Below are 48,194 nucleotides of genomic sequence, written 5' to 3'. Positions count from 1 at the left end.
TGCAACAAGAGGATTCACGGCTTTTGATAACGCAAGAAAATTTGCTTGTTACGCTGGAACTGCACCATTTGAATATAGTTCAGGTTCGAGTATCAAAGGGCGAACAAAAGTAAATCATATGGCGGATAAAAAAATGAAGTCAATATTACAAATGTGTGCTTTAGTTGCCGTAAAACATGATCCGCAACTCAAAGAATATTATGAAAGAAAAAAAGGTGAAGGTAAGAACGCAATGCTGGTTTTAAACAATGTGAAATGTAAAATTATAGGTCGTGTTTTCTCTGTAATTAACAGACAAACTCCCTACATAAATACATATAAATTTGCCTGTTAATTTTTAAATTTTTACTTGTTTTTTATCATAGAATGCGCTAACGATTACTTCATATCAGTGCGGTCGGGTTGTATTTTTATTAATTTAATTTAGTTTCCATTTCATTTAGATTTTTCGTGTACTGATTTTCAGATTTTGACCATTTTTCAGTTTCTGTTTTCCACTTTTTGAATTTAACCTTATCTCTAGTTTTGAAATATTGATATGCTAAATTATATGCAGTTTCTTGTATGAAATTTTGGTCAGAACAAATTTTGGTCATTATATCATAAGTTTCAGTAACTTTTTCAAAATTCACAAGCTTTGTATATGTATAAGCCAATTCTTTATAAGTATAACAATCTTTAGGATTTTCTGCAATTGCTTTTTTTAGCGATAATTCTGCTTTGTCAAATTTTCCTAATGCATTATATGAAAATGCAAGTTCGGTTTGTAATCCTTTGAATTTAGTGTCAAGTTTATCTGCTTTTTCTAAAAAAGTTAATGCCTTTTCATATTCATTCCAACCATTATACATATAACCCCAACGATATAATCTGTCTACAGAACTTTCGTCAGTTTGGTATGATTTTAACCAACTTGGAACTTTTTCAATATTAAGTTCTTTAAATTTTGATTCAGGAATTTCGGCAATTGCAGTTCTATTGGGCTGTAGTCTTACTTTCATAAAACCAATTTCTTTTTTGGTTTCGCTTTCTATTCTATTGAATCTACCACTATTATCAATTTTAAATTTTCCTTCGTAGTTGAGCGTCAATCCTGCTTGAGAATCAACATAAATAAATCCGAAAGTATAAGTACTGTCTTTATCAATTTGGTAAGCTATCCATTTGTCTTCGCACTGAACATTTCTTTTATCAAATTTCAAAAGATTTTGTGCATTTAAACTTGATGTAAAAAGTATAAAGAGAATAAAAAAATATTTCATAAAATGTTATTTTTAAGTTTTTTGGCAATATAACTGCTAACTTGTTTATAGGTGTGACAAAATCATACAAAGCCACCCAAATTAGGGTATCAGACATATTTATTCTCAAATATATTCAATTTTTCTTACAAATTTACAATGGGTAACATAAAAGGAATTAGTAACGCCAAAGCCCGCATGAAGGATGGCAGCGGAAATCCTTTTATGCAGCGTAGCGAAATAAAAGATTGCAGCGCACAGCCTGACGCAGCTGTAACGCAGAGGAAGCTGGGACATGCCCAAAAAAAATCCCTCTTGAAATGTCAAAAGGGATTGGTGTATTTTATGTTTTAGCGGAAATTATTCGATTTCTTCCTCTTCTTTTTCTTCTTTCTCCACAGCATCTTTATAATCCGGATACAAGAATTTATTGTAAGGAAAACGAGTGATGTGAATGTGTCTTACCGCTTCATAAACGCGTTCTCTGAATTCCTCGAAATTTTCTTTGTGGGTAGCCGAAATAAATAACGCATTTTGTTCTCCAACCTTGTTCATCCAAGTTGCTTTCCATTCTTCAAGAGTGAAATGTCTTGGTGTTTTTTCGGTCATTAAATCATCTTCATCAATGGTCAATGGTTTGTAAGCATCGATTTTATTGAAAACCATAATGATTGGTTTGTCATTGCATTTAATATCCAATAAAGTCTTATTTACAGACTCAATCTGATCTTCAAATTCAGGATGCGAAATATCGACTACGTGCAATAGCAAATCAGCTTCACGAACCTCATCCAACGTACTTTTAAAAGAATCTACCAATTGTGTTGGCAATTTCCTGATAAAACCTACGGTATCCGAAAGCAAGAAAGGAAGATTTTTTATCACCACTTTACGAACGGTTGTATCCAAGGTCGCAAAAAGTTTATTCTCTACAAAAACATCACTTTTCCCAACGGCATTCATCAAAGTTGATTTCCCAACATTAGTATATCCCACCAAAGCCACACGAACCATAGCACCACGATTGCCGCGCTGAGTTCCCATTTGCTTGTCGATACTTTTAATTTTTTCTTTTAATAATGCGATTCTGTCGCGAACAATACGTCTATCCGTTTCAATCTCCGTTTCCCCAGGCCCACGCATTCCAATTCCCCCTTTTTGGCGCTCAAGGTGCGTCCACATTCCGGAAAGTCTTGGTAATAAATATTGGCATTGTGCTAATTCTACTTGGGTTCTTGCATACGAAGTTTCGGCACGTTGCGCAAAAATATCCAGAATAAGGTGTGTTCTGTCTAGGATTTTACATTCCGTGATTATTTTAGATATATTTTTTTGTTGTGACGGTGACAATTCATCATCGAATATCAAGGTAGAAATTTCATTTTCTTTTACAAAAAGATGAATCTCTTCAATTTTTCCAGTTCCGACAAAAGTCTTGGGATTTGGGCGTTCCATTTTTTGCGAAAAACGTTTCACCACTTGGCCGCCTGCGGTAAAAGTCAAAAACTCTAATTCGTCAAGATATTCATTTAGTTTCTCTTCACTTTGATTTTGAGTTACAATACCTACAATGGCCGTTTTTTCGAAATTTATTACTTGTTTTTCTAACATGTCTTTGAATAAGCTACAAATTTAACGATTTGCCCCGTACTTATGAAGTTATGTTATTATAAAAAATCAGAAGGTGTGAATAATGATAGTTTAAAATAAAATTTACACTGGTTGATTTAGATTTTCATTTTAGGAATTAGCATGGATTTTTAATTATTTTTACAGGAATTAAATTTATTTGAATGCATCGGTTTTCGACTTTACTTTTTGCCTTATTATTCCCCATTTTTCTTTTTGGACAAAATAATTTTGATCCCTTATTAGATGAATTGGACAAAACGGTAGCGGATTACCAATTGTATTCGGATAAAAAAGCGGTTGAAATCAGCAAGCTCAAAGGACTGCTGAACTATACTTCCAGTGATGTTCAAAAATATGCCATTTATGGAAAATTATATTTCGAATATAAATCGTATCAGTCCGACTCGGCATTGGTTTACGCTAGAAAGAGTTTTCAAATTGCCGAAAAACTAAATGACATTCAGAAGATTAATAATGCGCGATTGAATCTGGCTTCGATAATGGGAACATTGGGAATGTATAAGGAAGCGACAGAAATCCTTACTACAATCAATATCAATACTACTCCCGACTTAAAAGGCTATTTTTTTACTGTAAATAGCGTCGTTTATGGCTATATGGCTGATTATGCCGCTTCGGTTCAGGAAAAAGAAAAATACATTTTATTAACCAAAAAGTACCGTGATTCCTCCTTAAACTTATATCCTACTTCATCAAGCGCTTATATTATGGCAAAGTCCAGCGCGCTTCTGGATGCTGGAAAATACAATGAGGCACTTCCTTTATTGGTAAACTATTTCCCAAATATTGATACCAATAGTCCTGACAAAGCAGTTATTGCCTATCTTATTTCGCAGGTGTATCGCGGAAAAAAAGAACCTGAACAACTGCAAAAATGGCTGACCATTTCGGCTATTTCCGATTTGCAATTGGCCAAAAAAGAATATATTTCGTTGCGTTCTTTGGCTTTTATAATGTACGAAAACGGGGATATTGACCGCGCTTACACCTACATCAAACGCTCGCTTGAAGACGCTCTTTTTTGTAATGCGCGTTTACGAACGTATGAGATATCGAAGATGCTGCCCATTATCAACGAGGCTTATCAAAAACAAAATGAAACCAACCGATTCCAGTTGGTGCTGTTTTTAATAAGTGCCAGTATATTATCGGTATTCCTGTTGGCATTGCTTTTTTTGCTTTTTAAGCAAATGAAAAAACTGTCCAAAGCAAAACAGGATTTAAGTTTGGCCAACAGCAAACTTTCGGAATTGAATACGGAATTAAATGTATTCAATGAAAAATTGAACGATACCAATTATACGCTGACGGAAGCCAATCTTTTGAAGGAAATATACATTGGCCGCTACATGGATCAGTGTTCCGATTACATAGGAAAATTAGACGAATACCGCCGAAAATTGAATGTCATGGCAACAACAGGAAAAATGAACGACTTGATTAGTGCGGTAAAATCGAAACAGTTTGTCGAAAATGAGCTTAAGGAATTCCTCACTACTTTTGACAAAACCTTCCTGCAACTCTTCCCTAACTTCATAGCAGAATTCAGCGCTTTATTGATTGACGATGAAGCCATACAATTGAAGGAAGGAGAACTCCTAAATACGGAACTACGAATCTTTGCTCTCATCCGTTTGGGAATCAAGGACAGTGCAAAAATTTCGACTTTCCTTCGGTATTCGGTATCCACGATTTACAATTACCGCTCGCAACTCAAAAATAAAGCAGCAGGTCCACGGGAAGATTTTGAAGCACAAGTTATGCGAATAGGAACCAATTTAAAATAGAAAAATCTGGTTTTTCAGGAGGTTTTTTGGATTAAAACAATCTTAAAGTCTTATTTTTCATTATAAAGTCACCACTTTTTTTAAAAGATAAATTCACACAATACACAGTTATTCAGTATATTGCATATTAAAAATAGAAACACAATCTACTTTTTTAGAATGACAAAAATATGTAGTGTGTAAACCGCCTACTTTTACTTTCTCGAAATCTGGAAAACGATGCGTTTTTGAATAAATCGATTTCGTGAAATTCATCAACTATTCCCAAACCTGAAAAATTAATTTATTAAATTCTATTTTAAAAAATGAAGCAATTTCTTTTCACAGCCCTTGTTTGGCTCGCTTTTTTTAGCCCTGCAAAATCGCAGCAGTTAAAATCTCCAAATGGAAAATTTGTAATGGAGTTCTCCTTACAAAATGACGGAACACCAATTTACAATTTAAATTACAAAGGCAAAGCTGTTGTAAAAACAAGTAAATTAGGTCTTGAATTAAAAGACGACAAAAAATCGTTGTTAAATGATTTCACCGTTGTTGATACGAAAACAGCAACTTTTGATGAAAACTGGAAACCAGTTTGGGGAGAAGTAGCCTCCATTCGCAATCATTATAACGAATTGGCAGTAACTTTAAATCAAAAAGAAACCGACAGACAAATTGTTATTCGTTTCCGCTTGTTTGACGATGGTCTAGGATTCCGATATGAATTCCCTTCCCAAAAAAACCTGACTTATTTTGTAATCAAAGAAGAAAGAACGCAATTTGCAATGACAGGAGATCATACTGCATTTTGGATTCCTGGAGATTATGACACCCAAGAATACGATTATACTACCTCAAAATTATCTGAAATTAGAGGTTTATCAGAAAAAGCAAAAACGGCTAATGTATCGCAAACTTCTTTTTCTACAACAGGAGTTCAAACTTCATTAATGTTGAAAACGAATGATGGAATTTATATCAATTTGCATGAAGCGGCTTTGATCAATTACTCTTGTATGCATTTGAATCTGGATGACAAGAACATGATTTTCGAATCTTGGTTGACACCAGATGCAAAAGGTGACAAAGGATATATGCAAGCTCCAAGTCATTCGCCTTGGCGTACGATTATCGTTAGTGATGACGCAAGAGAAATTCTGGCTTCAAAAATGACATTAAACTTGAATGACCCTAGCAAAATTGAGGATACTTCATGGATAAAACCAGTTAAATATGTAGGTGTCTGGTGGGAAATGATCACCGGAAAAAGTTCTTGGGCATACACAGATGAATTTCCAACAGTACAACTTGGCGTTAGCGATTTTTCGAAAGCAAAACCAAACGGCAAACACGGTGCGAATAACGCCAATGTGAAGAAATATATTGATTTTGCAGCCAAAAACGGTTTTGATGCTGTTTTGGTTGAAGGTTGGAATGAAGGTTGGGAAGACTGGTTTGGCCATTCCAAAGATTATGTTTTTGATTTTTTAACTCCTTATCCGGATTTTGATGTCAAAGGTTTGCATGAATATGCCAAATCAAAAGGAATTAAAATGATTATGCACCATGAAACTTCAGGTTCTGTTCGTAATTACGAACGTCATTTGGATAAAGCATACCAATTCATGAAAGACAATGGATACGATGCCGTAAAAAGCGGATATGTTGGTTCTATCATTGAAAACGGTGGAAATCATTATAACCAATTTATGAATAACCACTATCAGTATGCTATCGAAAAAGCTGCCGACTATAAAATTATGGTGAATGCGCATGAAGCTGTTCGTCCAACGGGAATTTGCAGAACGTATCCAAACTTAATTGGTAACGAAGCGGCAAGAGGAACAGAATATCAGTCATTTGGAGGTTCAAAACCAAACCACGTAACAGTATTGCCTTTTACCCGTTTAGTAGGAGGACCGATGGATTACACTCCGGGTATTTTTGAAATGGATTTAAGCAAATTGAATCCTGATAATCATTCTCATGTAAATAGCACGTTAGCGAATCAACTGGCTTTATATGTAACCATGTACAGTCCGTTGCAAATGGCAGCAGATTTACCGGAAAATTATGACCGCTTTGCTGATGCTTTTCAGTTTATAAAAGATGTAGCGGTAGATTGGTCTGACAGTAAATACCTTGAAGCAGAACCAGGTCAATATGTTACCGTTGCGCGTAAAGCAAAAGTGACTAACAATTGGTTTATTGGTAATGTAAATGGAGAAACTCCTCGTACCTCAACCATCAAATTTGATTTCTTGGAAAAAGGGAAAAAATATATTGCTACGATTTACGCAGATGCTAAGGATGCGCATTATAAAACAAATCCGCAAGCCTATACAATACGTAAAATGACAGTGACTAACAAATCAAAACTGGCGCAGTTCAGTGCTCCGGGCGGAGGTTATGCGATAAGCATCGTTGAAACCAAAAAATAATTAATTACAAAAGGCTGTCCGAAAAGACAGCCTTTTTATTTTGGTGTTATTAGGGAACAAATTCCTAATTCACTGAAATAAGTTTAACTTCAAAAATAAGTACAGAACCTCCAGGAATAGGACCGCTATCGTTGCTTCCATATCCTAAGCGAGCCGGAATTAAAAGGATACCACTTCCTCCTGCTTTAAAATGAGGAATTCCTTCTGTCCATCCTTTTATCACTTGATTCAAACCAAATGAAATTCCTTGCGCTGTACTTTGATCAAAAACATTTCCGTTAGTGAAATAACCTTTGTATGCTACAGTTACATTAGACGTTGCGGTAGGTTGCGCTCCAGTACCGGCTTCGTTAACCACATAATACAATCCTGTATCACTTTTTTGAGCAGTTAATTTATTTTTGGCAATATAATCAACAATTTCTTTTTCATTTTGAACGGTGTAATCAACCGGTTTAGATGTTCCACCATCTGATAAACAAGAAACAAATAGTATAGAAACTAATGCTAATAAAATAGATTTCATAAATTTTAATTTAATTTGTACGGTTGCAAATATATAAAAATACACGCTACATAAATTGTGTTTTTCAATTTCCAAAAACCTGTACATCATCCACTTGAAAAGCACCGTCCAAAGCCAGGTTTTTTCCAGAACCTGTATATTTGAAAGCAATGTTGATTTTTCCTTTATACGAAGATAAATCTACTGCGCCGCTTCCCACAAATTGATACCAAGGTGAAGCTTGTTTAGGTAATTTTACCAAAACCTGAGTCCAAGTTGCGGTAGCTACATTCAACCCGTCAAAATTAGTGGAAACATAAACTTCCAAAGAATTCAATTGGGAGTCAACGTCCAAATGATGTTGCGCAGCTCTGAAAGTCAAGATTTCATTAGTATGCTTATCCATATCTATTTTTGGAGAAATCAACCAAGCCACATTCGAAACTACTTTTGCTCCCGAAATATTAAATTCGGCGTAACCGTTTCCGGAATACACAGTGCCTTTCCAGAAAAGCGTCCCTTTTTGAACAATATTTGCCCAACCTGGAAGACTCAAATTTGATTTATCAACTACCGTTTCAAAATCTTCTGAGAAAAATGGAGCTGTTCTTGTTCCTGTCATCACCACATCTTTTTCGGAGCGCGGTAATAGTTGGTAATCCGTTCCATATTTTGTTAAAATCCCTCTTACTTTTCCGCTTCCATTTGGAACTAAACTACTGGAAAAATCAGCAAAACTACTCGTTCTAAAATACACTTGATTACCAAACTTATCCATCAAACCCCAATTGGTTGCGCCACCCACATTATTGGTTTCCTCAAAATAATGGCGACCAATAGCATCCGCCGTAAACTGAACATCCGACAATTCAACCAACGTATTCAAATTAGAATCATTCAATAAATCTTCCATCGAAATTTGTTTTACCAGAAGTTCTTCTTTTACGGTTGTACATGAAGCATTCAATACTTTTTTATAGTCATTTTGAGAAAGTCGCCCAACTCCGCCTTCGTTGTATGAATTGACAAAAATGCTTCCGATGCGCATCCCGCCAAACGAAATATCAGTGTATTGGTCTTTTAGTTTTACGTATACTTTATTTCCTAATCTGTAATCAATATACAAATTACTGGCATCGACAGGCACACTAAAACCAATTGCTGGTGTTGTGGCTGTTGCCAAAGTTTGAAAGGAAATTGACTTGAAAAAATTCCCCGATTCATCACTGGAAACAACATAAGCTTCTATAATATCGTCATACTTGTATTGGGTTACAATTGCATTGGCATTTGTTCGAACTTCTGCAACGGTTCGGTTTACGGTTAAATCCGGCTGCGTACAAGTTAGTTTAGGAACATCAACCGCATCATTTACACAACTTGCACAAAGGAAGGTGATTGCTATAGAGAAAAGTCGATTACAGATATTCGTTTTCATAATATGTCAGTTTTCAAGTTTATAAATTGATTGCAAGATTGACGAAGTAGGTTCTTCCATAACCATAAAAATATTTGTTTCCAAAAGATGGCGTTCCGCTGGAAACATCCTGATTGCGTTGTCTGAAATTGGCATTTCTGGCTTGTTCGTAACCGCCAGTTTTATAAGTCGTATTAAGTACATTATTGATGCTGACAAAAAGCCCAACATTCTTTCCATAGATTCTCCACGATTTCCCGCCAACAATATTTAATAAAGTCGTGGGATCAAATTTTTCCTGTTGCAATAATTCCTTGGCTCTTTCTTCTGTAGCTTCCGGAAAGTTAGAACCACTTGCTGGGTTTGTGTAAAAATGATTCGTTCTTGCTATTGGTGAAACATCAATATAACTGTTTGCCAAATAATTTATATTTACCCCTATCCACCAATATTTTGGATCCCGATATTCAATTCCAATCGAATAGGCTTGCTGTGGCATACCTGCTTGTTTGTAATTTTTTAATAGCGCCGTCCCAAAATCAAAAACTGGATTCGTGTTTTCTATTGAAGCTTCGGCGTCATTGGTGACTATTACATTTGGATTACTATTATAGGTGTATTCTCCAAAAGCAGCGGAAAAAGTGGTTTTCAACGTTGGATTTAACTGATATTCCAAACTTAACTCCGCACCTAGATTCTTCTTTTCTAAATGCGTCAGTGTCTGACTCACAAATGCGCTCGTATTGTTGTACCCTGCACCATCATCAAAAATTCCTTCCGCATAAAAAAAAGAAGTTTGAGTTGCATTTTTTATTAATGTATAATAAGCGGTAAGGCGTGCTTTGAAAACTGGGGAACGATAGATATAACTGGCGTCTAGACTACTAATGTTCTCACTTTCCAGACCGTCTGTAATCGAGTTATTCAGTCTCGAATTAGGAAAAGTATTTCGTACAGTTGGTGCTTTTGTCAAATGCGCTCCATTGAAAATCAACAGTTGTTTTCCAGATATTTTATAAGTTACCCCACCTTTAAAACCAAAATTTTCAAATTGAACTTTTTCACTTTTACCAAGAGAATTGGTTACGTAAATTCCGTTTTTGTACAAACCCTCTCTTTGATAATTGGTGCTCGAGAAACTTTGAGCCAGATAGAATTCAACTTTGTTGTATGAAAATTTGAATTGTGTGAATGCATCAAGAGTATTGGCCACATAATTATAGTTATAGCCGTATTCGTCTCCCACGACCACTTGCCTATTTGGATTATTCAAATCCGATTGCGATTGGTTTCCAATATAAAAACCGTCTATATCTTCAAAATACAAACCTCCTAATAAATCCAAAACTTTCTGGTAATTGTGTGATTTCAAATTTTTAAAATTGGCTCCGGCATTCAAAATAATATTTTCCGTCAACTGTGTGTTGAATATAGAAGTAGCCACAATAGTATTATCATCAGTACGGTCTTCGTATAAAACATACTTGCTTTTCGCCGGTTCGTATTCTGAAATATGGCCATTACTATCCATAATTGGATCTTGATTGGCTTGGTACATTGCGTTCCAATCGATTTGTGGATTCGCTAAAAACAAAACTTTACTTTTCTCGGCATTTTCTAAATCCGGAGTAAATGCACCTGAAAATTCCCCATTATCTTTCGCGTAAAGCGAACTGTAATAACTCGGCATTTTTCTATAATACGTTGGGTCCGGACTATTCGCATTTTGATAATCCAGGTTAGAATTTCCTATTTTTCCAAATTGATACATTACACTTGAATTCAAATTGGTATGATCATTTATTTTAAAATAATGATTCAACATTACAATCGGTTCTTCTATGGTTTTCATTCTGGCATTTCTCTTTTTCCCGTCTTGGAAACCCCAATAGGAATTGTATTTTTCGCTTGTTAATTCAGTGAATTCGGTAGTATTGGGAGAGTTTTTCCCTCTTGAATTAGGTGTATAAAAAGCAGATATATTCAGTGAATGGGAATCGCCTAATTTTTTTTCAACACTTAAAAAAGCAGAATTAGCATCGTAATTTGTTCCTTCAAAATAACCTTCGGTCGCCAGACGTTTTCCTGCCGAAATAACAAATGCCCAACCTTTATTATTCATTCCCGAAGCATAGGTTCCCATCATGCGCCAACTGTAATTAGTATTGGTTCCCGAAAATGAAATACGGGAACCAGGCCTGTAAATGGAAGCACGCGTATTAATTTCCTGTGTTCCTAAAATCCCTCCAAAAGTATAATCAGATGGAGAAGTCCCAACGGAAAATTCCTGATTTCGTGTTGCATCGTTTAGCCCGCCCCAATCGCCCCATTGCGGCCGTCCATCGTATAATTTATTCATGGAAACACCATTAATCATCATCGTCGAATGCTCGCTGTCTAATCCCCGAATCCGGAATCGAGCCTGACCCCAATTGAAAGCAGCCGCTTGTTGAAAAGCATCTTTGGAAGATTGCAAAAGTCCGGACGTATTTTCGGAACCGCTATTGTCATCACTAAAATCACTTTCGGTGAGCGCAATTAAACTGCCTTGCTGTTCTATAGATTGATCTTCCTCTAAAGCTATTGTTCCCAGATCCAACAGTTGTCCCTCAAGTAAATCTGCTGGATACAAAGCATCTTTAAAACCTTGACTATGAATCAGAATTAGCAAACTACCACTCTGCACCGCATTAAATTTGAAACTTCCTTCTGTATTTGTGAGTTCCATCAAATTGGTATTTTGAATGGTAACAACAACTGAAGCTACTGGGTTTTGCGCTTTCGCATCGATGATCTTACCGAAAATTCCAGTTTCCTGCTGCGCAAAAGCAAATTTGAACTGTATTATAAAGAAAAGCGTCAAGTACAATTTATTCATAAATAGTCACTGGTTATAAAAAAGTTTGAAAATTCTGTTTTAAAGAAAGTGGTATCTCCGTTTTTGGGTTCAAAAAAAGCCACGGAAATAGTGTTCCAAATAGGAAAAACAGATTGAAAATTAACGGGAAATGATTTTTGGAAAAGTGTGGTATTTAAAATCCGAAACAATGGCAAATGGCTGATTATTTGGATTCTAACGATAAAAATAAGAAAAAAACTATAAATAAATACTTTTTAGCAAAATAATTCTTATAAAAAACCCGAATCGTTTAAAAAAACAATTCGGGTTTAAGAAATTATGTGTAGAAAAACAGATTTGAATTTTATTGAATTGCCTTGATTCTGGAAACCATAAATGCTATCAAAACTCCAAATACACCGATGAAAGCAAATGAAAATCGCAGACCAAATAATTCGGCAATATATCCAATTACAGGAGGTCCCATCAAAAAGCCAAGAAAACTTACGCTCGAAACAATTGTTAACGCTTCTCCGGGGGGAACTGTTGGGTTTTTCCCCGCAATACTATAAATCGTTGGAACAATGGTAGAAACTCCTAGTCCAACAAACATAAATGCAATAGTAGACGGAATTAAAAACGGAAAAAATACTGAGGTAAAAAGTCCTGCCGAAATCATAATTCCGCTGATTTGCATTACTGTTTTTCTTCCGAATTTATGAATTAAACCATCCCCAAAAAATCGTCCTCCAGCCATCATAATCATAAATGAAGTATATCCCAAAATCACTAATGGTCCGGGCGCTTTGATAACATCTTTGAAATAAACGCCGCTCCAATCAAACATCACTCCTTCGCTTGCCATGCAGCAAAAACCAATTATACCTAACCAAATTAAAGCACTGTCTGGTTTTGAGAATAACTTTTTCTTTTCGGTTTTGATTGTTTCCTTGGCTTTTATCAACAATTTATAATTGAAAATCATTAATAAAAGAACGATTCCGCCCACAATCATAAAATGAATTAACGGCGTAAGCTCTAACGCCAGCATTCCTATTCCTACAACAGCTCCAATGAAACCTGCTAAACTCCACATGCCGTGAAACGAAGACATAATTGTTTTTTTAAAAAGTTCTTCGGTGTAAACGCCCTGAGTATTTACTGCAATATTCGACAAGTTTCCAAAGATTCCGAAAAATAATAATCCAAGGGAAAGTTGCCAAGAAGCGACTGCCAATCCTAAACTCGATAAACTTAAAACATAGAACAAAAGCGCAAAGACGAGGATGCGGTGACTTCCAAAACGGGTCACTAATTTCCCCGAAAAAGGCATAATAATCAATTGTCCCAGCGGAATTGCGAATAAAATAGTTCCTAATTCGCCTGATCCCAAATGCAATTCGGTTTTAATATCAGGAATTCTGCTGGCCCAAGTGGCAAAACACAATCCCATTCCAAAATAAAACATAGAAACGGCCCAACGAATGCGGTTCAAATAAGAAAGTTTAGCATCCTTATATGTTTTCTTATATTTTGCTTTGGTTTTGAACCGAGATATAAAATTTAAATCAATCAAGTGAACTCTATTTTGAAGTTGTACCCCGCAAAAGTACAAAAAGAGATGTTTCCAATGACGTGAATACGCTAGGCCGCTCAATTTACAACGTTATTGTTTATAAAAAGTCCCATCGAATTCCCGGTTAAATTGCTGAAATTCTGGATAAAACTATAAGTCAATCACTTTCTTCTGGGCACTACTTTGAATTGCGGCTTCAATAATTTGCATGACATGAACGCCATCTTGTGCAGTAACAGGTTCCGGCTGATTATTTGAAATGGAATTGTAGACCCCGTCAAAAAAATCATAATAGTTCCCTTGAAGTGTTGGTACATTTTCCCGTAATATATCAGTATGAAACTCCGTATGAAGAAGCCCTTCTTTGCTCTTAGCTTCTGTTCCCCATTCCTCTAAATTAGGTTTTTTTCCCAATTTCAAATCGTCTTCCTGCACATCGCCACGTGGTTTTAGGAAAGATCCTTTTTTGCCATGAATCACATAAGCAGGATTCGCTTCTCTAACAAAAAAACCGGCTTTTAATCGGACTCTAGAATCAGGATAGTACAATAAAATATCAATGTAATCATCTACTAAAGAATGTTCTCTAGTGATACGAATATCGGCAAAAACAGCTTTAGGCAAACCAAATAAACACAAGACCTGATCAATTAAATGAGGTCCTAAATCTTTCAGGATTCCCGCTCCGGAATTAGCAGTTTCTTTGTGGGATTTTGGACTTAAAAGTGGATTGTAGCGGTCAAAATGAAATTCAGCCTCCACAATATCCCCTAATTTTTTCTCTGAAATAATTTTTTGTACTGTTTTGAAATCACTGTCCCACCTTCTATTTTGGAAAACGGCCAATTTTACTCCTCTTTCGTTTGCCAAAGCTGCCAGTTCTTGTGCTTGGGCAACAGTTGTGGTAAATGCTTTTTCGACAATGGCATGTTTTCCGGCAAGCAATACTTTTTTAGCATATTCATAATGCGTTTCGACCGGCGTATTTACGATGACCAAATCTACATCGTCCTCAAGCAGCGCATCAATTTGGAAATAACTTTTAACCGATGGATAATCCTCGCGTATCAATTTTTTACTTCTTTCCCACGAACCAATCAGTTCAAATCCGGGGTGAAACGATATAAATGGTGCGTGGAATACTTTTCCGGACATTCCGTAAGAAAGTAACGCAGTTCTTATTTTTTGCATGGTACGGTAATTAAATACTAATTTGAAAAGTTAAAAACGAAATTCAGGAATTTACACTAAACAATTGGTGCAAATTCGTGTTGAAATATTGTACTACTAAATTTTGGCTCTTTGATATTGTTTTGGCCATGACACATCAACATTAAGGGCTGCGGCAAATGCCAACCCTAAATTGGGGTTTCTAAGCGATTCCCTGGCAAACAGGACCAAATCCGCTTTTCCTGAAGCAATGATTTCTTCTGCCTGAGCGGCTTCGGTGATTAATCCCACGGCGCCAGTACTGATTCCAACTTCCTTTTTGATTTGGTCTGCGAAAGGTACTTGGTAATTTGGTCCCAACGGAATTTGCTGATGCGATACTGCCCCGCCTGAAGAAACATCTATTAAATCGACTCCTTTTTCTTTTAGTATTTTCGAAAGCTGTACTGACTCTTCAATATTCCATCCGCCTTCAGCCCAGTCTGTTGCTGATATTCTGATGAATAAAGGCAACTCTTTTGTCCACTCCGATTGTACGGCTTCCACCACTTCCAGAGTCAATCTGATTCGGTTCTCAAAACTTCCTCCGTATTCGTCTGTTCGAAAATTGGATAAAGGCGAAAGAAACTGATGCAATAAATAACCGTGGGCCGCATGAATTTCCATAACTTCAAAACCCGCTTCTACCGCTCTTTTGGTCGCAGATGCAAAATCAGAAACAACTTTTTGGATTCCGGATTTATCCAGCGCTATTGGTGGTTTTTCATTTTCGTGATACCCTACAGCACTAGGAGCTACAGTATCCCATCCTCCTTGATTTACCTCTATTTTTCTACCGCCTTCCCATGGCGATGCAGCACTGGCTTTTCTTCCGGCATGTGCCAATTGTATTCCGGGAACTGCATTTTGGCTGAGAATAAACTGATTGATAATTTTCATTTTATCGATCTGTTGGTCGTTCCAAAGTCCTAAATCTCCGGGTGAAATTCTGCCTTCAGGAGAAACGGAAGTCGCTTCCTGAATGATTAATCCCGCACCACCGCTGGCACGACTGCCTAAATGTACAAGATGCCAATCATTGGCGAAACCATCTGTTGCTGAATATTGGCACATTGGAGAAATGACAATTCTATTCTTAAGTGTAATGCTTTTTATTTGAAGAGGAGAAAATAATTTTGAAGACATAAAGTTGATTTTAAAGTGAAGATAACGAGAAATATTCGTTTCAAAAAAGTAAAGTTAAGGGACATCAATGAAACTAAAAATTGAAATTCTATTAATTAACAAACTTTTAAAACGGTATGGAACAATTATTGTAAATTAAACAAATAGAAAACCTTACTTTTGTAAGTTGTAAAAGAACTAAAATTAAAAAATGGACATATTTATAAAGCTTTCTCAATTTTTATTGAGCTTATCATTACTTATTATACTTCACGAATTAGGACATTTTATTCCTGCCAAATTATTCAAAACCAGAGTCGAAAAATTTTACTTGTTTTTTGACGTTAAATATTCCCTTCTAAAAAAGAAAATTGGCGAAACCGAATACGGTATTGGTTGGTTGCCTCTTGGTGGTTATGTAAAAATATCCGGAATGATTGACGAAAGCATGGACAAAGAACAAATGGCTTTACCACCGCAACCGTGGGAATTTCGTTCTAAACCGGCTTGGCAACGTTTGATTATTATGCTGGGTGGCGTTACCGTGAATTTCATTTTGGCATTCATTATTTATATCGGAATGGCATTTGCTTATGGCGATACTTATATTGCTAATGCAGACTTGAAAGACGGTCTTTTGATTGAGAATAAAGCGATGCAAAATGCAGGTTTCAAGACGGGAGATAAAATCTTAGCGGTAGATGGAGAAAAAATAGCCAAATTTGACAATGATATCAGTGCAAAAATTGTAATGGGCAAGCAGGTTCTTATTGAAAGAAACGGAGTCCAACAAGAAATAAAAATGCCGAATGATTTTGTAGATCAATTGTCAAAAGTTGAAAAAGCACCAATTGTTGGTATTAGAATGCCATTCGTTATTGGAGCTGTTGCCCCTGAATCTAAAAACACTGCTTTGCAAGCGAAAGATATTTTAATTTCTCTTAACGGACAAAAAATAAAGTACTTTGATGAAGGCAAAACAGTTTTAGAAAGCAATAAAAACAAAGCCATTTCTGCTGTCGTTTTCAGAAATCAAAAAGAAGTAGTAGTACCTGTTCAAGTTTCAAATGAAGGAAAACTTGGTGTTCAACCTGGTGGACTAGGAATGGAATCATTAGAAAAATTAGGGTACTATAAAATCAGCAAACAAGAATTTAGTTTATTCGAGTCTATTCCGTTTGGTATTACAAAAGGTAAAAACCAATTGGTAGGGTACGGAAAACAATTAAAAATGATTTTCAGTCCAAGTACTGGCGCTTACAAACAAGTGGGTGGATTTAAAGCCATATTTGATATTTTCCCTAGCAATTGGAGTTGGGAAACTTTTTGGTCAATTACCGCAATCTTATCAATAATGCTTGGAGTTATGAACTTATTGCCGATTCCTGCACTCGATGGAGGTCATGTAATGTTTTTATTATATGAAATCATTAGCGGTAAAAAACCAAGTGATAAATTCCTAGAGAATGCGCAAATGGTTGGTTTCGTATTACTTATAACACTGTTACTATTTGCTAACGGAAATGACATTTACAAGGCAATTGTAGGGAAGTAAAAAAAAGTAAAAAAAAATTAATTTTTGCTTGCAGAAATCAAATTTACCCCTATCTTTGCACCGCTTTACAACTGAAACAAACATCATAATAAAGCACACAAAAACGTTCATTCATTACAAGAATAAAAATATACAGTTTCCTTCTTAGCTCAGTTGGTTAGAGCATCTGACTGTTAATCAGAGGGTCCTTGGTTCGAGCCCAAGAGAGGGAGCTTTTTAAAAAGACTTTACAGTGATGTAAGGTCTTTTTTGTTTTAAAGCGGTAGTGAAAGCGGGTATTCACGATGGTTTAGTAGAGAAGAGAGAATTTTTGACTTCTGCCAACTTGCCAACTTATTTTGCAAAAAAAGGCAACATATTAGGCATCATCTCTTTTTCTAAAAGGCATCACTTTTTTTATCGTAACCAATTGCATGTCTGACTAAAACAAAAAGTTATGACAACAGACAATTTCAAAATTCTATTTATTGAAGGAAAGAATAGAAAAAACAAGAAGAATCAATCTCCATTATTTTGCCGAATAACCCTAAATGGGAACAGAAAACAGATTAGCACAGGCATTAATATTGAGTCCGAGCATTGGGATACCAAAAACCAAGTAATTCTAAATTCCCACAAATCTGCAATTCTATACAACTCTCAATTGGACAAAATAAAATCTAAGGTCAATAGCATCTACATGATTTTAAGATTACAAGAAAATCCTTTTTCTATTGAAGACATTCACGACAAATACTTTGGCAAAGAACTAAAGAAAAGTGAATTCATTCTCTCCTACTACAAACAGTATCTCTCCAAAATCGAAAAACTAGTAGGACTAGAAATCAAAGACAATACGTATAACAAGTTCGTTTATGTAGGCAACCATTTAGAAGCTTTCCTAAAATGGAAATACAAGAAAACAGATTACCCATTAAAAGAACTAAGTCTACAGTTTCTAAGTGATTTTGACTACTATTTAAAAACAGAAAAGAAGCAAGAGCAAATTACTATCAACAAAACCATTCAAAGGCTAAGAACGCCAATAAAACAGGCTATTTCAGAAGGCTATTTAGATAGAGATCCATTTATACTTCACAAGTCTAAAACAGTCCGTAAAACCGTTATATTCCTTACTACAGAAGAACTCAAAACCCTTGAAGAAGCAGTATTACAACAAAAGAGATTAAGCACCATTCAAGACCTATTTATTTTCTGTTGTTACACAGGACTAGCCTATAATGAAATGGCACATCTTGAGAAGCAGAACATCCAAATAGGTTTTGACGACATTAACTGGATTCAGATGAAACGTGAAAAAACACAACGTCAAATCTCCATTCCAATTCTACCAAAGGCTCAAGAAATTATTGAGAAATACTCAACTGATAGTAACCGCATCTTCCCTCCAATAAGTAATCAAAAATTCAATTCTTATCTCAAGGAAATTTCAGCTATAACTGGAATTGAAAAAAGATTGACACACCACATTGCTAGGAAAACATTTGCTTCTACAGTTTTACTGTACAATGATGTTCCAATGGAAATCGTTTCCGAACTATTAGGACATTCAAACATGGTTATTACGCAGGAAAGTTACGGGAAAGTCGTGCAAAAGAAAGTGAGTGAAGCGATGTCTAATCTAAAGGACAAATTGAAATAATATAGAATGAGTCTAACGCATTTAACACGTTTTAGGCTCATTTTTCATTTAAAATATTTATTCCTTCAAAAATTTCATTTATATCTATACTCAAAGCAAAACAGAATCTCAATAGTAAATCAACAGTCATTCTTTGTTCATTTCTAAATACTCTTCTTACGGTAGTTTCTGAACATAGTGCAGCTCTGGCAAACTCAGATTTATTTCCATTGAATTTTACAAGGAACTCTTTGTATATCCTTTTGACTAATTCAAGTTCTATCTGTTCTAGATGCTTCTGCATTGAACAAAGGAAACAAACGGTTAAATCAAAATTCTTTTCACGTGTCGACTTATAAGTCGAAAATTAAATTAGATTTGTGAATTGATATAAAATCCGTGAATCATGTAATACACTAATCTAAAAGTACTGAAGAAAGTCCTTGTTAATAATCTAAAATAAAAGCGGTTTATTTTACAGAATGAGGAAACCCGCAATGGAATGATTTGAAAACAAATTACTTTGCTAACAAATCACTAAAAGTGGGTATTGTGAGCAGGAAGTAATACCTATTCCTTTGTTAGTAAATTCCTATCCCTTTAAGCAGATCAAAAGAAGTTTTATAACAATCTAAACCATGAAAAAAATATTATTATTACTAGTTATACTAGTATCAGCTTCAATGTTCTCCCAAATAGGAACACACAATTTCACTCAATCATTAAACACAAGAGTAGGAGGATTTTTCATAGACAACAAATCTACTCTTGTATTATTAGATAAGCCTAATTACGGGGATGTAAAACTAATCATTAACAATCACGAAGCTTACTTCGAATCGGAAAGTCGGTGTGAGGAATTCACAAATGACACTACCGGAACCCGTTTGCTTTACTATTCATTAATAAATAGAAGAACTAAGGAAAGAGTTGCACTCAAGTTCTACTACGAAGGACTTAATCCAGTAGCTATATTTATATTCAGCGACGGAAAACAATTACTGCTTCAGAATGAATTAAGGTTTTAATCAAAAACCAAACAACAAAACAACATCAATGAAAAAAATTAAGGCTCAATTGATTTTATCATGTATTAATAACGACCTAGAATCTTTTTTGCCTTTTCTAATGTTAGCGGAGGTAGAAACAGAAGCACCTAATAAAAAGGATTTTTATCAATTTTTTAAAGGAATGCTTACTCATGCTCATGAAAGTTCAGAAGGAGAACTTACATTAAAAATAGAACAGCCAACATGGAACACAGATGAGGAAGTACTTAATTACAATTTTTATGACAATACCCATAAACATCCCCTCCTTTCAATCGTAATTAAAGAAAACAACAATCTAATCTGTTTAGGTATAATGCCCTTTTAAGATAAATTAAAGTCACTTTGATAAAACTAAAATACAAGAATTGCTTAATAAATACTTAAATGAATTATGACAGAAGAAAAAAAGACAACAGCGGATGCGCAAAGATTGGTGTTATAGCAATCATACTACTATTCTTATTACCAATATGGGGTTTGTCTGGAATGATGCATGGTGAGAGCTTTATGGGAGGTATTGGAGAGAGTATTGGTGCTTGGATTGTCTTAATTGTGGTTGGCACTGTTGGCTATGGAATACTTAAAACATTTAATAAGTAATTGCGAATTATATAACCTCATTATTAAAAAAACCAATTTCAAGAACAGGGATGCTGAAAACTGTACAGAGTAGGCAGGAAACAATTTATAGTAAGATGAAAAAATTAATTTTCACAATGACCTTTTTATTAGTAACAACTTTAAGTTTTTGTCAAAATCAGAAGATAACCTACTCAAAAGATTACTCCGGAAATACTGTTGCTAAAGACCAATATGGCAATGTCATTGCTATTGCTTCAACCGATTATTCAGGAAAACTGGTATGGAAAGACAAATACGGAAATGTTATTAAAACCGAATCAGAAGATTATTCAGGTAGAACCGTGACAAAGGATCAATACGGGAATACTCAAACTACAAAGTCGAAAGATTATGCAGGAAACACAGTAGAAAAAGACCAATATGGGAATGTTCTTTATACATATTCAAAAGATTATTCTGGCAATACCGTAAAAAAAGACAAATACGGAAATGTACTTGGAACTTATAAAGAAGACTATTCTGGGAATTTAGTGTTTTACCCAAAACAATAATACAAATCAAAAAAAAAAAAATGAAAAAAATAATCACATTACTACTCTTAATATCAGTGATATCGACATACGCTCAAAATAGATATAGCACAATATCTACCTCTACTTATACCCCAATGACCCGTAGCGAAATAATGTCTGTTCCAATGGCTCTTCAGGCTAAATACAATGAAAATCAAAAATATTTATATCATTTAAAAAAACTGGTACTTGAATTAAAAACTTCAATTAAAGAAGAACCTTTTTTAGGGAGATTAAACGAAGAATATGGCTTTTTAACCTTTATGGAAGATAAAGATTTAGCTCGTGCCACAAAATCCTTAAACCAAAGCGAAATAGATATAAATGAAATTATTACAGAATATAATTTATTCGTTTCAGAGCAAAATTCTAAAAAACCAGCAACTCAAAATTTACCTGAGAATCAAAATCCACCTGAGAGTCAACAGTCACAAACAAATGAAGTTGAGGACTTTTTGAATGAAGGTAATGAGTATTATGAAAATGAAGATTATTCAAAAGCAATTTTTAGTTATTCAAAATACCTTGAAAACGAACCTAATGATACTGATGTGATTTTCATGAGAGCATTAGCAAAAAGCAACATTGATGATAAATACGGGGCTATTAGTGACTATGATAAAATATTGTCAATGGAAGGAAAAGTGACCCCTCAAAACTATAAATTTTCAACCGTTTATAACAATAAAGCTTATTGTTTGGTAGAACTAGGAAGCTATAAAGCAGCATTACCCCTTGTTGAAAAAGCTTTACAATTAGATAAAACGGAATGGTTTATTTGGGATACTAGAGCTGAAATACTCTTGAATCTAGGACAATTAGACAAGTGTATTTCTGATTGTACTAAAGCTATAAACATTGAACCAAATGGAAATTCTTATCTGGTTAGAGGATTAGCCCGTATTAAAAAAGGAGAGAAAACTAAAGGTTGTCAAGACTTATCAAAAGCCGGGGAACTTGGAGAACCTACAGCCTATCAAAAAATAAAAGAAAACTGTAACAAAAAGTAAAAATAATTTCAAGAATGTATATCAAATTAAAAGGATTCCCTAATCTCACTTAAACCCAATACAAATTTTAAATTTTTTTTTTTAAAGTCACACACTACATAACCCACACAGTCACCCCTACTCGATCTAGGCTTTGGGATATGCCCGTCAATGTTTAATCTTAAAATTATAAAAACTATGGTTACAATTGTAGATTACAAAAAATATCAAAGAGAGAATGGGGAAAGCTTCTATGCTCTTGAAGTACAAGGAGGAATTGAATCTGTAAAAAGTAAAGAAACCGGAAAGACTTACTTTACTGCGCGAACAACTAAAGTACCGTGTACGTTTAATGAGCCAACCTGTAAAGCACTAATTGGCACTCAAATGCCGGGAACTATAAAAAAAATTACAGTTGACCCTTATGAATTTACCATTCGGGAAACAGGTGAAATCATCAAAATGTCCCACCGCTACGAATATCTTTCAGAAGAAGAAAGCATCGTAGAAAGCAACGTGCTAAAAAATGAAATGGTGTACTAAAACACCTAACTATAAGTAATTAAGGAACTCTCAAAAGGAGTTCCTTTTTTTTTTTATAACAATAATTTATTATGTCGAATAACGACCAATAACAACATCAAATAACATCAGTATGAAATTACAAAAAGCACAAAGAAACCAAGTGAAATTAAGACTGGGTTTAAGCGGAGCAAGTGGCTTTGGTAAATCTTATTCAGCCTTACTATTAGCTTACGGAATCACTAACGATTGGACTAAAATAGCCATAATTGACACTGAAAATAACAGTGCCAGTCTCTACTCCCACTTAGGCGATTTTAACGTATTGTCGTTGAATGAGCCATACGCTCCAGAGCGTTATATTCAAGCCATTGAGGTTTGTGAAAAAGAAGAAATCGAAGTAGTTATAATTGACAGCATTACACACGAATGGTCTGGCAAAGGTGGATGCTTGGAACTACATGAACAACTTGGAGGAAGATTCCAAGATTGGGCTAAAATAACTCCGCGTCATCAAGCCTTTATCGATAAAATTCTTAATTCAAACTGCCACGTAATTACTACTGTACGACGCAAAACGGATTACAGCCTTGATAAAGATGGAAATGGTAAGACTAAAGTAATGAAGCTAGGTACGAAGGAAATAACAAGAGACGGTTTTGAATATGAGCTGACAGTCAATTTTGAGCTTATAAATGACAATCACCTTGTGACCGCTTCTAAAGATAGAACTGGTTTGTTCTCTGGAAAACCTGAATTCGTCATTAATTCATCCACCGGAAAGAAACTTATTGAATGGTGCAATCTGGGGATTTCAGTTGAAATAGCGATGTCTGAAATCAATGCTTGTGAGAATCTTGAGGGATTAAAGCATGTGTATTCAAAATATCCTTCGCTTCAAAAGCAGATTCACAATGCCATTATGAATAGAAAAAACCAGATAGAAAACATCGCTAGTCACCTAGTCGACGAAAAAGAAATTGTAAAACCATTAATTGAAGAGAACCATGGAATTAGTACTTAATAGTAGCATCAACGAGCATCTAGTAGATGAGAACGAGATAATAAACAAACCATCAAGTAGTTTTATTGAAGCCAATACTGAAATAGTGAGCTTAGACCATTTGGAAAAAGATTGCATCATTCCTGTATTCTCAAAGGATAACGAGTCAACAATCAGTCATTTCCAGTTTGTAGATAAATGCCAACAAATAATTCAAAAATTACTGCCTGGGGTACTTCAGAAAACACCTGATATTAGAGTAAGCCACGTAGTAAAAGGAAGAATTCCATCAGCAATAGGAAAACCTGCAAAGGATCTTGAAGAACACGAAAAAACCATTTATTACGAACGATGTGCCTTCATTATAGATTTACCCTCGACAAAGCAAATTGTTAACGGAAATGAGCTTACATTGAGCATTGGCGGAGTGCGAGCCTATAATCAGGAGAACCTTTATTCCAAAAAATCAATGGAGAAATTTAAAGTCTTTATTGGTTTCAAAAATAAGGTGTGTACCAACCTGTGCATTAGTACTGATGGCTTTTCCAATGAAATAAGGATATCTTCCATTTATGAACTAGAAGACAAAATGATTGAACTTTTCTCTAATTACAAGAGAGATAATCATCTAAGAATGATGGAGCGAATGATTGAACACAAGTTGTCTGAAACGCAATTTGCACACTTAATTGGAAAATTCAGAATGTTTACACACTTAGACAAACACACACAGAAATCAATCTTCCCAATTTCATTGAATGACAGTCAGATAAATAATATTGTGAAAGACTATTACCAGTGTCCCAACTTCTCAAGAAGTCCAGATGGTTCGATAAGTTTCTGGAATCTTTATAACTTATTTACGGAAGCAAACAAATCATCTTACATCGATAATAACTTAGAACGGAATGTCAACGCATACGAACTAATCAACGACCTAGGTAAATCCATCCAAAATAACATTCCTAATTGGTTTCTCCATTATTAATAATAGCTCTTTTGTTTAGCAAGGAATACTTAACGGGAGGTAGAGAAAAATAATATGCAAGATCATGAATTAGCAAATGTGCTACAATACAGTTCGCCTACAGAACTTTATGTAATTACCTACTACAATGTACTCAAATTGCTTTTTTGCCCTTTTAAAGTCAAGGTATTATCCAATGTGGGAATGCTAAGGAAAAGGCAATTGGTATGGGTTAGCGAGGTTAAAGTAACAACAGAATTAAAAACAATTTTTATAATAAACGGGAATGCTTACCATTACCACTCTTTTGAAATCCTTATTGAGGAATCTATAGAGTAACTATTATAAAACAAGGAGTTATGCTGAATTTTGATAACCAACTTTTGAGACGGTTTCTCCTTTATCAATAAAACCACTGAAAAAGCTTTTGTACAAATTGAAAACGGAGAGATTCTGTCTCTCCATTTTTTATCTCATTAAAAAACGATTAATATTGTAGAACTAAAACTTTAATGCTACAAGCCAAATATGCAACTAATAGACTTAATCGACGATCTTAAGGAATTTAAAAAGCCGGATTATTTAGTCAAAGAATTTCGTGACTTATATAGTAAGCTAAACGAATTTGAGGTTTGTACTCCTAACGATAAGTTTGATCAGTTTACCTACAATACTCCTATTGTAACAAATGAAGAAGTAGTTGACACTGAAGTAGTAGTGACTTTTGAAAGCTTTAGATTACAGAAGTTTAAAGCTACAATAAAGATAATCCACAATCAGTTTGAAAACCTATCACAGATAGAAAAAATTTACTACTGTGAGTCGTTAGTATCTCAACTTAAGGAAGCATCTAATTACTTCAGTAGAGAACCCGAACTAAAATTTTACCACCCTGAAATAAAATTAGCTGTTAAAGACTTATCTTCTGCTTATTCACTTTATCTAAATAAAACTACAAAGAGAAATTCATTCAAATACAATAATAGTAGCTTTATTAAAATACAAATTTTATACAAAATTCTAAAGGAGAACGATTTAATTGGAAATGAGATAACTCTCAATGATTTTGAACTTGTTTTTAAAAACGAAATCATTAAAAAGTTAATTCGCTGGACTGGAAGCACAAGTGAACTCAAATATTTTATCAAAATTATCAATACCCCTGGACACGGCTTTGAAGATACTAAAGATGAAAAATGGCAAATTGCTGTAAATTGCTTTGTCAAAGTTAAAAAAAGATCACTTGAAACAGTTGATTACAAAAACTTAAGGACTTACAAGATCACTCCTTCAACAATTACCAAATTAGATACTTTAATAGTAAAACCCATTCTGAAATAAATAAAACTGTTTCAAACCCTAAAAAATATTTTTTACTAAGATTTATACTGCTCTTATACTACGTTAAAAATTATATTTAAATTATTTTCTTTCTTTTCCTTTGCAATTCAGCTCATACTAGCTCTGATATTATACTGCGCCTACACTACACCCCCCATTTTAACCTCTTTTTTAATTGAATCTTTGTAAACGCTACTGAAAGAAAAGTAGGATTTTCAAACTAAAATGATAAAAAAGATGAGATAGCTAAATTAATAAAAACGACATGTAAGTACGATAGTTTTATATGTCCACGCAGAGTAGTCAGACTAGTCGGACTAGTCAGACTAAATAAATTAATAACTCAAAATGGAAAATGAAAATGGAAAATGAAAATAGTAATTCATTAAATGTAAAGCCAAAATTAGTAGTTAGGGCAATCGATTTAATTACAAAGTTCAAAAATGAACCAGAACCGGCAGAAATATGGAACGGAATAGTAGAAGGCTCAAAAGGACTCTTAGTTGGAGTAAGTAAAACTGGAAAAACAACTTTCGCAGAGAATCTCGCAATTTCACTCGCCATAGGCAGCCCTTCCTTTTATGGCAAAGAAATTAAAGGAGGACCAAAAAAAGTGCTCTTTGTTAACTTAGAGGAAAATCCAAGAATGAGGTCTTCAAGACTTAAAAAACAGATATCTAGATTAAATCCTCAAGAAATGGTATTGTTTGGTGAAAATTATTTAACACCTGAAGAAGAATTTATTCAATCTGTTGACTCTGATGAAGATTGGAAAACACTTAGAGATTGCATTGAAGAATCTAAGGCAGACATTGTTATTATAGATAGTCTTACTCACTTGTTTCAAGGACAAATTGAATCAAGTAAAGAGTGTGTTAAGTTTGTAAAGAAATTCAGAGAGTATGTTGTAAGCTCTAAAAAAACCATAATTCTTATACATCATAATACTAAAGGAAACGATAGACCTATCGAACAGGATAACATTGCAGGAAGCAGAGTAATTCTTCAAGAGTTTGAGTACGCACTAGGCTTTGCTAATATTCCTAATAGTAAGGATAAATACTCTTGTATGTTATTCAATAAATATGTTGAAGTTGATAGTTCTGTAGCTACTGTTTACAAAATCGATAAGGATAGATGGATTGAAAATGTAAGTGAAATAGAAAAAAGTGTTTTATACGACAGTAAAGTTAAAATTGATTACCGCGAAGACTCAACAAACAAAGATTTAATATATACCTATATTCAAAGTCAGACTAGTCTGGGTAGTCAGACTATACCGACTGGTGACTTAATGAAAACATTTGTACTGAATGACCCCAAAACGATGGCTAAAGACACACTTTTCAAATCTTTAGAGAAATTGAGGAATGATGGCAAAATAGAAAATCAAGGAATGGGTAAATATCAACTAAAAATGAAAAAGGATGATGCAGAAGAAGAAACACCTAGTTTACAAAGTAACTAACCAAGAGACAGGAGAAGCCTACATAGGAGTAACGACAAGGTCAATGGATGAGCGTAAGGCAGACCATATTCAAAAAGCAAATAAGGGTACAGGGGGTTATTTTCAAGCAGCCATAGCTACATACGGCCCCGATGCTTTTTCTTGGAAAGAAATAGACACCGCTTCAAGCAATGACGAATTAGCTTCTAAAGAAATAAGATACATTTCAGAGTATGATGCTCTTGAAAGTGGCTACAACTCTGACCGAGGCGGGAGCATCAAGAAATCGGTATATCAATACAATTTAGATGGCTCTTTAAACGCTACATTTGAAGATTTGACTACAGCGGGAAAAAGTATTAATGTTAGAAAACAAGCTATTAGCAGAGCTTGTTGGAGTGTTAATCAGACTTTAGGAGGTTACTTATGGAGTTATGACTACAAAGAACCTTTTATTGTTGAACCTGATAACAGGAAGAAACAAGTCACTCAATTTACTTTAAATGGTGAAATTTTAGCTCGTTACAATTCCGTTGCAGAGGCAAGTAGGATTACTGGACTATCCAAAACCTGTATCTCACGTTGTTGCAGAGGAGAAAGAAGGAGTTCGTCAGGATTTCTTTGGAAATATCAAGATTAATAAGAGAGAGAGAGACAGCTTAACAACTGTCTCTTTTTATTTTAAACCAAATCTATATAATGGATATGGCGATACTAGACTCCTTGATAGCGAAACCGTTATTCTTTCCTACCTTCTCAATAATTTATCCTTACAACCAAATTGTCAATATCACTGGAATTTGCACTCTCACTAAGATAAACCAACTTATGGTTTAGAAATCAATAAAAATCCCACTCTTATACGGGTTTCCTCAATAGTCCTAATTAATTTTTCAATACTTTAGCGGATAAAATAATAGAGCCTCACAGAATGTCAGAAGACCAGAAAAAACAGTTAGAACAACAACTTTGGAATATTGCCAATACCCTTCGTGGGAAAATGAATGCAGATGAATTCAGGGATTACATATTAGGATTTATTTTCTTTAAGTATCTCGCTGAGAAAATGGAGCTTTACGCCAATTCTATTCTGGAACAAGACGGATTAAAATTCAGAACTATTGACGATACCACTCCCGAAGGAAAGGTATACATTGAAGCCATTAGAGAAGAATCATTAGACAAATTAGGCTACTTCCTGAAACCCAATGAACTCTTTAGCGAAATTGCCAAACGTGGAAATAGCGATCTGGAAGGCGTGAGCAATTTCATTATAGAAGACCTGCAAAAAATCCTGATTAATATCCAACAAAGTACGATGGGTACAGAGAGTGAAGATGATTTTGACAATCTCTTCGAGGATATGGATTTGAATAGTACCAAACTAGGAAAAACACCTGAAGCGAGAAATGACATTATTTCAAAAGTCCTCTTTCATTTAGACCAAATTGACTTTAAACTCGAAAACACAGAATTAGATGTATTGGGTGATGCCTACGAATACCTCATTGGACAGTTTGCCAGTGGAGCAGGTAAAAAAGCAGGTGAATTCTACACGCCACAAGAAGTCAGTAAAATATTAGCTAAGATTGTTACCACGGGAAAAAGCAAACTAAAATCTGTTTATGATCCTACCTGTGGTTCTGGTTCATTGTTATTACGCGTTGCCAAAGAAGTAAGTGAAGTGTCTAACTTTTACGGGCAGGAAATGAACCGTACCACCTATAACTTGGCTCGAATGAATATGATTTTGCATGATGTGCATTATCGCAAATTCGACATTAAGCAAGAAGATACTTTAGAACACCCACAACATTTAGACAAACAATTTGAAGCTATTGTGGCTAATCCTCCTTTCTCTGCTAATTGGAGCGCAAATCCTTTATTTACGAGTGATGACCGCTTTAGTCAGTACGGTAAGTTAGCACCAAGCAGTAAAGCTGACTTTGCTTTTGTACAACACATGATTCACCATTTGGCTGAAAACGGAACTATGGCATTGGTATTGCCACACGGAGCTTTGTTTCGTGGTGGAGCAGAACAACACATTCGTAAATACTTGATTGAAGACCGCAATTATCTGGATACCGTGATTGGGTTACCTGCTAATATTTTTTATGGCACAAGCATTCCTACGTGTATTATGGTGTATAAAAAATGCCGTGAAAACCCGGAAGATGTTTTGTTTATAGATGCCAGCCAACATTTTGACAAGGTAAAAAACCAAAACGTATTACGCGAGGAACACATTGATAAAATCATTGAAACCTACCGCAATCGTACCGAGGAAGATAAATACAGCAAGCGTGCTACATTGGCAGAAATTACGATCAACGATTACAACCTGAACATTCCTCGTTATGTGGATACCTTTGAAGCTGAAGACAGCATTGACATTGACGCTATTGCAAATGATATAAAAGCACTGGAAACAAAAATTGCGGATACCGATAAAATCCTTGCTGATTTCTGTTCACAATTGAATATTGCAACTCCTTTTTAATAATGGAAAAAGTAAAAAACACACCCACTTTGCGTTTTCCTGAATTTAAAGATAAATGGAAAGAACATAAGTTAAAAAACCTTGTAAGAACAATAGATTCAGGATGGAGCCCACAATGTGAAGAATATCCATCAAACATTGACGAATGGGGAGTTCTTAAAACAACTTCTGTTGTTTGGGAGGGATTTAATGAAAATGAAAATAAGAGATTACCTGATAAACTAGAACCTAGATTTAATATTGAAGTTAAACCAAACGACATATTAATAACTAGAGCAGGTCCAACAAGTAGAGTTGGTGTTACAGTTCATGTAGATAAAGTTCGTTCAAAATTAATGCTCTCTGACAAAATCATCAGATTAAGAACTTGTGAAAATAATTCAAGTAAATTTATTGCAATTTCATTATCAAATTCGAAAGCTCAAAAAGAGTTAAATAGTAAATCGAGTGGTCTTGCAGTATCTCAAACCAATATTTCGCAAAATATTTTACTGAATATTGCTTTTAATTGTCCTTCTTTTCCAGAACAAACCAAAATCGCCACATTCCTCTCGGCAGTAGATGAAAAACTACAAGCCTTGAAGCAAAAGAAAAGCCTTTTAGAGCAATACAAAAAAGGCGTGATGCAAAAGATCTTTTCGCAAGAACTACGATTTAAAGACGATAATGGGAATGCGTTTGCGGATTGGGAGGAGAAGAAGTTGGGAGAATGTTTAGATTATTTACAACCCACTAAATATTTGGTTTCAAGTACAGAATACGACAATTCATTTGCCACACCTGTGTTAACCGCAGGTAAGACATTCATTTTAGGATATACGAATGAGACAAATGGAATCTTTGAAAACAATTTGCCAGTAATAATATTTGATGATTTTACAACCGCAACACAATTTGTTGATTTTCCGTTTAAAGCAAAATCTTCAGCAATGAAAATATTAGTTGCTTGCGAGGGTATTGACATTAAATTCATTTACGAAGCAATGCAAATTATGAATTATGAAATTGGAGGACATGAAAGACATTGGATTTCTAAATTCGCGCCAATAGATATTCTAATTCCTTGCTTAGAAGAACAAACCAAAATCGCTACTTTTCTATCTACCATTGATGAAAAAATCAATCATTGTCAGGCACAGATAACGAATACTGAGGTTTGGAAAAGAGGATTGTTACAGGGAATGTTTGTGTGATTACAAAATAATTCACTTATTTAGTGAATAATAATAACTAATTGTTGTACATTTGTACCACGAAAAACCAAAATATGGTAATCGAATTTGACAAAGAGTATTTAGCCGAACTCTACACTGAAGGAAAATCTAAAAACAAGAAATATAGATTTCAACCCACAGTGATAAAGCAATATAAGCGAGCCATAGACAAATTAAAAACTGCCAATCGTGTAGAAGACTTGTTTCCTTTTATAAGCTTGAATTATGAAAAATTAAGTGGTACTAAAAAGGGTCTGGAATCAATCCGAGTTAATGACCAGTACCGTATTGAATTTAGAACATCCGTAGAAGGTGAAGAACCCAACACTATTACCATCTGTTCCATAATCGAATTAAGCAACCACTACAAGTAAAAACTATTATGAAAACTATACTCCAACCTATTCCATTTGAAGCCACACATCCAGGCGAAGTATTGAAAGACGAATTGGATGCTCGAAAAATCATCCAAAAAGATTTTGCCGTTGAGATTGGCATGCACAAAACAATGCTAAATGAAATCATCAAAGGAAAACGTCCAGTTACGGCTGATTTAGCCATCCTACTGGAACGAACATTAGGCATTTCAGCAGAGTATTGGTTGCGTTTTCAATCACAATACGAGTTGGATTTAGCTAGAATAAAAGAAAAAAACATTCAGAAAGTAGTAAATATTGATATCTGGAAAATCATAAAAGAATATGTACCTATAAATTATTTTAGAAAATTAGGCTACTTAGCTGATGAATTAACTACTGATATTGCCAAGATAAAAGAAGTGTATAACATCAATAATGTAGATGATTTAGTAGGCTTATCGGCAAAACAGAAATTTTCTCTTTTCAGAAAATCAGACAAATTAAAAATCAGCGAAAAAAATGTTTTGGCATGGAATGTTGTAGCAAAGTATGAAGCTGCTAAACAAGAGGTTAATGCATTTAATCCTGAAAAACTACCGAATTTAATTCAGGAGCTTCAGACTATTTTTTTCCAAAATAAAGATGCGGTAACCCAAGTCGCAACAAAACTGAATCAATATGGGATTAAATTCATCTTGGTTCCAAAATTAGAACAAACACCTATTGATGGTTATACCTTTTGGTCAGGTGATAATCCTACCATCGCATTAACATTAAGACACAACAGAATCGACAATTTTGCTTTTACTATTATGCACGAAATCGGGCATATTGATTTGCATTTAAAAGGAGATAAAGAGCAAGAATTTTTTGATTTATCCTCAAAAAATTCGCACTTAGAATACATTGAAAAAGAAGCAGATGAATATGCCAAAGACCAATTAATACCCCCGTCAGTGTGGTCAATAATTAATAACCAATCTAATTTCTCAGACGCTAAAGTTTTGAAATTTTCTACAGAAAACAAGATAAATCCAGCTATTATTCGTGGAAGAATAAGTCATGAAAACAAACAGTATGCTATTACTACAAGCATCGATAAAAAATTGTGGTAGCAAATTAAGTATGGCAAAACAACCCGAACAAATTCTGGAAGAACAATTAGTAGCCCAATTACAAAATATGGGCTATGGTTTAGTGACCATTGTTGACGAAAAAGACCTGCTTACCAATCTAAAAGCACAACTAGAGAAGCATAACAAGAAAGAGTTTACTGCCAAAGAGTTTGACCGCGTGCTTAATATTTTAAACAAAGGATCTGTTTTTGAAAAAGCAAAAACACTACGGGAAAGACAACACATCCTGAAAGATAATGGCGAAGATTTATACTTTGAATTTATCAATACAGAGCATTGGTGTCAAAACCAATTTCAGGTTACACACCAAATATCCATCGATGGTGTTTACAAAAACAGATACGATGTAACTTTACTTATCAATGGATTACCATTGGTACAAATAGAACTCAAACGCCGTGGACTGGAACTTAAAGAAGCATTCAACCAAATTAATCGCTACCAACGCCATTCTTTTGGAGCCAATTCAGCCTTATTCCAGTACGTTCAGATTTTTGTAATCAGTAATGGTGTAAACACAAAATACTACGCTAACAATAGAAACCAGTCGTTCAAGCAAACCTTCTACTGGACGGATGTAGCCAACAATCGCCTGACTAATATATTGAATGGTTTTACCACGGACTTTTTAGATCCGTGCCATATCTCTAAAATGATATGCAAATACATTGTGTTGAGTGAAGCCTACAAAATACTAATGGTGCTCCGCCCCTACCAATACTATGCTGTAGAAGCATTGGTTGAGACGGTAAAGAACACAAACAAAAATGCCTATATCTGGCATACTACTGGTTCCGGAAAAACCTTGACTTCGTTTAAAGCCAGTCAGATTTTAATGAATTTACCACAAGTTAAAAAAGTGGTTTTTGTGGTAGACCGAAAAGATTTGGATTACCAAACCACAAAAGAATTCAATAGCTTTAGCAAAGGAAGCATCGACGGAACAGACAATACTAAAGCATTGGTAAATCAGTTCTCGGATGATACTAAACTCATTGTAACCACCATTCAAAAACTAAATACCGCCATTAGTAAAAAGCAGTATTTGAGTAAAATGGATAAACTGAAAGACGAACGCATTGTATTCATTTTTGACGAATGCCACCGTTCTCAGTTTGGGGAAACACATTCTCGTATAAGATCTTTTTTCAATAATATTCAATTATTTGGCTTTACCGGTACGCCCATTTTTGCTGATAATGCGGTAAAGAATGAATTAGGGAAACGCACCACCAAAGAGTTGTTTGGCGAATGTTTGCACAAATATGTGATTACAGATGCCATTAAAGACGAGAACGTTTTAAAGTTCTCCGTGGAATATGTGGGTCGTTACAAACAAAAAGACAACAGCAAGACTAACATAGACATTGAAGTAGAAGACATTGATACTAAAGAATTAATGGAATCTCCTTTGCGTTTAAACAAAATTGCTGATTACATCATAGACAATCACAATCGTAAAACCCATAGCAGGGAATTCACCGCAATGTTTTGTGTGAGTAGCGTGGAAACCCTGATTAAATATTATGAAATCCTTCAAGCCAAAAAAGAAGAAGGAAAACACAATTTAAAAATTGCAACTATTTTCAGTTATGCTACCAATGAAGATGATAAAGATGCTAATGGTTTTATCCCTGAAGAATTAGATATAGCAGCAGAACCAACTGAAAAGTACGGTTTAAACTCGCATTCCAGAGAAAAGCTAGATGCGTTTATTGTGGATTATAATACCATGTTTGGTACTAAATTCTCCACCAAAGACAGCGTTTTATTCTATAATTACTACAATGATATTTCTAAAAACGTAAAAAACAAAAAGATTGATATTCTCCTAGTAGTCAATATGTTTTTAACTGGTTTTGATAGTCCAAACCTGAATACGATGTATGTGGATAAGAACTTGAAACATCACGGATTGATTCAAGCCTATTCCAGAACAAATAGAATCCTGAACGAACAGAAATCACAGGGAAACATTATAGTGTTCCGTAACCTCAAAAAAGCAACTGATGACGCTATCGCACTCTTTTCTAATAAAGATGCAATAGACGTGATTATAATGCAACCTTACGAGGATTACGTGCAACAATTTGGCGAAGCAGTCAATGAATTATTAAAAATTGTTCCAACGGTAAACAGCGTAAATGATTTACAAAGTGAAAAGGAGGAATTAGAATTCATCAAAGCGTTCCGGGAACTAATGCGTATCAAAAACGTACTGACTACTTTTTCAGATTTCAATGGTGAAGATTTGGATATGGACGAGCAACTTTTTGAAGATTATAAAAGCAAGTATCTCGATTTATACGATAAAGTAAAGAATGACCATAGTAAAGAAAAAGTTTCCATACTGGAAGACGTAGATTTTGAATTGGAATTAATACACCGTGACGAAATCAACGTTACTTATATTCTAAAACTATTGGCAAGCTTAAAAAATGCCGACCCAAAAGAAAAATCCAAGAAGCAAAAAGAAATCATTGATTTACTGACAGGAGAAGCAAACCTGAGAAGCAAACGCGAACTGATAGAACGTTTCATACTAGAAAATCTCCCTGCAATAGAAGACACAGAAGACCTACCGGACCAATTTGAAAAATACTGGAATGAAGAACAGATAAAAGCCTTCAAACTACTGGTACAGGAAGAAAACTTATCAGAAGAAAAAACGGAACAGCTAATAGAAAATTACCTCTTTGCCGAACGTGAACCTTTAAGAGATGAACTCTTGGACTTAATAGAAGGTGAAAAACCTAAAGTATTGGAACGTAAGAAAACAGGTGACAGGATTTTGAGTAAGATTATTGGATTTGTAGAAACTTTTGTGAATGGATTTGCGAAGGTGGGGTAGGATTTTGGAAGAAATTAAGGAAATCTAGTTCGCTAAAAAATAATCTTCATTTAATAAATCAGAATTAAGATTCATTATTATCTTTGTATACAAACAAACATTAAATTAATACAATAGGCATCAAATTGGCCATCATAATAGAAGTACAAGTCTTGATTTAACTGCTAATCTGTCCCGAGGGGCGAGCCCAAGAGAGGGAGCTTTTTAAAAAGACTTTACAGCAATGTAAGGTCTTTTTTGTTTTAAAGCGTTAGTGGAATCAATATAATTATTAGGAAGTCATAAAAATAACTTCATACATTCCCGGTTACAAGAAATAAAAAAGAGGATTCAAAACATAATGTTTTGAATCCTCTTTTTTATAAACCTATTTAGTAAACACCTTAAGATATCTACGGAATTAATCGATCCCTGCGAAGCTGTTCAAACAAATCATAAAATGAATCTTCAGTACTTTGAAAAACAGCAAAGCCGAGTTTACGACTTTTAGACATATCCGTCATCACTTCTATCGGGCGTCCCAAGTCAAGATCAGTATGCCACGGAGAAGCCAATTTATCTAAATCAGATTCTTCAAGGGCATGCTGTGTGGCAATTTTTTTCCAAACCAGACCTTCATTTTTCATTTGTTCCTCAAGAGGATGAATCGTACCATCAAAGTCTATCGCTTCAATCCCGAACGATTCCGCTAATTTGTTCCAAAGCCATTTCCAACGAAAAAAGTCTCCATTAACCACGTTGAATGCTTCGTTACGAGCTGCTGCTGTAGTCGAAGCCCATATTAAATGTTCAGCCAGAACCCTGGCATCTGTAACATCTGAAAGTCCATTCCATTGTGCTGCTGAACCCGGCCACTGAAATGGCTTTCCTGTTTCTTTACAAATGCTGGCGAAGACAGCGAGCGTTGTACCAAGATTCATTAAGTTTCCTACCGCTTTTCCTATAACCGTATGCGGGCGGTGAATGCTCCATGTAAATCCATCTCGTGCAGCAGCAGCATAAACTTCATCTTCCTGGGCATAATAGAAATTCTCTAAATCAAGACGGGGTTGCTCTTCCCTAAGTGGCGTTTCCGGTAGAAATCCTTCTTTGGCGTAAGCCTCAAACGGTCCGAGATAATGTTTCAGTCCTGTAACAAGTGCTACGTGTTGCACTGATTTTTTTGGAGATAATGCCTCTAAAAGATTTCTGATCATCAAGCTATTCACCCGAATGTTTTCTGCTTCAGAATTCTGACGCATCCAAGTTGTAATGTAAATGTGCGTGGGAGAAATGTCCTTTAAAGCTGTTTTTAAATTATCCAAATCCAAGAGATCTGCAGCAACAGGTTCAAGATTTTCTATATCTTTTCGGGGGTTTCTTGCTAAACCGAAAGTGGTCCAGCCCTTAGCAATAAGTTTTCCTGCGAGATTGCTGCCCGTTATTCCTGTAGCTCCAACTACTAACGCTATATTTTCCATGTTTATGTTTTAAATTTTATGTAGTACAAAATTCTAAAATATTCCATGGATTATAAAGGACATACGTCACAGATAATTTGTGACCTAAATCACGTTAATGCGATAAACGACTCAATGTTTCTCTTGAAATTCCCAGATAAGATGCTATTAAAGTTTTAGGGATGCGGTGAATCAGATCTGGGTATAATTGGATAAATTGAATGTATCGTTCTTCTGAATTTTTGCTCATCAACGATAAAATCCGGTTTTGAAGAGCAATATTTCCGGCCGTCATTTTTTGCAAAAAGAAGAATTCCATTTTCTGTAATTCTGCACACAATTTTTCTCTGTTTTCAAGAGTGATATAATAGGTTTGTGCATCTTCTAAGCAATCAATATTTAGCGTAGCATTTTGTTCATTATAAAAACCCTGATTATCCGTTATCCACCAGTCTTCCATAGCAAATTGCAAAATATGACTTTTACCCGATTTGTCTATATAAAAAGATTTTAAGAGCCCTTTTACAACAAAATGAACATACGGAACAGGATTTCCCTGCTGAACAATATATTGATGTTTTTTATATTTACCAACTGAAAAGTGAGACAGTACCAATTGAAATTCATCATCTGTTAATGGTACAATTTTCTCAATTTGTTGTCTTAAAATTTCTTCCATAGTTCCTTTGCTTAATACCTGGATAAAAATACAATTAAAAAAGAAAGATTAAGATCTATTAATAATCTTGAACACAAAAATTAAAACTCTTACGGCAAATGTAAAAAACCCAATAAGATAAGTTTAGTACAATTTTTGATCAAATTAAAAACTACATTCTCGGTTATTTTAATTTAATACAACTGCGACTCTTGTGCATTTAGCAGAATCCATTTTTTATCACTATTCAGTTTAAAAGTGCCAATATGTTCCTTGTTCCATTCATCAGGTCCTATCAACGAAAGAAAATTTACGCCCTCAGCATCTCTGTACAAATGATAGATTTCACCAATAACGGGTTCAAATGAAAATTTAGCGCTGTACACTAATTCATTCCATTCGTATTCTTGCATCAACTTTTGATATTGCAGCTTCAGTTCGTTAAACTTATTTCCAAGTTCTTTATTCACATTGTCTATACCTCTACTTTTCCAAGAAACAACATCACCAACACTAATTACCGGGGCTCCAACATTTGTTGCGTAAGGCAATACATTTGCATTAAAACCTTTTTCAACAGAGTATACGACATTATCTGGTTTTTTATTTTTCATCTAATTTCAATTTATTTTTTCCAATTAATTACAAGGAATCAATCAGTAACGTTTTATTTGTAATTTTTAAAATGAGTTTAAAATGTTAATCAGCACAACACTCTTCTATGTCACCAATATTTTGTTTTAGGTGAAAATCGGCTTACAAATTTAAAATGTACATATTAAAAAACTTTTTTTGTTTAAATATATCATTGCAAAGTTAAACAAAAAATATAAAAATCCCATCACAATTAAACTAAGAGACGACAAACCGAATCTTATTTTAACCCGTCATCTAACACTATAAAAATATCTCAAAAAAAATAAATTCAATTTGCTCTGTAATAACAATTCACTGAGACAGAATTTGTAATCTGTTAATTCTAAGCAAATTTAAAATGCTTCCTTGTCTTTTTTTATTCCTCTTTTATTATCTTTAAAAAAGATTTCTTTTTTTTAAAAGATTAAAAATAATACTCATGAAAAAAATCACACTAGTTTCTCTTTCGATTCTTTCATTCCTATCTTTCAGTTGCGATGCGCAGGTCAAATCCAATGACATTCCCATCAAAGACGAAGTAAAAACATATACTTTAGAAACCGTAGCCTCCGGTATTGCTATTCCGTGGGGTCTGACTTGGTTGCCAGACGGCAGCATGTTAGTTACCGAAAAAAGCGGTGTTCTTTATCATATCAAAAACGGTACAAAAACAGAAGTCAAAAATGTACCTAAAGTATATTCCCGTGGACAAGGCGGATTATTAGACATCGTATTGCATCCTGATTATGCTAAAAATGGGTGGATTTATATGACTTATGCTTCCGATGAAGGCGAAGGTACCGGCGGGAACACTAAACTCATTAGAGCCAAATTATTGGACGGAAGTCTCACACAAATCGAATCACTCTACAAAGCCACTCCGAACACGACAAAAGGACAGCATTTTGGTTCCCGAATTGCATTTGACAACGACGGCTATTTGTATTTCTCCGCGGGAGAACGTGGGGAGCATTTCGTAAATCCGCAAGATATCAAACGCGATGGCGGAAAAATTTACCGATTAAATGATGACGGAAGCATCCCTAAAGACAATCCCTTTATAGGTCAGACCGGAGCAAAAGAAGCGATTTATACCTATGGAAATCGCAACCCGCAAGGAACGGCAAAAAATCCTGTAACTGGAGCAATTTGGGCACATGAACATGGACCTCAAGGTGGAGATGAAATCAACATCATAAAAAAAGGAGCAAATTACGGATGGCCTGTTGTTACTTATGGTATCGATTATGACGGAACAACCATCAGTAAAGAAAATGAAAAACCAGGCATTGAAAAACCTATTTATTATTGGTTGCCGTCCATCGCACCAAGCGGAATGACTTTTGTAACCAGCGATAAATATCCAGACTGGAAAGGACATTTACTGGTAGGTTCTTTAAAATTCCAATACCTTGAATTGCTAAAGTTGAAAGGCAATGAAGTTATTGGCAGACAAAAAATCGCAACCGATATTGGGCGTGTACGTAATGTCGCGCAAGGTCCGGATGGCTATATTTATATGGGCGTGGAAGGAAAAGGAATTATTAAAATCATACCGAATTAAACAATGCTGACAACGAAATTATTTTTGGGATTTGGAGTATTTGTATGGGGAAGCTTCTCATTTACAAACCCATTTTTCACATACAATTATATTGAATTGAATAAAGAAACCGCCGTTGTTTCAAAACTTCAGTCACCCGGAAAAGAAATTTATGCTGATTTTTGCATGCAATGTCATGGTGCAAATGGCAAAGGAGACACTAAGAACTTCCCTCCTCTTGACGGTTCTGACTGGTTGAAAAGCAAGAGAAATCAAAGCATCGCAGCCGTGAAATTTGGACAAAGCGGCGAAATTGTTGTCAATAAAATCAAGTACAATAACAGCATGCCTGCCATGGGACTAACGGATCAGGAAGTTGCTGATGTGATGAATTACATTATGACTTCTTGGAGCAATAAACAAACGAAAGTTGTAACCGAGAAAGAAGTCGCAGCCATTAAAAAATAAAATCCAGACTTAGGATTTCTATCTAAAAAACATACGCTACCGAAAAACCTCCATAATAATTGACGGGATTTCCCGGATAAAAATATCGTGGAGCAGCATTTCCAAAACCAACTGCGTTAGGCAAAATGTTAGCTGCGTATTTAGTGTCCAATGCATTATTAATTCCAGTATTCAACTCTGTTTTTAGGATTTTAAGAATGGTAAAAACATACGTCGTTTTAAGATCAAGCAACGAATAGCGCTCACTATATTTTGTATTGGAATCGTTCAACGGAATTTTACCCATCGTTCGGAAAGAGGTGTTGACACTAAATCCGTTTTTTGTGTTTAAATCCAGTCCAAAATTGAATTGTTTTTCGGGAACGCCTGTTAATTGGTTTCCTGAATAATCAGCATCTCCATCCAAAAATTCTTTGAATTTAAAGTTATTCACTGCACATGAAAAATAAGGCGTAATTTGAAGTTGGGTCTGTTCTAAAATTTTATAATTAACCAAGAATTCTAAACCCGTATGAGAACTGCTGCCTGCATTAATCCCTACAAATTGGTCATTGGCAGTGCGACGTGCCACTAATAAATTTTCAATTTGTGTGGTATAAAACGTTACTTCGGTGTATACTTTATTTCCAAGCCAATTCCCTTTGAAGCCCAATTCATAATTCCAACCCAATTCTGGTTTCAAATTGGTATTTATTTGACCTTCGGCAGTAAATGTTTCTGCAACTGATGGAACCGAAAATCCTTTACTAACTGATGTAAACATGTTTTTTCCTTTGCTTATTTTATAGGACAAACCAACTCTTGGCGACCAAACATTTCCAAAAGTGAATGGCATTTTTTGACTGCCAGAATTATTTTTGAAAACATCTTCTAACGAATATTTGGTTGTGTTTAATGCAACTCCGGTTTCCAGATGCAGCTTTTTGGAAATCCAAAGTTCCATTTGTAAAAAGTAGTTGGTGTATTTTCGATTTTGTTTGATGGCGCTGAATTCATCACCTTGAATACTTCCCTGACCCCGTTGCGATTGGTATAAATTTTCAAAAAGGGAATACTCATACTTTTCCGTTAATAATTCGGTGCCAAAACTCAGTTCAAAGGGCAAAGAAAACAATTGGTCTTTATAATTTACATTGGAACGAAAACCCGCCGAACTTATATTTTCATCCAAAATATCAAACGGTCTGGGCTCATAAGCGTCTTTAAAATTAGAAAAAACACTGGTTTGTATGGAACATTTTTTAGATAATTGATGATCATATCCTAATCCGAACATGAATTTATCATACGACTCAAAACCTTGTGCGGCTGCCCAAGTAGCGGCTGCCTTCTCTGGATTATTTTTTAAATCCGTCTCATTTATAGAACTTGGGATATAAGCTTTCAATCGGGTGAACGTTCCCAAAAATGACAAAATTCCGTTGGCACTAATTTTTTGTTTGCCATGCAGGTTAAATGATTTTCTGTTATAGGAACTATTGGCTCTAAATCCATCGCTTTCTAAATCTGTATAACTTGTGAATACATTCGCTTTGGAATCGCTGTATCCTGCCGAAAGACGTTGCTGCAACAAACCAAAACTACCAAAAGTAACAGTTGATTTTCCAAATGATTCGAACAAAGGGGTTTCCCTTGAAAAAAGCTGAATCACTCCACCCAAACCGGAACCAAAACTAGTGGAATTTGGTCCTTTTATAATTTCAATTTTTTCGATTGAAGCCAAATCAATATCATCAATAGTGGTTTCGCCTTCACCAGAAGTCAATGGAATCCCATCAAAATAGGCTTTTATTTTATTAGTTTCATATTGAGATCGTGCACCAATACCTCGAATCGTAATCCTATTGGTGTTCAAAGCACCTTGTTGCATGGTAACGCCGGGAATCTTATTTAAAACCGGAGTCATTATAATTCCGTCACTTTTATTAATATCGGCAATAGTGATCACCGAAACGGATGCCGCAACATTTTGAAGAACATTTTTGATGGGAGAACCCTTCAATGTGATTTCTGAAAGAGCAACCGTATCTTTTTCTACTTGACTAAAAATTGATGTAAAGTAAAATAGAAACAAAAAATTGATGAAAAATGAAAGTTTATAGTTTTTCAAGTTTTTTGATGAATTGATTTTATAAAAAAGTTGCTAAATTTTTATAAAGTTACTGTTTTCTTTTATATTAGAAAAGAACTGAAGTTTCGGCTTTGATTTGCAGACTCAATACCTTCATTCCTTTACACTCCCAAAACAAAACTACCTTATCACATTCTGTTTAAGACTAAAGATCGAGTGCGATTTGCTTTCATTTAATAAGTGAAGGAAACTGTTTTACTAATCCCCAAATGTATTTAATTTAAAAAAAATCATTCTTTTACGGGAAACCGTAAAATAGCTAGTCTAGAGTGAATTATGTTTGTAATGCATAATAGTCGATAATTCAGAAATTAATATTCTAAACTTTGGAAACAGCATGCTGAAATAGGGAAGTTTCAATACTGTTTTGATTTGTAATTTGTTCTTGATTGAAACACTTTGCTAATCGACTCCTAAGAAGTTTCCCGCCAAAGTTTATTTTAAAATATTGCATTGCTTTATGACTTCCATGTTATAATGGGGTTTTGGTTAATCAAGTGTTGTAAAGCGAAAAGGAGACTGTCGGTGACGATAGTCTTTTTTGTTGCTGCCTAAATTGTATTTTTAGCTTTCAAAAACTAATCTAGTACTATTTAATGATAATACGGAATAAATTAAGAATGATTCACACAAAGCTTACTAATTTGAAATTCACTAATTCAAAACGGTTGAAAAGTCTTAACTTCTGGCTACTAACAATTAAAAAAGCGCTGATATATTACTAAAAATTTACTAAATCAATACTAATTAGCTACATTCTTTAAAAAATAATTATATTTGAACAATATCACCAAAAGTGGGTATTGCATAAATAAAATAATACTCGTTTTTTTGCATATAATTATTTTAAAGGAAATAACTATAAACTTAAATATTATGATAAAAATTCTATACTTATTGATTGTTGGTATGGTTTGCTTTTTATTCAAAATAATCCAATAAGAATTTTTTCTGACGTGATAGTTTTCAATAACTAGTGTTTTAAGAAATGGTGAATGATTTTACAAGGCTTCCAAAAAAGAGGCCTTTTCTAATTAACAAGATTACTAATATTAACCCGACCTGATTATTTATTAGCCATAAAAAGTACGCTGTTAAAACTAGCACCTATATCTTGACTAATCCGTGAATTATATAAAAATTATACCGCATAATACTATTTTAATGGACGAGCCGTTCTTAAAATACTTTATATTTGCAATGAAAAATAAATAGACTTAATTTATGAAAAAGCCACTTTTTGCATTCCTAATCCTTCCAATATTGTTTTTAGTATCCAGTTGCAATCGTGGAAAAGCTGCTGACATAGAAAATGGAAAAGATAAAACTACAACTGTTCAAACTGATTCCGTAAAAGAACCAATTATCCAAACCATTGACACTATTGATTTCAATAAAAGGATGGTGGCTTTAAGCAATAACGACACTACAGGTAGATGGCCGGTAAAGGCACCTTATCCTTTGGCCGGAGCATTATTGCCATACAATAGAATCATTGCTTATTATGGGAATCTATATTCGACAAGAATGGGGATTTTAGGAGAAATACCAAGAGCACAAATGCTTAAGAAATTACAAGGTGAAGTAGCTAAATGGCAAGCTGCCGACCCTTCTGTGAAGGCAATCCCGGCCTTGCATTACATTGCTGTTACAGCTCAAGGTGCTCCTGGTAAAGACAACAAACACCGTATGAGAATGCCATTCAAGCAAATCGATACGATTCTAAGTTGGGCAAAACCTATTAATGCTTTAGTGTTTGTAGATATCCAAGTGGGACACAGTAATGTAAAAGATGAAGTTACCAATTTGGTGCAATACCTTTCAATGCCTAATGTTCATTTAGGAATTGACCCTGAATTTTCATTGAAAAATGGAGAGATTCCTGGATCAAAAATTGGGACTTTTACCGCAGATGACATCAATGACGCTATTGATATTTTAGTCGACATTGTACGTAAAAATAAATTGACTCCAAAAGTACTTGTCGTACATCGTTTTACGCAAGGAATGGTGAAAAATTATAAAAACATAAAAAAGGTGCCAGAAGTTCAAATAGTAATGGACATGGATGGTTTTGGCGATAAAGTGCTAAAAAAGGATTCATATGTGAGTTATATTTATAGAGAACCGGTTCAGTTTACAGGGTTTAAATTGTTCTACAAAAATGATATTAGAAAAAATTGGGTGATGTATACGCCGGAAGAGTTAGTCAAATTTACGCCTAAACCTAGCTACATTCAATACCAATAATTCCTTTAAACAAACTTTCGATTTATGAAAAATAGTGCTTTTTTAGTTTTTGCAGGTCTTTTTTTATTGGTGAGCTGTAATACAAAATCTGATAAACCCAAAACTGAAGCTGCTGAAGCTACAGAAACTGCGGCTGCTGTAACAAAAACAACACCTCAAAAAACGACCGCCAATGACGCGGCGACGATTCTTTCCAAAAAAGAAGTGCCTATATTATGCTATCATAACATCAAAGAATTAAAAGCGGGTGATGGTGAAATGACAAAAACATATACTGTTTCACCACGAAATTTTGCGCAGCAAATGAAAGCCTTATCTGATGCCGGCTACCATAGTATTTTGCCTAATCAACTTTATGACTATCTAGCCTATGATGTTCCATTACCTTCAAATCCGGTAATGATTACGTTTGACGATACTAGAGGGGAGCAATTTAGCATTGGTGCGGCAGAAATGAAAAAATACGGGTTTAAAGGCGTGTTCTTTGTAATGACCGTTTCGATTGGTCGTCCGGGCTATATGAGCAAAGAGCAAATTAAAAATTTATCCGATAGTGGAAATACTGTTGCAGCACATACTTGGGACCATCATATGGTAACTAAATATGCTGGTGACGACTGGAATACGCAATTGGTAAAACCAAAAGCTAAGCTTGAAGAAATCATTGGCAAACCGGTGACGTATTTTGCATATCCATTCGGTTTATGGAATAAAGCAGCGATTCCTGAGTTAAAAAAGAGCGGATATCAAATGGCTTATATCTTAGCGACAAAAAGAGATTCTGTAGATCCGTTGTATACGATCAGACGTATTATTGTTGCTGGTCAATGGTCTACTCCAAGCACAATGGAAGCTATAAAATCTTCTTTTCACTAACAATATAAAGAATACAAAAGTTAGTTTCATTCTAGCTTTATAAAATAGAAACGCCCTATTCTTGTGATGAGAATAGGTTGTTTTTTTATGCATAAATATTAAAAATGAAACCTGCTAGTCCTTAATGAATATCTTCTAATTAAGGGTCCAAAAAAAACAGCATCCTGAATTATAAATCCTGAGATGCTGTTTTAATTTAAAAATATAAAGGAAATGAATTCAATAAATTCTCTTCCTCTCTATTGATCTGATTACCTTGGTGACAACCAACTCTGTGGGTTATTGTAGGTTGTATTTTGAAGGATTAAAAATTTGATAATCGTTTTTCCTGTTTCGTTATTGGTTCTTACCCTTCCTAAACTTTGTTTAATGCTCACCTTATCCCCTTTGCTAACAGAAACTGAACTTAAGTTTTGATAAACAGTAAAGAAATCTCCATGCTGAATCATTACCGCTTTGTTTAAAGGAGATAAAACAATTACACTTGTTACTTCTCCACCAAACACAGCTCGGGCATTTGAACCTTGTTCTGTTGTGATTTCTACACCACTGTTATGAATTGTCAACGTACTAAATACGGGATGGGGTTGATCTCCGAAACCCAATGAAATAAAACCTTTTTCTACCGGATAAGGTAATCGTCCTCTATTGGCTCTGAAGTTATCCGCAATTAATTTAGATTCCGGTGTCAATTCTATCTTTGATGAGGAAACCGCAACTTTAGAGACCGGCGCACTTGGATTCGCCTTGGCTCTTTCCAATGCTGCTTTTCTATTTGCGGCCGCAATGGCTTCTCGGACAATTCTATTAATTTGTTTGTCGATAGAACGCGCCTCCTGTTGTTTTTTTCTAATATCTGCCTGAAGTTTATTTTTATCTTTTTTAATAGAACTTACTAATTTTTCCTGCTCTTGCTTCTCTTTTTCTAAAGATAATCTTTCCTTCTCTTTTTCGGCAATCAGTTTTTGCTTGGCCGTTTTTTGCACATTTAATCTACCGTTGTAATCAAGGAGTTGGTTGGATTTTGAACTTATCTCCTCGCCTTGCATTTTCCGATAATTGGTGTACTGCTTCATGTATTGCGCTCTTTTATACGCCTGCAAAAAATTCTCTGAAGACAACAAGAACATAGCTCTACTTTCCTCTGAACGGCTTTTATAGGATTTCACAATCATCTTGGCATAATCAGCTTTAAGGATTTCTAATTCTTTCTTAAGCTTATTGATTTTTACCTGATTAACGTACATGTCATTACCCAAAAGTTTAGTCTGCTTTTCGGTCGTGGTTATTAATTTTTCCTTTAGCTTTATCTTATTGCTTTGGATCACAATTACATTTATCGCACTTTTTTCTTTTTTCTTTACGCTCTGCAAAAGTTTTTCGTTTTCGCGTATCTCTTTTTGGATTTGGGCTTTTCGTGCTTCTAATTTTTCTTGTTGTGATTCTTGGCTCCACAGCAGTGAAGACGTACATATAAAAATTAGGGTAAGGAGAAATTTTGGCATACTAAAAAAATATTTTTTACAAATTTACTTAATTATAATTCTTTTATACCCATTTGGAACACTATAAGGAAAAGAAAGTTCTTCATTGAAGGATACGGTGTTGTAATCTAAATTTATTTCGGTCTTCCCTTTCGTCTGTAACGTGTTTATTAAAACGCTAGAAGGCAATGTAGCTTCGTTATATACTTTACTGTCTGAATATGCTACTTTTATCGTTCTGTTTTCGGCAGTTTGTGTTATTTCCTGTCTTTTTACCAAAAATTTATCAGCGTCAAAGAAAAACGATTTTTTAGTATTACTATTCGAAACGTCGTCTAATCTGTACGTTTGTTCCGCCAGTGACTCCGTATATTTTCCTTTATTCAAATCATCTATTGCATCTCCTAACAACATATTTTGAATTTTAGTGAAATTTAAATCGGTTCCTAACCATTGGCTCAACCCTCTAAAATCTCCTTCAAAATAACTACCGTTGATTTTCTCGTAATAGCTTACTGATGTTGGCGTAATCAATGCTTTTGCCATTGTAATTCCCAGAAAACGAATGCTTATCAAAATCTGTTCGTCTTTCTTGATTTTTATTTCGGCCGTAACATTTTGTGTCTGTTTGTCATCGACATAACGTGCATTCGACTTAATATATAATGTAGAAAAATTGTTTTTATTGTTGTAATGGTTTTCTATAATTTTATTTGCAGTCAAATGAGTGGCATTTACACTTGCCTCAGCCACAATCGCTTTCGATTTACATGACATCATTAATACCACCACGGCTAGTATTGCTATTCTTTTCATTGTTTTTTTTCTTTTAATAATTGATTGGCTTTAGAAAAATACAATTCTTTTTTCTTGTCATCTCCCAAACCATTGTATGCTTCTCCAAGTTGGATATTGAAATTAATTTCCATTGTTTTGTCGTCTACCAAATAATCTAAACCCATTTCCAATATATCCTTCGCTTTTTTAAATTGGCGCAATTGGTTATTTGCCAAACCAGAATAATAATAAAATTGAGGTTGCGATGGAAAAGACTCTATCATTGTCATCGCTTTTTTACCTACCAATTCAAATTGTTTCACTTCAGTATACGCTTGAAGCAAAAGCAAATTAGTTTCGATATCTTCGGAATCCCCGTTTTTTAATGCCCTTTCATAATATTTAATGGCTTTATCCCATTGTTTTTTATTGTGATAAAACTT

General features: G+C 34.6%; 42 protein-coding genes and 1 tRNA gene (1 of these 43 cut by a window edge). 27 read left to right on the top strand and 16 right to left on the bottom strand.

Annotated elements, in window-relative coordinates; genetic code table 11:
• A partial coding sequence (locus BUC23_RS11440) for a transposase (protein WP_139259843.1) occupies window positions 1-334 on the top strand: 334 nt, incomplete at its 5' end.
• A gap of 79 nt (window positions 335-413) precedes the next feature.
• On the opposite strand, the gene BUC23_RS11435 is transcribed toward BUC23_RS11440, so the two are convergent.
• Both BUC23_RS11435 and hflX read right to left on the bottom strand, forming a co-directional pair.
• On the bottom strand, window positions 414-1,262 hold the full coding sequence (locus BUC23_RS11435; RefSeq protein WP_073209526.1) for a tetratricopeptide repeat protein: 849 nt from the start codon (window positions 1,260-1,262) through the stop codon (window positions 414-416).
• A gap of 339 nt (window positions 1,263-1,601) precedes the next feature.
• Window positions 1,602-2,852, bottom strand: coding sequence for a GTPase HflX (gene hflX / locus BUC23_RS11425; RefSeq protein WP_073209522.1), 1,251 nt, complete (start codon window positions 2,850-2,852; stop codon window positions 1,602-1,604).
• 182 nt (window positions 2,853-3,034) lie between these two features.
• On the opposite strand from hflX, the gene BUC23_RS11420 reads away from it, so the two are divergent.
• Window positions 3,035-4,681 carry a DUF6377 domain-containing protein gene (locus tag BUC23_RS11420; protein WP_073209520.1) on the top strand — a complete coding sequence of 549 codons (1,647 nt, stop codon included), beginning with the start codon at window positions 3,035-3,037 and terminating at the stop codon, window positions 4,679-4,681.
• Window positions 4,682-4,986: 305 nt separating this feature from the next.
• Window positions 4,987-7,104 (top strand): glycoside hydrolase family 97 protein, encoded by a 2,118-nt coding sequence (locus BUC23_RS11415; RefSeq protein WP_073209518.1) that lies wholly within the window; start codon window positions 4,987-4,989, stop codon window positions 7,102-7,104.
• 64 nt (window positions 7,105-7,168) lie between these two features.
• Here BUC23_RS11415 and BUC23_RS11410 read toward each other — a convergent pair whose 3' ends face one another.
• The 6 genes from BUC23_RS11410 to BUC23_RS11385 form a co-directional block, all read right to left on the bottom strand.
• Window positions 7,169-7,630, bottom strand: coding sequence for an FKBP-type peptidyl-prolyl cis-trans isomerase (locus tag BUC23_RS11410; RefSeq protein WP_073209547.1), 462 nt, complete (start codon window positions 7,628-7,630; stop codon window positions 7,169-7,171).
• Between the two features lie 64 nt (window positions 7,631-7,694).
• On the bottom strand, window positions 7,695-9,047 hold the full coding sequence (locus BUC23_RS11405; protein WP_073209516.1) for a DUF5689 domain-containing protein: 1,353 nt from the start codon (window positions 9,045-9,047) through the stop codon (window positions 7,695-7,697).
• Window positions 9,048-9,066: 19 nt separating this feature from the next.
• The gene (locus BUC23_RS11400) at window positions 9,067-11,904 is read right to left on the bottom strand and encodes a carboxypeptidase-like regulatory domain-containing protein (protein ID WP_073209514.1); all 2,838 of its coding nucleotides are present in this window, start codon (window positions 11,902-11,904) and stop codon (window positions 9,067-9,069) included.
• A gap of 325 nt (window positions 11,905-12,229) precedes the next feature.
• Entirely contained in the window at window positions 12,230-13,441 is a 1,212-nt protein-coding gene (locus tag BUC23_RS11395) for an MFS transporter (RefSeq protein ID WP_084538336.1), read from the bottom strand.
• A gap of 150 nt (window positions 13,442-13,591) precedes the next feature.
• The gene (locus BUC23_RS11390) at window positions 13,592-14,632 is read right to left on the bottom strand and encodes a Gfo/Idh/MocA family oxidoreductase (RefSeq protein WP_073209513.1); all 1,041 of its coding nucleotides are present in this window, start codon (window positions 14,630-14,632) and stop codon (window positions 13,592-13,594) included.
• A 96-nt stretch (window positions 14,633-14,728) separates the two neighbouring features.
• Complete coding sequence (locus tag BUC23_RS11385; protein ID WP_073209511.1) at window positions 14,729-15,796, bottom strand: NADH:flavin oxidoreductase/NADH oxidase; 1,068 nt, start codon at window positions 15,794-15,796, stop codon at window positions 14,729-14,731.
• Between the two features lie 190 nt (window positions 15,797-15,986).
• Here BUC23_RS11385 and rseP point away from each other — a divergent pair, with 190 nt between their 5' ends.
• From rseP to BUC23_RS11370, 3 genes are all read left to right on the top strand, one after another.
• Window positions 15,987-17,330: an RIP metalloprotease RseP gene (rseP, locus tag BUC23_RS11380; RefSeq protein ID WP_073209509.1), complete on the top strand. Its 1,344-nt coding sequence runs from the start codon at window positions 15,987-15,989 to the stop codon at window positions 17,328-17,330.
• 138 nt (window positions 17,331-17,468) lie between these two features.
• A tRNA-Asn gene (locus BUC23_RS11375) sits at window positions 17,469-17,542 on the top strand.
• Between the two features lie 224 nt (window positions 17,543-17,766).
• Window positions 17,767-18,972, top strand: a complete 1,206-nt coding sequence (locus BUC23_RS11370; protein WP_073209507.1) for a site-specific integrase — start codon at window positions 17,767-17,769, stop codon at window positions 18,970-18,972.
• 37 nt (window positions 18,973-19,009) lie between these two features.
• Here the strand turns inward: BUC23_RS11370 and BUC23_RS11365 are convergent, their stop codons facing one another.
• Window positions 19,010-19,255, bottom strand: coding sequence for a helix-turn-helix domain-containing protein (locus tag BUC23_RS11365; protein WP_073209505.1), 246 nt, complete (start codon window positions 19,253-19,255; stop codon window positions 19,010-19,012).
• A gap of 379 nt (window positions 19,256-19,634) precedes the next feature.
• Here BUC23_RS11365 and BUC23_RS11360 point away from each other — a divergent pair, with 379 nt between their 5' ends.
• The 17 genes from BUC23_RS11360 to BUC23_RS11280 all read left to right on the top strand — a co-directional run bounded on the left by BUC23_RS11360 (window position 19,635) and on the right by BUC23_RS11280 (window position 35,489).
• The gene (locus tag BUC23_RS11360; protein WP_139259841.1) at window positions 19,635-19,979 is read left to right on the top strand and encodes a hypothetical protein; all 345 of its coding nucleotides are present in this window, start codon (window positions 19,635-19,637) and stop codon (window positions 19,977-19,979) included.
• Between the two features lie 28 nt (window positions 19,980-20,007).
• Window positions 20,008-20,328, top strand: a complete 321-nt coding sequence (locus BUC23_RS11355) for a hypothetical protein (RefSeq protein WP_073209501.1) — start codon at window positions 20,008-20,010, stop codon at window positions 20,326-20,328.
• Between the two features lie 59 nt (window positions 20,329-20,387).
• On the top strand, window positions 20,388-20,603 hold the full coding sequence (locus BUC23_RS11350) for a hypothetical protein (protein WP_073209499.1): 216 nt from the start codon (window positions 20,388-20,390) through the stop codon (window positions 20,601-20,603).
• 95 nt (window positions 20,604-20,698) lie between these two features.
• Window positions 20,699-21,136: a hypothetical protein gene (locus BUC23_RS11345; RefSeq protein ID WP_073209498.1), complete on the top strand. Its 438-nt coding sequence runs from the start codon at window positions 20,699-20,701 to the stop codon at window positions 21,134-21,136.
• A gap of 20 nt (window positions 21,137-21,156) precedes the next feature.
• Complete coding sequence (locus BUC23_RS11340; protein ID WP_084538335.1) at window positions 21,157-22,167, top strand: tetratricopeptide repeat protein; 1,011 nt, start codon at window positions 21,157-21,159, stop codon at window positions 22,165-22,167.
• 177 nt (window positions 22,168-22,344) lie between these two features.
• On the top strand, window positions 22,345-22,689 hold the full coding sequence (locus tag BUC23_RS11335; RefSeq protein WP_244153799.1) for a hypothetical protein: 345 nt from the start codon (window positions 22,345-22,347) through the stop codon (window positions 22,687-22,689).
• A 142-nt stretch (window positions 22,690-22,831) separates the two neighbouring features.
• Window positions 22,832-23,692, top strand: a complete 861-nt coding sequence (locus BUC23_RS11330; RefSeq protein WP_233584042.1) for an AAA family ATPase — start codon at window positions 22,832-22,834, stop codon at window positions 23,690-23,692.
• The gene (locus BUC23_RS11325; protein ID WP_073209490.1) at window positions 23,676-24,659 is read left to right on the top strand and encodes a DUF3871 family protein; all 984 of its coding nucleotides are present in this window, start codon (window positions 23,676-23,678) and stop codon (window positions 24,657-24,659) included. The genes BUC23_RS11330 and BUC23_RS11325 overlap by 17 nt, the downstream gene beginning before the upstream one ends.
• 54 nt (window positions 24,660-24,713) lie before the next feature.
• Complete coding sequence (locus tag BUC23_RS11320; protein ID WP_073209486.1) at window positions 24,714-24,977, top strand: hypothetical protein; 264 nt, start codon at window positions 24,714-24,716, stop codon at window positions 24,975-24,977.
• A 189-nt stretch (window positions 24,978-25,166) separates the two neighbouring features.
• Complete coding sequence (locus BUC23_RS11315) at window positions 25,167-25,979, top strand: hypothetical protein (protein WP_073209483.1); 813 nt, start codon at window positions 25,167-25,169, stop codon at window positions 25,977-25,979.
• 361 nt (window positions 25,980-26,340) lie between these two features.
• On the top strand, window positions 26,341-27,447 hold the full coding sequence (locus tag BUC23_RS11310; RefSeq protein WP_167365578.1) for an AAA family ATPase: 1,107 nt from the start codon (window positions 26,341-26,343) through the stop codon (window positions 27,445-27,447).
• A complete protein-coding gene (locus tag BUC23_RS11305; RefSeq protein ID WP_244153798.1) occupies window positions 27,407-28,066 on the top strand; it encodes an NUMOD1 domain-containing DNA-binding protein in 660 nt (219 codons plus the stop codon). The genes BUC23_RS11310 and BUC23_RS11305 overlap by 41 nt, the downstream gene beginning before the upstream one ends.
• A 291-nt stretch (window positions 28,067-28,357) precedes the next feature.
• A complete protein-coding gene (locus tag BUC23_RS11300; protein WP_073209477.1) occupies window positions 28,358-29,929 on the top strand; it encodes a type I restriction-modification system subunit M in 1,572 nt (523 codons plus the stop codon).
• A 2-nt stretch (window positions 29,930-29,931) separates the two neighbouring features.
• Window positions 29,932-31,122, top strand: a complete 1,191-nt coding sequence (locus tag BUC23_RS11295) for a restriction endonuclease subunit S (protein ID WP_084538334.1) — start codon at window positions 29,932-29,934, stop codon at window positions 31,120-31,122.
• 74 nt (window positions 31,123-31,196) lie between these two features.
• Window positions 31,197-31,517 carry a type II toxin-antitoxin system RelE/ParE family toxin gene (locus BUC23_RS11290; RefSeq protein ID WP_073209474.1) on the top strand — a complete coding sequence of 107 codons (321 nt, stop codon included), beginning with the start codon at window positions 31,197-31,199 and terminating at the stop codon, window positions 31,515-31,517.
• An 8-nt stretch (window positions 31,518-31,525) separates the two neighbouring features.
• Window positions 31,526-32,617, top strand: a complete 1,092-nt coding sequence (locus BUC23_RS11285) for a HigA family addiction module antitoxin (protein WP_073209472.1) — start codon at window positions 31,526-31,528, stop codon at window positions 32,615-32,617.
• Window positions 32,618-32,627: 10 nt separating this feature from the next.
• Window positions 32,628-35,489, top strand: coding sequence for a type I restriction endonuclease subunit R (locus BUC23_RS11280; RefSeq protein ID WP_073209541.1), 2,862 nt, complete (start codon window positions 32,628-32,630; stop codon window positions 35,487-35,489).
• A 392-nt stretch (window positions 35,490-35,881) separates the two neighbouring features.
• Here BUC23_RS11280 and BUC23_RS11275 read toward each other — a convergent pair whose 3' ends face one another.
• From BUC23_RS11275 to BUC23_RS11265, 3 genes are all read right to left on the bottom strand, one after another.
• Entirely contained in the window at window positions 35,882-36,949 is a 1,068-nt protein-coding gene (locus tag BUC23_RS11275) for an SDR family oxidoreductase (protein ID WP_073209470.1), read from the bottom strand.
• A 94-nt stretch (window positions 36,950-37,043) separates the two neighbouring features.
• Window positions 37,044-37,607, bottom strand: coding sequence for a Crp/Fnr family transcriptional regulator (locus tag BUC23_RS11270; protein ID WP_073209467.1), 564 nt, complete (start codon window positions 37,605-37,607; stop codon window positions 37,044-37,046).
• A 173-nt stretch (window positions 37,608-37,780) separates the two neighbouring features.
• On the bottom strand, window positions 37,781-38,200 hold the full coding sequence (locus tag BUC23_RS11265) for a DUF2452 domain-containing protein (protein WP_073209465.1): 420 nt from the start codon (window positions 38,198-38,200) through the stop codon (window positions 37,781-37,783).
• 461 nt (window positions 38,201-38,661) lie between these two features.
• On the opposite strand from BUC23_RS11265, the gene BUC23_RS11260 reads away from it, so the two are divergent.
• Window positions 38,662-39,786 carry a PQQ-dependent sugar dehydrogenase gene (locus BUC23_RS11260; protein ID WP_073209463.1) on the top strand — a complete coding sequence of 375 codons (1,125 nt, stop codon included), beginning with the start codon at window positions 38,662-38,664 and terminating at the stop codon, window positions 39,784-39,786.
• A gap of 3 nt (window positions 39,787-39,789) precedes the next feature.
• Window positions 39,790-40,233 carry a c-type cytochrome gene (locus tag BUC23_RS11255; protein ID WP_073209461.1) on the top strand — a complete coding sequence of 148 codons (444 nt, stop codon included), beginning with the start codon at window positions 39,790-39,792 and terminating at the stop codon, window positions 40,231-40,233.
• A gap of 22 nt (window positions 40,234-40,255) precedes the next feature.
• On the opposite strand, the gene BUC23_RS11250 is transcribed toward BUC23_RS11255, so the two are convergent.
• A complete protein-coding gene (locus tag BUC23_RS11250) occupies window positions 40,256-42,343 on the bottom strand; it encodes a TonB-dependent receptor family protein (protein ID WP_073209459.1) in 2,088 nt (695 codons plus the stop codon).
• A gap of 1,245 nt (window positions 42,344-43,588) precedes the next feature.
• On the opposite strand from BUC23_RS11250, the gene BUC23_RS11245 reads away from it, so the two are divergent.
• Entirely contained in the window at window positions 43,589-44,614 is a 1,026-nt protein-coding gene (locus tag BUC23_RS11245) for a hypothetical protein (RefSeq protein ID WP_073209457.1), read from the top strand.
• A 24-nt stretch (window positions 44,615-44,638) separates the two neighbouring features.
• On the top strand, window positions 44,639-45,490 hold the full coding sequence (locus tag BUC23_RS11240) for a polysaccharide deacetylase family protein (protein WP_073209456.1): 852 nt from the start codon (window positions 44,639-44,641) through the stop codon (window positions 45,488-45,490).
• Between the two features lie 251 nt (window positions 45,491-45,741).
• Here BUC23_RS11240 and BUC23_RS11235 read toward each other — a convergent pair whose 3' ends face one another.
• The 3 genes in view from BUC23_RS11235 to BUC23_RS11225 are tightly spaced (at most 24 nt apart) and all read right to left on the bottom strand, a layout consistent with a single transcriptional unit that may run on beyond the window.
• The gene (locus tag BUC23_RS11235; protein ID WP_073209454.1) at window positions 45,742-46,995 is read right to left on the bottom strand and encodes a murein hydrolase activator EnvC family protein; all 1,254 of its coding nucleotides are present in this window, start codon (window positions 46,993-46,995) and stop codon (window positions 45,742-45,744) included.
• A gap of 24 nt (window positions 46,996-47,019) precedes the next feature.
• Window positions 47,020-47,790: a lipoprotein insertase outer membrane protein LolB1 gene (locus tag BUC23_RS11230; RefSeq protein WP_073209452.1), complete on the bottom strand. Its 771-nt coding sequence runs from the start codon at window positions 47,788-47,790 to the stop codon at window positions 47,020-47,022.
• On the bottom strand, window positions 47,787-48,194 hold the 3' end of the coding sequence (locus BUC23_RS11225) for a tetratricopeptide repeat protein (protein ID WP_073209450.1). It continues 945 nt past the right edge of the window; 408 of the gene's 1,353 nt are visible here — the last part of the coding sequence; its start codon lies off the right edge, out of view; its stop codon occupies window positions 47,787-47,789. Before BUC23_RS11225 ends, BUC23_RS11230 begins: the two co-directional genes overlap by 4 nt.

It is taken from the genome of Flavobacterium xinjiangense (genome assembly GCF_900142885.1).
GTDB lineage: Bacteria > Bacteroidota > Bacteroidia > Flavobacteriales > Flavobacteriaceae > Flavobacterium > Flavobacterium xinjiangense.
Note: the sequence above shows the minus strand (reverse complement) of the source record. Positions and strands in the feature narration are given on the sequence as shown.

Excerpts from the sequence above, each read along its gene's own strand:
- BUC23_RS11435 (WP_073209526.1), bottom strand. The coding sequence starts at position 1,262 with ATGAAATATTTTTTTATTCTCTTTATACTTTTTACATCAAGTTTAAAT.
- hflX (WP_073209522.1), bottom strand. The coding sequence starts at position 2,852 with ATGTTAGAAAAACAAGTAATAAATTTCGAAAAAACGGCCATTGTAGGT.
- BUC23_RS11420 (WP_073209520.1), top strand. The coding sequence starts at position 3,035 with ATGCATCGGTTTTCGACTTTACTTTTTGCCTTATTATTCCCCATTTTT.
- BUC23_RS11415 (WP_073209518.1), top strand. The coding sequence starts at position 4,987 with ATGAAGCAATTTCTTTTCACAGCCCTTGTTTGGCTCGCTTTTTTTAGC.
- BUC23_RS11410 (WP_073209547.1), bottom strand. The coding sequence starts at position 7,630 with ATGAAATCTATTTTATTAGCATTAGTTTCTATACTATTTGTTTCTTGT.
- BUC23_RS11405 (WP_073209516.1), bottom strand. The coding sequence starts at position 9,047 with ATGAAAACGAATATCTGTAATCGACTTTTCTCTATAGCAATCACCTTC.
- BUC23_RS11400 (WP_073209514.1), bottom strand. The coding sequence starts at position 11,904 with ATGAATAAATTGTACTTGACGCTTTTCTTTATAATACAGTTCAAATTT.
- BUC23_RS11390 (WP_073209513.1), bottom strand. The coding sequence starts at position 14,632 with ATGCAAAAAATAAGAACTGCGTTACTTTCTTACGGAATGTCCGGAAAA.
- BUC23_RS11385 (WP_073209511.1), bottom strand. The coding sequence starts at position 15,796 with ATGTCTTCAAAATTATTTTCTCCTCTTCAAATAAAAAGCATTACACTT.
- rseP (WP_073209509.1), top strand. The coding sequence starts at position 15,987 with ATGGACATATTTATAAAGCTTTCTCAATTTTTATTGAGCTTATCATTA.
- BUC23_RS11370 (WP_073209507.1), top strand. The coding sequence starts at position 17,767 with ATGACAACAGACAATTTCAAAATTCTATTTATTGAAGGAAAGAATAGA.
- BUC23_RS11365 (WP_073209505.1), bottom strand. The coding sequence starts at position 19,255 with ATGCAGAAGCATCTAGAACAGATAGAACTTGAATTAGTCAAAAGGATA.
- BUC23_RS11360 (WP_139259841.1), top strand. The coding sequence starts at position 19,635 with ATGTTCTCCCAAATAGGAACACACAATTTCACTCAATCATTAAACACA.
- BUC23_RS11355 (WP_073209501.1), top strand. The coding sequence starts at position 20,008 with ATGAAAAAAATTAAGGCTCAATTGATTTTATCATGTATTAATAACGAC.
- BUC23_RS11350 (WP_073209499.1), top strand. The coding sequence starts at position 20,388 with ATGAATTATGACAGAAGAAAAAAAGACAACAGCGGATGCGCAAAGATT.
- BUC23_RS11345 (WP_073209498.1), top strand. The coding sequence starts at position 20,699 with ATGAAAAAATTAATTTTCACAATGACCTTTTTATTAGTAACAACTTTA.
- BUC23_RS11340 (WP_084538335.1), top strand. The coding sequence starts at position 21,157 with ATGAAAAAAATAATCACATTACTACTCTTAATATCAGTGATATCGACA.
- BUC23_RS11335 (WP_244153799.1), top strand. The coding sequence starts at position 22,345 with ATGGTTACAATTGTAGATTACAAAAAATATCAAAGAGAGAATGGGGAA.
- BUC23_RS11325 (WP_073209490.1), top strand. The coding sequence starts at position 23,676 with ATGGAATTAGTACTTAATAGTAGCATCAACGAGCATCTAGTAGATGAG.
- BUC23_RS11320 (WP_073209486.1), top strand. The coding sequence starts at position 24,714 with ATGCAAGATCATGAATTAGCAAATGTGCTACAATACAGTTCGCCTACA.
- BUC23_RS11315 (WP_073209483.1), top strand. The coding sequence starts at position 25,167 with ATGCAACTAATAGACTTAATCGACGATCTTAAGGAATTTAAAAAGCCG.
- BUC23_RS11310 (WP_167365578.1), top strand. The coding sequence starts at position 26,341 with ATGGAAAATGAAAATAGTAATTCATTAAATGTAAAGCCAAAATTAGTA.
- BUC23_RS11305 (WP_244153798.1), top strand. The coding sequence starts at position 27,407 with ATGATGCAGAAGAAGAAACACCTAGTTTACAAAGTAACTAACCAAGAG.
- BUC23_RS11300 (WP_073209477.1), top strand. The coding sequence starts at position 28,358 with ATGTCAGAAGACCAGAAAAAACAGTTAGAACAACAACTTTGGAATATT.
- BUC23_RS11295 (WP_084538334.1), top strand. The coding sequence starts at position 29,932 with ATGGAAAAAGTAAAAAACACACCCACTTTGCGTTTTCCTGAATTTAAA.
- BUC23_RS11290 (WP_073209474.1), top strand. The coding sequence starts at position 31,197 with ATGGTAATCGAATTTGACAAAGAGTATTTAGCCGAACTCTACACTGAA.
- BUC23_RS11285 (WP_073209472.1), top strand. The coding sequence starts at position 31,526 with ATGAAAACTATACTCCAACCTATTCCATTTGAAGCCACACATCCAGGC.
- BUC23_RS11280 (WP_073209541.1), top strand. The coding sequence starts at position 32,628 with ATGGCAAAACAACCCGAACAAATTCTGGAAGAACAATTAGTAGCCCAA.
- BUC23_RS11275 (WP_073209470.1), bottom strand. The coding sequence starts at position 36,949 with ATGGAAAATATAGCGTTAGTAGTTGGAGCTACAGGAATAACGGGCAGC.
- BUC23_RS11270 (WP_073209467.1), bottom strand. The coding sequence starts at position 37,607 with ATGGAAGAAATTTTAAGACAACAAATTGAGAAAATTGTACCATTAACA.
- BUC23_RS11265 (WP_073209465.1), bottom strand. The coding sequence starts at position 38,200 with ATGAAAAATAAAAAACCAGATAATGTCGTATACTCTGTTGAAAAAGGT.
- BUC23_RS11260 (WP_073209463.1), top strand. The coding sequence starts at position 38,662 with ATGAAAAAAATCACACTAGTTTCTCTTTCGATTCTTTCATTCCTATCT.
- BUC23_RS11255 (WP_073209461.1), top strand. The coding sequence starts at position 39,790 with ATGCTGACAACGAAATTATTTTTGGGATTTGGAGTATTTGTATGGGGA.
- BUC23_RS11245 (WP_073209457.1), top strand. The coding sequence starts at position 43,589 with ATGAAAAAGCCACTTTTTGCATTCCTAATCCTTCCAATATTGTTTTTA.
- BUC23_RS11240 (WP_073209456.1), top strand. The coding sequence starts at position 44,639 with ATGAAAAATAGTGCTTTTTTAGTTTTTGCAGGTCTTTTTTTATTGGTG.
- BUC23_RS11235 (WP_073209454.1), bottom strand. The coding sequence starts at position 46,995 with ATGCCAAAATTTCTCCTTACCCTAATTTTTATATGTACGTCTTCACTG.
- BUC23_RS11230 (WP_073209452.1), bottom strand. The coding sequence starts at position 47,790 with ATGAAAAGAATAGCAATACTAGCCGTGGTGGTATTAATGATGTCATGT.